Here is a 55,795-nt window from a genome sequence, read left to right on the forward strand (position 1 = left end):
TTCCTTCCACGTCTTGCCGATGTAGCGCGTGAAGTCTTCGTCTTCGCGCGTGAGGCTGGTCGAATCGCGCTCGTCGAAACCGGCCATGGCGTTGAGCAGCGTGGCGCAATCCGCGGCGGTTTGGGCCATCGGACCGCCCTGATCCAGCGACGATGCGAACGCGATCATCCCGTAACGCGACACGCGGCCGTACGTCGGCTTGATGCCGGTGATGCCGGAGAACGACGCCGGCTGACGGATCGAGCCGCCCGTATCGGTGCCGGTGGCAGCGGGCGCGAGGCGCGCCGCGACCGCAGCCGCCGAGCCGCCCGATGAACCACCCGGCACAGCCTGACGATCCCACGGATTCTGCACGGGGCCAAAGTACGAATTCTCGTTGGACGAGCCCATCGCGAACTCGTCCATATTGGTCTTGCCCACGCACACCATGCCGGCGTTCTGTAGACGTGCGACCACCGTTGCGTCGAACGGACTTTCGTAGTTCGACAGCATCTTCGAGCCGGCCGTGGAGCGCCAGCCCTTGGTGACGAACACGTCCTTGTGGGCGATCGGCAGGCCGACTAGCGGGCCGGCGTGGCCGGTGTGAAGCAGCGCGTCGGCCGCTTTCGCCTGCGCCAGCGTCAGATCGGGGTCGACCTGAATGAAGGCGTTCAGGCTATTGGCCGCGTCGATCCGCTTCAGATAGAGCTGCGCCAGTTCGACTGCGGAGCATTCCTTGGCCGCCAGTGCGGCGCGCAGTTCGGTCAAGCTTTTTTCATGCATTGCGTTTTATCCTGGGCTTGATTCGCGAGTCTTGGTCGATCACTTACTCGATCACTTTCGGCACGAGGTACAGGCCGTCTTGCACGGCCGGCGCCGGGCGCTGGAAAGCTTCACGGTCGACCGTTTCGGTCACCGCGTCGTCACGCAGACGCAGCGCGACGTCTTCGATCTGCTCGATCGGATGGGCAAGCGGGGCGATGCCGGTGGTATCGACCGCCTGCATTTGCTCGACTAAGCCGAAGAAATCGTTGAGCTGGACAAGCGTGTGCTCAGCGTCGGCGTCAGCCAGTTCGAGCCGCGCGAGGTGCGCGATGCGTTTAACATCGGTCAGGGTCAGAGCCATGCAGTCACCGGAAAATGTGGTGGACCGCCGCAGCGCGGGAAAAACGGTGCTGCGACAGCGGGTTACGACACTGGAGGAAGACCTCGAAAAAGGGGCCAGCGGCGGCGAAAAGTGCCATCCGTTTCCTTCAAAACATCCAAAATTATAAGGTATCATTACGCGTTCGACCCAAACCCGGACCGACTTACCAAGGCCTTTCTGAACAATTCCCAAAGATCGTTCGGATTTTTCTGACCTGGCCTTGCACCGGCCTCCGGTAGACTCCCTCGCAGCTTCAAGATCCTGTGGCGCCGCATCCGCCCGGTTGAAGCTGTTATTTTTTCCGCTGCCGCCCTGCGCATACGTTGCGAAGGGCTGGCCCCAAGCGAGACAGGATTTTGAATGTTCGGTTTTCTGCGCAGTTACTTCTCCAACGACCTGGCGATTGACCTTGGCACTGCCAACACGCTCATCTATATGCGTGGCAAAGGTATCGTTCTTGATGAACCGTCGGTGGTCTCGATTCGCCAGGAAGGCGGTCCCAACGGTAAGAAAACCATCCAGGCGGTCGGCAAGGAAGCCAAGCAGATGCTTGGCAAGGTGCCTGGCAACATCGAGGCGATCCGCCCAATGAAAGACGGCGTGATCGCCGACTTCACCGTCACCGAACAGATGATCAAGCAGTTCATCAAAACTGCTCACGAATCACGCATGTTCTCGCCGTCGCCGCGCATCATCATCTGCGTGCCGTGCGGTTCGACCCAGGTCGAGCGTCGCGCCATTAAAGAAGCCGCACACGGTGCGGGCGCTTCGCAGGTCTACCTCATTGAAGAACCCATGGCAGCGGCAATCGGCGCAGGCCTGCCGGTGTCGGAAGCCACCGGCTCGATGGTCGTCGACATCGGCGGCGGCACGACCGAAGTCGGCGTGATCTCGCTCGGCGGCATCGTGTACAAGGGTTCGGTGCGCGTAGGCGGCGACAAGTTCGACGAAGCTATCGTCAACTACATCCGTCGCAACTACGGCATGCTGATCGGCGAACAAACCGCCGAAGCCATCAAGAAAGAAATCGGCTCCGCGTTCCCGGGTTCCGAAGTCAAGGAAATGGAAGTGAAGGGCCGCAATCTGTCGGAAGGCATTCCGCGCAGCTTCACGATCTCCAGCAACGAAATCCTCGAAGCCCTCACCGATCCGCTGAACCAGATCGTGTCGTCGGTGAAGATCGCACTCGAACAAACGCCGCCGGAACTGGGCGCCGACATCGCCGAGCGCGGCATGATGCTCACGGGCGGCGGCGCACTGCTGCGCGATCTGGATCGCCTGCTCGCCGAAGAAACCGGCCTGCCGGTGCTCGTCGCCGAAGACCCGCTGACCTGTGTTGTGCGCGGCTCGGGCATGGCGCTCGAACGCATGGACAAGCTGGGCAGCATCTTCTCGTACGAGTAAGCGAGCCCCACCTCCATGTCAGTAGCGCGGATCAGGCAAACGGCCCCTTGCGGGCCGGTTTGCCGTTGGCTGGGCCTGCCAGCCTCCGCGCGCTGAACGCGCGTCCCTCGCGCGCCGCCGTCTCACCCAACCGCTCACGCCCCCGGCGCCGACCATGGAATACAGTCCGCCGCCCCTGTTCAAGCAAGGCCCGTCCGCCCTCGCACGGCTGGTGTTTTTCGTCGTGCTGGCGCTCGCCCTGCTGATCTCCGATGCACGCTTCAAAACGCTCGAAATCGTTCGTGGCGTGCTCGGCGCGGGTCTTTATCCGTTGCAACGCGCAGCCCTCGTGCCGCGCGACATCTTCATGGGCGCGGCCGACCTGGCCGTGACCAGCGCCACGCTGCGCCAGGAGAACGACAAGCTGCGCACCAAAGATCTTCAGCTCTCGCAGCAAGCCAATACAGCCGCCGAACTGGCGGCCGAAAACGCCCATTTGCGCGCGCTGCTGCAACTCTCGCAGCGCTCGACCACACAATCGCTGCCCGCTGAAATCCAGTACGACACGCGCGATCCGTTCACGCAGAAAGTCGTGATCGGCCGCGGTGCGCAGCAAGGCGTCCAGGACGGTTCGCCGGTCGTCAACGAAGACGGCGTGATCGGGCAGGTGACGCGGGTGTTCCCGCTGCAAGCCGAAGTGACGCTGCTCACCGACAAGGACCAGGCGGTGCCGGTGCAGATCGTGCGCACCGGCTTGCGCAGCGTGATTTACGGCACGCCGAAAGGCGATACGCTCGATCTGCGCTTCGTGCCGATCAGCGCCGACGTGCAAACCGGTGACGAACTCGTCACCAGCGGACTCGACGGCGTTTATCCGCCGGGGCTGCCGGTCGCCAAGGTCGTGCGGGTCGACAAACAGGCCGATACGGCCTTTGCACGCGTGATCTGCTTGCCGGTTGCGCCCGTGCGCGGCGCGCGTCAGTTGCTGGTGCTGCACTATCTGAACAATGTGCCGCCGCGTCCGGCGGAAGAGCCCGATGCGGCCGCGACTGCCAAGGACGCGAAAGCGAAGAAGGGCGGCAAGCCCGCGGACAGCAAAGCTGCGGCGGATAAATCCGCTGCGAAGCCTGCTGAAAAGCCGGCCGCTGCTGCCAAGCCCGCTGAAAAACCGCCGGCCAAAGCCACTGCCCCGGAGAAGAAGGCCGCTAGCGAGAAGAAACCGGCCGCTGACAAGAGCGCGAAGCCGCAAGCCACACCTGGGGCCCAGCCATGAACCGTCCGCAATACATCCTGCAGCCGGTCAATCCGTACTTCATCGCGTTCAGCCTCGCCGCGGCGTTCTTGCTGAACCTGATGCCGTGGGGGCGCCTCGCCGGCGTGCCGGATTTCGTGGCGCTCGTGCTGCTGTTCTGGAATGTGCACCAGCCGCGCAAGGTCGGCATGGGCATCGCGTTCTTTCTCGGCTTGCTGATGGACGTGCACAACGCCAGCCTGCTCGGCGAGCACGCGCTGGCGTATACGTTGTTGTCGTATGGCGCGATTACGATCCATCGCCGGGTGCTGTGGATGTCGCTCGGCGTGCAGACCTTCGCGGTGATGCCGCTGCTGGTCGTCGCGCAACTGGTGCCGTTTGTGATCCGTCTGCTGACAGGCGCGGCGTTTCCGGGCTGGGGCTACCTGATCGACGGCTTCGTCGAAGCCGCGCTGTGGCCGGTCGCCAGCGTGCTGCTGCTGATGCCGCAGCGCCGCCCGGCCGATCCGGACGATACGCGGCCGATTTAATCAAGCATCGAGCACGCCGGCCGCTCCGCTGGAACCCGGGTAGCCGGCCCGCTCGACGCGCATCGCTGTTCATGCCTCCCGGTTCCGGCCGGTTTGGGCGCACACTCATGATGGCTGTCACACGGCCTTTTGCAGAATCGCATGACCGAATTCAAGGACACTCAGCAACAGCTCTCGAAGTTCCGCCTGCGCGTCGCGGCGGCGGGCGTGTTCGTGTTCGTCTGCTTCGGGCTGATCGGTTTCCGTTTCCTGGTCCTGCAGGTCTGGCACTACAGCAAGTACTCGCTGCAAGCCGACGAAAACCGCATCTCGGTCGCACCGATCGTGCCGAACCGAGGCATCATCACCGACCGTAACGGCGTGGTGCTGGCCAAGAACTACTCGGCATATACGCTCGAAATCACGCCGTCGAAGCTGAACGACACGCTCGAAAACGTGATCGACAACCTGGCCAGCGTGGTCTCAATCGACGCACGCGACCGGCGCCGCTTCAAGAAGCTGCAGGAAGACTCGAAGAATTTCGAGAGCCTGCCGATCCGCACCCGCCTCACCGACGACGAAGTCGCGCGCTTCACCGCGCAACGCTTCCGCTTTCCGGGCGTGGAAGTGCGCGCGCGCCTGTTCCGCCAATATCCGCTCGGCCCGACCGCGGCACACGTGATCGGCTACATCGGCCGGATTTCGCAGCGCGATCAGGACCGCATCGACGACGCCAGCGATCAGAACGACAGCGATCCGGATCACTACGATCCGCGCCTCGACGCGAACAACTACAAGGGCACCGACTACATCGGCAAGATCGGCGTCGAGCAGAGCTACGAGACGGAGCTGCACGGCCAGACCGGTTTTGAGGAAGTCGAAGTAACCGCCGGTGGCCGGCCCGTGCGCACGCTGTCGCGCACCCAGGCAACGCCCGGCAATAACCTCGAGCTGTCGATCGATATCGGGCTGCAGCAGGTCGCCGAGCAGGCGTTTGCCGGCCGCCGCGGGGCGCTGGTCGCGATCGAACCGGCAACCGGCGACGTGCTCGCGTTCGTGTCGGCGCCGAGCTTCGATCCGAATTCGTTTGTCGACGGCATCGATCAGCAGACCTGGGACGAACTCAACAACTCGCCCGACCATCCGCTCCTGAACCGCCCGCTGCACGGCACCTACCCGCCAGGCTCGACCTACAAGCCGTTCATGGCGCTCGCCGCGCTGACGTTGCATAAGCGCACGCCAGGCTGGGGCTTTCAGGATCCGGGCTCGTACACGTTCGGCGGCCATACGTTCCGCAACGACGTGCGCTCCGGCCAGGGCTGGGTCGACATGAACCGCGCGATCGTGGTGTCGAACGACACGTATTTCTACATGCTCGCGCACGATCTCGGCGTCAACAACATTGCCAACTTCATGAAGCCGTGGGGCTTTGGCCAGATCACCGGGATCGACATTTCGGGCGAAGCGCGCGGCATCCTGCCGTCGACGGAATGGAAGCGCAAAGCGTACCGCAAGCCCGAACAGCAGCGCTGGTATGAAGGCGAAACGATCAGTCTCGGCATCGGCCAGGGCTATAACTCGTTCACCATCCTGCAACTTGCGCACGCCACGGCCACGCTCGCGAATAACGGCGTCGTGATGAAGCCGCACCTCGTGCGCGACATCGAAAATCCGATCACGAAGGAAACGCGCCCGGTCGTGCGCGATCCGAGCGACAAGATCGCCGTGAAGCAATCGGACATCGACATCATCAAGCGCGCAATGGAAGGCGTCGTGACCAACGGCACGGCGTCGAAGCTGTTCATCGGCGCACCGTATCAGGCGGCCGGCAAGACCGGTACGGCGCAGGTCTACTCGCTGCAAGGTGCGAACTACAAGGGCCACGCGATCGCCGAACATCTGCGCGACCACGCGCTCTTCATCGCCTTCGCACCTGCCGAGCAACCGAAGATCGCGCTCGCTCTGATCGTCGAAAACGGCGGCTGGGGTGCGGAAGCAGCGGGTCCGATCGCGCGCCGTGTGCTCGATTACTACCTGGTCGGCAAGGACAAGCCCGGCGCTCAAGCGGCGGCTGTCGCGGCAGCGGCCTCGGCGACCCAGGATGCCTCCGCGCCCGAGGTGGGTGACGCACCGGCGCCGCAGGACGCGCCGCAGCCCGTCAAGGTCGCCGCGGGCTTCACGGCACTGCCGATCCCGGGCGCCGCTTCGGCCGCGGCGGCTGCTTCCGCTGCGGCAGCTGCATCGACTTCGGCGGCTGCATCGACTTCGGCAGCTGCATCGACTTCGGCAGCTGCATCGACTTCGGCGGCTGCATCGGCGCCTGCGGCTGTGACATCGACTGCTGCGGCTGCTGCTTCCGCATCCGGCGCTTCGGCGGCCGTCGCCGCATCCGCGTCCGCTGCCGCAAAGATCCCGGCGCCGCGTAAATCCGGCGTCCCGCACAAACCCCACCCGAGCAGCGAGGCGGTGCCGACCGCCGCCGCTCCGCCGCGGGATGACAGCATTCAGCCTACGTCGCCACGCCAGCCGGTTTCCGGCGGCATCGACGAGTAAGGAGAAAGGCATGCAATTCGACAAGCGCGCCTGGCTCGACCGCATCAAGCGGATGTTCGTGGGCTTCGACCGGCCGCTCGCCCTGATCGTGTTTCTGCTGCTGTGCGTCGGCATCGTCACGCTATACAGCGCGACGCTGGACATGCCCGGCCGGGTGGAAGACCAACTGCGCAACATCATGCTGACGTTCGTGCTGATGTGGGCGCTGGCCAATGTGCCACCCACCACGCTGATGCGCTTCGCGGTCCCGCTCTATACGTTCGGGATCGCGTTATTGGTTGCGGTGGCGATGTTCGGCCTCACCCGCAAGGGTGCGAAGCGCTGGATCAACGTCGGCGTGGTGATCCAGCCGTCGGAGATTCTGAAGATCGCCACACCGCTGATGCTCGCCTGGTACTACCAGCGCCGCGAAGGCGTGATGCGCTGGTACGACTTTCTGGTCGGCTTCCTGATTCTGATTGTGCCGGTCGGTTTGATCGCCAAGCAGCCTGACCTTGGTACTGCCGTGCTGGTCTTTGCGGCCGGCCTCTTCGTGATTTACTTCGCGGGGCTGAGTTTCAAGCTGATCGTGCCGGTGCTGATTGCCGGTGTGATCGCGGTCGGCTCGATCGCCGCGTTCCAGGACAAGATCTGTCAGCCGGAAGTACAGTGGCCGCTGATGCACGATTATCAGAAGCACCGTATCTGCACGCTGCTCGATCCGACGTCCGATCCGCTCGGCAAAGGTTTCCACACCATTCAGGCGGTGATTGCAATCGGCTCGGGCGGCCCGCTCGGCAAAGGCTGGCTCAAGGGTACCCAGGCGCATCTGGAGTTCATCCCCGAGAAGCACACCGACTTCATCTTCGCGGTGTTTTCCGAGGAGTTCGGGCTCGCGGGCGGGATCGTGCTGCTCACGCTTTATATGCTGCTGATCGCGCGCGGTTTGTATATCGCGGCCAATGGGGCGACGCTGTTTGGGCGGCTGCTGGCCGGATCGCTGACGATGGCGTTCTTCACTTACGCGTTCGTCAACATCGGCATGGTGAGCGGGATCTTGCCGGTGGTGGGCGTGCCGTTGCCGTTCATGAGTTACGGCGGCACCGCGCTGACCACGCTGGGGGTCGCGATCGGCCTCATCATGAACGTCGCGCGACAGAAGCGGTTGATGCAGAGTTAGAGCAGGGTGGAGTTCAGGGCGCAGGGCACAAGGCGCAGACCGCGGAGCCAAAGGCAGCAGAAGCGAACGATGCAAAGCCGAATGACACAAAGTCGAAGCAGACCACAACTGGCCCGATAAACAAAAGGGGCGCACCGTCAGGAGCGCCCCTTTTTCATTTACTGCGGTTTCATTTACTGCAGTTTCATTTACTGCGGTTTCACTTCCTTCTGATCCCGCAATTGCGCGCTCAGTTGCTGATACTTGAGTTTCGCCGCCGGATCGCCCTGTGCCGCCGCTGCCGCGTAATACGCGCGCGCTACGTTCAGGTTCTTGTCCACGCCGTCGCCACCGCGCTCGTAGAACGAGCCGGTCACGTACTGCGCAGTCATGTCGCCACCTTGCGCGGCCTTCTTGTACCAGATGAACGCCTGCTGGTTATCGCGAGCCGTGCCACGGCCATCAAGGAACTGGTTGGCCAGCGCGAGTTCCGCCTGCACGTGCCCCTGCTGCGCGGCCTTCAGAAACCAACGATGTGCCTCGACCGGATCACGCCCGACGAACTCGCCGTCGTCGTACATCTTGCCGTACACGTATTGCGCGTGCGACATGTTGGCGTCGGCGGCTTTGCGCAGCCACTTCTTGCCTTCGTCGACATTGGCGGTGGTGCCTTCGCCGTTGAGCAGCATCATCGCGTAGTTGAACTCGGCAAGCCGGTTGCCGCGCTCCGCCGCTTTGCGGAATTCGGCAAGCGCCGCGCCCAGATTGCCGGCGTTGTAATCGGCGACCGCATTTTGCGTCTCCGGATCGTTCGACTTCGCGACACGGTTGTCCTGCGCATACGCCGTCAAACTCGCCATCAACGCCGCTGTGACCGCCAAACGCACCGCGACGCACTGCACCTTCCCCATCATGTCCTCACCTCCTGCAACGCCTGGCGGGTCGCGCGCAACATCCACATGACGTCGGCGGCCAGAGCGATAAAACGAAAACCTGCATCGCGATGCTGCTTTGCGCTCGCGACATCCATGGCAAAAATTCCGGAGGCGATACCGGCCTTATCGGCGGCGCCGACAATGCGCGCCATTGCCGCCTGCACGTCGGCATGCTTCGAATCGCCGAGGTGGCCGAGGCTCGCGGCGAGATCAGCCGGTCCGACGAACAGGCAATCGACGCCGGGCGTCGCCGCGATCTTCTCAACTTCCTGCAAGCCGCGCGCCGACTCGATCTGCACGATGGTCGCGATCTGCGCGTTGGCGGTCTGCACGTAGTCGCGCCGCATGCCGTACGAAGCCGCCCGCACCGCGCCGGCGACGCCGCGCTGACCGTCGAGCGCCTCGGCGGTCGGATACTGCGTCAGACGCACTGCCCGTGCCGCCTCGTCCGCGCTTTCGATGTTTGGGAACATCAGCGTCCGTGCGCCGGCGTCGAGTACGCGCTTGACGAGCCACGCCTCGCTGGCGGGCACGCGCACGACAGGCTCGCTCGGCAGATGCGCGGCGGCGATCGCGCGCAATTGCGACGTGACGTCGCCGCTATCGTTCGGCGCATGCTCCATGTCGATCAGCAGCCAGTCGAAACCGGCATGCGCAAGCGCCTCGGCTGCAGAATCGCTGCCGAGCGAAAGCCACAGGCCGAACAGCGGATCGGCTTCTTTCAGACGTTGCTTGAGGGGATTCGTGAAGGTGCTCATTGCCGCGCTCCCTGGCGACGGGATATATCGCCTGAAACACGGGTGAGGATTCTGGCGTGGCGGAATTGACCCGCGCCTGGGCTGTTCCGGCCTGAATGCCTGCTGAAACGTAATGCGGTGACCGGCATGTCTCGCTCCGTGTGGTTATCGGAGCGATCATACCGTGACAATAACGCGGAGGTTGAGCCGCGGAGGTTGAGCCGTGAGGTTGGGCCGTGAGGTTGGGCCGTGAGGTTGGGCCGCGCGGCCCCGGGTTTAATCGCGGACCACGTCGGCCCAGCAGTTCGGCGTCTCGAACAGACGCACCTTATGCAAACGCAGATTCACACCGTAATGCGCATCGTAGACATTCGCGAGAATATCGAACGCGACGGCCGCGAGATTTTCAACGGTGGGAATGCGATCGAGTACGACCGTCTTGTGCCCCGCCATGGTTTCCAGAAAACCGCGCACCTGCGTGTCGCCTTCGTAGACGAGGAACGCATGGTCCCACTTGTCGACCAGATGTTCGACCGCGAGCGACTTCACGTCGGCGAAGTCCATCACCATGCCGCGATCCGGCGCGCCTTCAGTGTCGACCAGGTCGCCTTGCAGCGTGATTTCGAGCACATAGCGATGGCCGTGCAGATTACGGCACTGGCTGCGGTGATCGGGGATGCGGTGACCCGCGTCGAATTCGAGTTTTCGTGTAATCGTCAGCACGGCAAATCAGGGAATATTCAGATACTTGTGGGTCTGCATCGACAGGCGCCATTGCGGATGGCGTTTGCACCAGTCGATCGCGAGCTTGGTGTTGAGCTCGCGCGACGGGCCGTCCATCGGCTGGACGAGGAAATACTCGAAGTCGAGCTTCGCATACTCGGACAAACGCTGGTTGTCCTGCGGAATCACGACCTTCAGTTCGTTGCCCTTGGTGACGACGAGCGGTGCGTCGGCCTTCGGGCTCACGCAGATCCAGTCGATCGTCTCGAGCACCGGCAGCGAGCCGTTGGTTTCGATGGCGATTTCGAAGCCGGCGGCATGCAGCGCATCGACAAACGGCTGATCGATCTGCAACATCGGCTCACCGCCCGTGCAAACCACAAAGCGCTCGCCCTCGCCTTCCGGCCATTGCGACGCGATCATCTGCACCAGCTCTTCGGGCGTACGGTACTTGCCGCCGTTCTCGCCGTCAGTCCCGACAAAGTCCGTATCGCAGAACTGGCAGACAGCTTCCGCGCGATCTTCTTCGCGGCCCGACCACAGATTGCAGCCGGCGAACCGGCAGAACACGGCCGGACGCCCGGCATTCGCGCCCTCGCCCTGCAATGTGTAGAAGATTTCCTTGACCGCGTAAGTCATGCTGCTTTCTGCCTTGTGTTCCTGAAGATAATTGCCTGTGCTGCGCCCGTTCGCACGGTGCCCCTGCGTAAAACTGTCGTGAGACCGTCAGACCGGCTCGGTCACCTTCTCGCCGGCCAGATACGCTTCATAACCCCGCTTGCGCAAGCGGCACGCCGGACATTCGCCGCAGCCGAAGCCCCATGCGTGCAGCTCGGCACGCTCGCCAACATAGCAAGTATGCGTCTCGACGCGCACCAGTTCCACGAGTTCGTCGCCGCCCAGCTCGTGCGCGAGACGCCATGTGTCAGCCTTGTCGAGCCACATCAGCGGCGTTTCGAGCAGGAAGCGCGTGTCCATGCCGAGGTTCAGCGCGACCTGCAATGCCTTCATCGTGTCATCGCGACAATCGGGGTAGCCCGAGAAGTCCGTCTCGCACATCCCGCCCACCAGCACCTGCAAACCACGCCGATACGCGATGGCCGCAGCGATCGTCATGAACATCAGATTGCGGCCCGGCACGAACGTATTCGGCAAACCGTTCGCGGTGGCGTGAATCTCGATTTCGCGCGTCATCGCGGTATCGCTAATCGAGCCGAGCACCGACAAATCGATCATGTGATCTTCGCCGAGGCGGTCGGCCCAGGCAGGAAACGCCCGCGTCACCGCGTTACGAAACCCTTCGCGGCATTCGAGTTCGACTCGGTGCCGCTGGCCATAATCGAAGCCCAGCGTCTCGACCGTTTCATAACGTTCGAGCGCCCAGGCGAGGCATGTGGCGGAATCCTGGCCGCCGGAAAACAGCACCAGAGCGCTACGTTTAGCGTCTTTGCGGATCACCGTGAAACTCCGTGAATGATGAGTGCCACGTCGCGCTGCGCGAGGTGCGCCATGCAAGCAACGCGACGCGACGCGTGCCGGCACTGCTGCCGGCCCAAACCAGTATAGGCCGCGCCTTCCGCATGCAGAGTCGCTGGGCGCTTATACCGTTAATCGTCGGGCGAAGGGTTCGGCACCTGTCGCGGCCTTGCCGTGTTGCGGCAGAGTGCGCAAAAGGCCCAGCTTCAGGATGCGAAAAGACGTGTTTGGTGCGGTAGTGCGCCAATGGCGCGCTCGCATGCAAGTCCTTGAACTGGCGCGATTTTATCACGTGATGCCCAATGCCGCCGAGCACGCCCCACAGCAGCGGCAAGCAAGCCACGCCGCCACGGATGCCCGCCGGAAACGAGGCAAAAAAGGAAAAGCCCCAGGAATCTTGCGATTTCCTGGGGCTGAATCCTGGTGGCCTGGGACGGAATCGAACCATCGACACGCGGATTTTCAATCCGCTGCTCTACCAACTGAGCTACCGGGCCAACGAAGAACGAAATGATATCAAAGGGTCAGCAGCACGGCAAGCCCCTTCTCGAAAAAATCTGCCGGGCCCGAACCTGCACGCGTTGCACTGCCGTTCACTCTCCTTTGTTTTTACCGAGATCGACACCGAGCTGCTTGAGCTTGCGATACAAGTGTGTGCGCTCGAGGCCAGTCTTTTCCGCGACGCGCGTCATGCTGCCATTCTCGCGCGCAAGGTGATATTCGAAGTAAGCGCGCTCGAATGCATCGCGCGCGTCGCGTAACGGGATGTCGAACGAGATCGACGCCGTTTGCGCGGCCAGCGCGCCGCTGCCCATGCCATCCGACGACAGCATCGGCAACGCAGCCGCCGATGCCACCGCCGAAGCGCTGACCGGCAGCGCCGGCTTGGCGACCGCGCCGCCCGGCGCACCTGCCGCATTGCCGCGGGCAAGCCCTTGCTCGACCGCCTTCAGCAGCTTCTGCAACGCAATCGGCTTCTCGAGGAAATTGAGCGCGCCGATCTTGGTCGCTTCAACCGCCGTATCGATGGTTGCGTGACCGGACATCATGATCACCGGCATGGTCAACTGCCCTTGCGCGGCCCATTCCTTCAGCAAGGTCACACCGTCGGTATCGGGCATCCAGATGTCGAGCAGCACCAGGTCCGGCGCCTGGCGCAAGCGGAAATCGCGCGCTTCCTGCGCATTTTCCGCCGCCTCCACGACATGCCCCTCGTCGCTCAGGATCTCCGAGAGCAATTCCCGGATGCCCATTTCATCATCTACCACCAGGATGGTTGCCATTTACGCTGCCCTTGTCTGCACTGCTGCTTTTGTCGTTCCCTGCGACGCATTGCCATGCGCCGGTCGCGGCCCTGTTCCAGGTGCCGTGGCATCGTCTGCCAGTTGGAGGAAGAGGATCGAAATCTGCGCACCTTCGATCACATCGCCCGCTTTCATGCGGTTGCGAATGTCGATGCGCGCACCGTGTTCGTCGACGATCTTCTTGACCATCGCAAGACCGAGACCCGTACCTTTGGCCTTGGTCGTCACGTAAGGTTCGAAGGCACGTGTGAGGATACGCGCGGGGAAGCCCGCTCCGTTATCCGACACTGTCAAACGCACCGCGACGTGTACCTTGCCTTCCGCGTCGGGGTCTCCGTATTCTACTGTCCTCGTCTCGAGCAACACACGCGGTTGTTCGACGTCGGCCACGGCATCCTGCGCATTCTGCAGCAGGTTGTGAATCACCTGTCGCAATTGTGTCGCGTCGCCGCGAATCGCCGGCAGATCCGCGAGCTCCACCTGAATCGCACCCTTGCCTTCTTCGATACCGTACAGCGTCAGCACTTCGCTGACCAGTTCGTTCAGTTGCAGATGCGCGAGCACCGCCGGCGGTGTGCGCGCATAGTCGCGGAAATTGTCGACCATCTGCTTCATCGCCGCGACCTGGTTGACGATCGTGGTTGCGCCGCGCTTCAGCACATCGGCGTCCGATGGCGAGAGCTTGTCGGCGAGCTTCATCTGCAAACGCTCGGCGGAGAGCTGGATCGGCGTGAGCGGATTCTTGATCTCGTGCGCGAGACGCCGCGCCACTTCGCCCCAGGCGATCGAACGCTGCGCGGAGATCACATCCGAAATATCGTCGAACACGACCACATAGCCGGAGGTCTGCATGTCTTCCGCGTCGCGGTCAGTGGCGGACACAAGGCGCGCGCCGCGCACGAGCAAGGTGAGCGGCTCGGTTTCGCCCGCCACCTGCACCGAAAATTGCTGTTGCCAGTGGCCGCGGTCGTCGTGACCGTCGCCGCTCGCAGCTTCGCGATCGGCAAACGCCTTGCGCACCATCCCGCCGAATTCGCTCAACACGCCGATCTGCTCGAGCGCCGAACTCAGCACTTCCTGGAACTGCTGACGGAAAATCCGCTCAGCGCCGCGGTTCGCCGTGGTGAGGCGGAACTGCCGGTCGAACACGAACACGCCCGCGGTCAGGTTCGCGAGAATACTTTCCAGATAGGCCTTGGAATGCTCGAGCGCGATGCGGTTGTTCTCGACCGCCGCGCGCGCTTCGGACAGCTGCCGCGTCATCGCGTTGAACGACTGCGTGAGAAAGCCCAGTTCGTCGCGCGATTTGATTTCGCGCTTCGGCGTGTAGTCGCCCTCGGTCACTTCCTTGGTGCCCTGTGCGAGCAGGAACAACGGCCGCGCAAGCTGATTGCCGAGCGCGAGCGCCAGCATCATTGCGATGAAGGTGGCGAGGAACAGCGCGAGCGTCAGCGTGCCGATGTACATCTTGCGCAAGCCGGTGCGGCCCAGCGCTTTTTCCTGATACTCGCGATAGGCCCGCTGCACCGCGTCGGCATTACGCGCGAGCGTCGGCGACACCGGCTGCGTGAGTTGCAGGAAGCGTTCGGTGGGCTGCAGCAACGATGCGTTCGCATCGGGAATGCGCTGCACGATGCGCAGTCGCAGCGCACCCTTGCTGCCATGCGCGTGCGGATCGCCGTCGAGTTCGCCTTCGATTGCTGCGTAACCGCGGCCGCGCGCCTGATCGATCATCAGCGGCGTGGGCAAGTCGTTCGGCAGGAGCGTCGCGTAATTGCCGGACGCCTGCGCGACCACGTGCATATCCGGCGTCGCGCCCGACATGCTGCGTGTCGGTTCGACGATCGTCGCGTCCTGCACGCCGAACTGGTCGCGCAAGCGCAGAAGCGTGAGCGTCGTGCCGGCGGCATCCGCGCTTGCGATCTGCTCGGACATCAAGCGGCCCTTGGTCTGCAGATCGGACAGCGAGGCGTCGAGCATGCCGCGGCCCAAATTCAGGCCCGAGGTCAACGCGGTTTCGACGTTCACGTCGAACCACGATTCGATACTGCGCGACACGAACTGGTACGAGACGACGTAAATGATGCCGCCCGGCACCACGCCGACCAGCGCCATGAAGAACGCGAGTTTCGCTAGCAGCCGCGTGCCGAACTTACCTTTTTTCAGCCGCGCGATGATGATGATGACGAGCGTCGCCACCACCAGCAAAAAGATCATCGCGACCACGAGGTTGGCCGCATACAGCCACTGGTAATAGCGGTCGAAGAATTCGGTATTCGCGCTCGCGGCTGCAAGCAGCACGAGCAGCAACACGGCCGTGACGGCGACCGTGGACACCAGCACGCGCACGACGATGCTGCTGACGCTGGTGGCGCGGCGCACTCTATTTAGCACGTTCGGTCACCGTGAAGGTAAAGCGCTTCCACTCTGACGATAGGCTCCAGTCGCGGTTGTTCACCGCATCGATCTGAAACGGCTTGGGCATCAGCGCGATGTCGAGTTGCATGCGCACCGACGCGTTGTACGTCTCCCCGGCATGCACCTGATTGCGATCGATCACATGCCACGACGTGATGTGCTTGATCACCGCGAGTGCTTCCTTCAGCGTCGTGCAGCCGAGCTGCAAGCCACCCGACGACACGCTCGACACACGGTACTCACGCGTGAGCGGCTGGAACGACAGGCGAATGCTCTGCGACACGCTGACCGGCTGCTCATCGAACCAGTACCAGCGTGGCCGGCTCAGTTCGAAGTCGGTCGTGAAGTACAGCGGAATGCCCTTGTTGACGGCATCTTCGAGATTGCTATTCAGGTCGAAGTCGAAACGCGCGTCGAGGTTCCAGCCGGTGTTGTCCGATTGCAGCGAGGCGCGCTGCACCGCGATCGAATCGGCGTGCGCCGCGCCCGGTACGGCGAGCCATACGGCCAGCACGATCCAGAGCACGGCAGCGAGCCGAAGCGGGAAAAAACGTTTGATGGTCACCGTTTCTGAAAGCGCGCGTAGAAAAATCCGTCGTGGTCTGAGTTCGAGCCGGTGCTATCTTCAGCGGCATGTCCGGCATGGGAACCGGCCGATGTGTCGGCGGGCGCGCGGGCAACTGAGGGTAAAAGTTGCCCCGGCGCGCCCAATCGTACCGCATCCTGATACTTGTTTCCAAACCACTGCGCTTGCAACTCGCCTTCTTCGGGGAAGATCGAACACGTAACGTAGAGCAACTCGCCGCCGGGCTTCACGAGCGGCCATAGCGCGTCGAGAATGCGGCGCTGCTCGGCGACCAGGGCGGGAATATCCGACGCGCGACGCAACCAGCGAATATCCGGATGACGCCGCACGATGCCCGAGGCCGAACACGGCACGTCCGCCAGAATGCGGTCGAACGGCTGGTCGATGTCGTCATGCCATTTTGCGGGCGCACCCGCGTCGCCAATACGCACTTCCGCTTCGAGCTTGAGGCGCTGCAGGTTTTCACCGATGCGGCGCGCGCGCGACGCGTCGCTTTCGAGCGCCACGAGCTGCAGGTTGGCGAGTTCGAGCAGGTGGCCGGTTTTGCCGCCAGGCGCCGCGCACGCGTCGAGCACGCGCATGCCGTCGCGCACGCCGAGCAGTTGCGCGGCGAGCTGCGCGCCGGCGTCCTGTACGGACACCACGCCGTCGTCGAAGCCGGGGATCCGGTCGACCGGCATCGGCGTGACGAGTTTGACGGCGTACTCGCCGGCTCGGCTCGCGGGGATGTGACGGTCTTGTAGCACCTGCAGATAGGCATCGACCGTCGAGCGGCGTGCGTTCACTCGCAGCGTCAGCGGACCTTGCGTATTGCCGGACGCGAGCACCGCTTGCCATGCGTCGGGCCACGCGCCTTTGACCGCATCGATCCACCACGCCGGGTAGTTCCAACGCGCGACTTCGTCGGCTTGCGCGGCGCTCAGCAGGGCCTCACGCTCGCGCAGGAAATTGCGCAGGACGGCATTGACGAGACCCTTTGCAAACGCGAATTCACGGCGCGCTGCGATTGCGCTCACCGCCTGATCGACGACCGTGAACGGCGCATAAGCGGCGTTCGCTTCGTCGTCGATGAGCAAGGCGAGCGCGCAGGCGAGCACATGACCGACGTGCGGCGGCGGGGCCTTCTTCACCAGCCTGGCGATCAGCCACTCGGCGGTCGCCAGACGCCGCATGGTGCGATACGCGATGTCCTGCACGGCACCGCGCGCAGCGGCGGCGCCGCCTTCAGGCGCGGATACGAATACGGATTGCAGCGCGGCCGGCAAGGCCGCACCGAGGCGCACGGCGCCGACGGCCTGGCCCGCGCAGTCGAGCGCAAAGCCGAGCGATTCGGGCGCGAGATGCAGCATCGACAGACGGGACTCGCGCGGACGCGCCGATGGAGTAGCAGAACGCGAAGAAGGCTTTGGAGTCATGAAAGAGGCAAAAGCAGGCCGCGCGGTGCGCGCGACGCAAACAGCACACATTGTAGCGTGGCGCGGGGCGAGAGCCGCCGAGGGCGGACCGGCGGTGGTGCTCGAACAAAAAAGGCGAGTCCGCAAACTCGCCTCTCGTCACGCTGGCTCAGTGCACCGCTACTCGAAGCGCCCCGTGCGCGCCATCTCCATCAAACGCGCAATGCGCTCCTCGGTGGCCGGGTGCGTCGAGAACAGATTCGCGATGCCGCCGCCCGACAGCGGATTCATGATCATCATCTGCGCGGTGGCCGGATGCTGCTCGGCGGCAGGGAACGGAATACCGCTCGCGTAGCGATGGATCTTGTCGAGCGCCGCGGCGAGCGCCTGCGGATCGCCGGAAATCTGCGCGCCGCCACGATCGGCTTCGAATTCACGGGCACGCGAGATCGCCATCTGAATCAGCGCACCGGCAATCGGCGCGAGCAACGCAACAGCGATGCCCGCGATCGGGTTCGTGGGACGGCCGTTTTCGTCGCGGCTGCCGAAGAACATCGCGAAGTTCGCCAGTGCGGAAATGGCGCCCGCCATGGTCGCCGAAACCGTGGAGATCAGGATGTCGCGGTGCTTCACGTGCGCCAGTTCGTGCGCCATCACGCCGCGCATTTCGCGCTCGGACAGCACGCGCAAGATGCCGGTGGTGGCGGCGACGGCCGCATGCTCCGGATTGCGGCCGGTAGCGAACGCGTTCGGCGCGTCTTCGTTGATCAGGTAGACGCGCGGCATCGGCAGATTGGCGCGGGTGGCGAGTTCGCGCACCATGCGGTAGAACTGCGGCGCACTGTTTTCGTCGACTTCCTGCGCGTTGTACATGCGCAGGACCATCTTGTCCGAGAACCAGTACGAAAAGAAATTCATCCCAAGCGCGATCACGAGCGCGATCGTCATGCCGCGCGACCCGCCGATCATCCCGCCGATCACGATGAAAAGGGCCGTGATCGCGGCCATCAACATCGCGGTTTTGACCCAATTGAACATGTCTGCAACTCCTTGCCCTAACGCGGGTTCATATCTGCGCCGCACGATCGCGGCGGCCGATTGTAAGCGAAATGTTAGATATGGGCGCGTGAGGAAAATTCAATCATCTTGATGCGGTGGCGAGCTTGATGCCCAAGCCGACAAACGCGCTGCCGACGCCGCGGTCCAGCCACTTCTTCACCGACGGCTTGCCGGAGAAACGGCGGGTCACGCTGCCGGCAATCCACGCGACAAAACTGTTCCAGATCATGCTCATCACGACGAACACCACGCCGAGCGTAAGGAACGCCAGCGCCTTATGGTCACTGCCCGTTGTGACGAATTGCGGAAAGAACGACACGAAGAACAGCACGACCTTGGGGTTCAGCACATTGGTCCAGAAGCCTTGCAGGAACAATTGACGCAACGATTTCGGCGCGCCGGCCGCGCGCGCTTCGCCCACCGCCTGGTCTACCTCCGGCTTGGCGAAAATCAGGCGCACGCCGAGATAGATCAGATAAATGGCGCCGACGAACTTGATGACCGTGAACGCAGCGGCCGAAGCGGCCAGCAGCGCCGTCAAGCCGAACGCGCAAGCAAGCGAATGAACGCAGCAACCGGCGGAGATGCCGAGCGCGGACATCAGGCCTGCGCCCCGGCCCTGAGCGACGCTGCGCCCGACGATGTAAGCCGTGTCGGGACCGGGCGTCACGTTCAGCAGAAAGACCGCGACGACAAAAAACTCGAAATGGGTGATGCCAAACATGGGGATCCTCTAAACGCGGGCCGTTGCATGGAGGATTCTAACGCGCCGCAGGCTTGCGGCGGGACCCTTGAACACCGTCCGAACGGACGATGTTCAAGGGTTGCGCAAGGCGGTTATTTGGCTTCGGGAAGCTGGAAACGCTGACCCGCGGCCAGCGCCGCGCCGGCCAGGAATTCGCGCACCGGCAAGCGCTTGCCGCCGGGTTTTTGCAGTTGAGTGAGACGCAAAGCGCCGTCACCACAGGCAACCACGACGCCTTCGGGGGAGACGTCGGCGACCGTGCCGGGCGTGCCGCTGCCTTGCGCCTCGACCGGGACCGCCGCCCAGATTTTGATCGACGTGCCGTCTTCCAGCGTGCCCACGCCACCGGGGAACGGGTCGAACGCGCGCACCTGGCGCGCCAGAACTGCGGCCGGCTTGCGCCAGTCAAGCGCAGCCTCGTGCTTGCCGATCTTTTCCGCGTAAGTCACGCCGTCCGCCGGTTGCGGCGTTGCCGCCAGCTTGCCGCTGCGCTCGAGTTCGATCAGCGCTTCGACGATCAGCCTCGCACCGTCTTGTGCGAGACGGTCGTGGAGGGTGGCCGTGGTGTCGTCGGCGGAAATCGGTGTGCGTGCTTCGGAGATCATCGCGCCGGTGTCGAGGCCGACGTCCATCTGCATCAACGTGATGCCGGTTTCAGCGTCGCCCGCCTCGATCGCGCGGTGGATCGGCGCGGCGCCGCGCCAGCGCGGCAACAGCGATGCGTGAATGTTGATGCAGCCCAGCCGCGGAATATCGAGCACCTCCTGCGGCAGGATCAGACCATAGGCAGCCACCACCATCACGTCGTGGGGCGTGGCGCGCAACTGGTCGATCGCAGCTACGGCTTCAGCAGGATATTTGCCGGTGCGGCGCAGCGAAGGCGGCTGCGCCACGGCAAGCTCATGCTCCTGTGCGTAGCGCTTTACCGGACTTGCCTGCAGTTTCATCCCGCGTCCCGCAGGCCGGTCGGGCTGGGTCAGCACGAGCGGCACCGGAAAACCGGTACTGTGGATCGCGGCCAGCGCGGCCGCGGCGAACTCCGGCGTACCGGCGAAGATGACGCGCAACGAATGACTCATGAAGGGGGGCGGTAGGCGAGGTGGACGCGCATTACATCGCGTGGGCGAGCTTCTTCATCTTGCTCTTGATGCGCGTCTGCTTCAGCGACGACAGGTACTCGACGAACACGCGGCCCATCAGGTGATCCATTTCGTGCTGAATGCACACGGCCAGCAACCCTTCGCAATCCAGCTCGAAGGTTTCGCCCTTCTCGTTCAGCGCCCGCACGCGCACTTTCTCGGCGCGCTCGACATTGTCGTAAATGCCCGGCACCGAGAGGCAGCCCTCTTCCGACACCTCCTTCTCGTCGCTCGACCAGATGATTTCCGGGTTGATGAAAGCGAGCAGTTCGTCGTGCGTTTCCGACACGTCGATCACGACCACGCGTTCATGCACGTCCACCTGGGTCGCCGCGAGGCCGACGCCGGGCGCGGCATACATCGTTTCGGCCATGTCGGCGACGAGCCGGCGGATACGGTCGTTGACCACTTCGACCGGCTTCGCAATCTTGTGCAGCCGCTTGTCCGGGTAATTGAGAATGTTCAGTAAAGCCATGATCTTGAGTGTGTTTTGTAGGCGCCGCTGACCGGTGGAAGGCTAGCGTTGGCCATTCGGCCAGGTTGTGGGCGCATCGCGTTACGCAGACGATAGAGGGTGTCGAACCGGTTCGATTCGACGCGCCACGTGCGCTAAACGACGAGCCCGCGCGGGTGGGCGCGGCGCTGCGGTTATTTCGGATGATGAAAATTTTAGCATGGCGCCCGCTTGCCCGCTGGCTCTATAGGAGGATCGACTTTCAATGCGTACCTTGCCCGCAACCGATATTGAACTCGCCGCATGGCTGCGGCTTTCGCTCGCGCCGGGGCTGAAACCCGCTGCGCTGCGTTTACTGCTGAGCGCTTTTGGACTGCCGGAAGCGATTTTCAATCAATCACCCGAGGCACTTGCCGAGATCGCGGGCGAGACTACGGCGCGCGCTGTGCTGGCACCGCCCAGCCCAGAATTCGACACGCAACTCGAGGCGGTAATCGCATGGCGCGAGCTGCCCGGCAACCACGTGGCGACACTCGACGACCCGGCCTACCCGCCCGCGCTCCTGACCATGCCCGATCCGCCGCCGCTGCTATATATAAAGGGCCGGCTGGATCGACTGCACACGAGGGCGGTCGCCCTGGTGGGCAGCCGCAGCGCGACACCGCAAGGCGTTGAAGACGCGGAGCGCTTCGCGCGCGAGCTTTCGCAGGCCGGCGTCACGATCGTGTCGGGGCTGGCGCTGGGTATCGACGGTGCCGCGCATCGGGGCGGGCTGGAAGGTGTCGGTGGCACGGTGGCGGTGATCGGCACCGGCGCGGACCTCGTGTACCCAGCCGCCCATCACGCGCTGGCGCGGCAAATTGCGGCGCAAGGTGCAATCCTTTCGGAATGGCCGCTGGGCACGCCGGCGCGCGCCGCCAATTTTCCGCAGCGTAACCGCTTGATCGCAGGCCTCGTCAGCGGAGTTGTGATCGTCGAGGCCGCCATGCGCTCGGGCTCGCTGATCACAGCTCGGCTCGCCAATGAAATGGGGCGCGATATCTTCGCATTGCCCGGCTCGATCCACGCGCCTCTATCGCGCGGTTGTCATCGAATCATCAAGCAGGGCGCCAAGCTGGTGGAAACGCCCGATGAGGTGCTGGAGGAACTGGGCTTCGCCAAGCCGGCGGTAGCAACGCCTACTTCGCCCACAGCACCGCCGGCCATGAGCACCGAAGCGCTGCAACTCCTCGACGCACTCGGCCATGCCCCCGCCACGCTTGAAATTCTTGCCACCCGTACCGAGATGGGGGGCGCGGCATTGCAAAACACGCTGCTGCAACTCGAACTCGCCGGCCAGGTGACCGCGCTGCCCGGCGGCCGCTTCACGCGAACGACCCGCAGCTGACCCCGCATTGACCAGGGTTGATCACGATTCGAGATCGGCCATGCTACATTCGCGCCAAAGCACCTGACAAAAGTACGTAAGGAACCATCATGCCCGCGCTGAATCTCGACACCGACCACGACCGGATTGCCGAGCGCGTCAACGAACCCGACACGCTGTTCGTTGCCTGCCTGTGCGCGGAGTGGTGCGGGACCTGCCGTGAGTATCGGGATGCCTTCGACCGGCTGGCGGATAAGCATCCGGAGATCTGTTTCGCATGGATCGACATCGAAACCCATGCGGACCGCTTCGACGATCTGGATGTCGAAAATTTCCCGACCATCCTGATCGAAGACTCGGTAACGACACGTTTTTTTGGCACGGTTTTGCCGCAGGCGGCGATTGTGGAGCGGATGTTGTCCGATCTGACGGCCGTGCCCGGCGTCAGCGGCGCGCCCAAATTGCGGCCTGCGCTGGCCGCCGCGTGAACGTGGCCACCGGCCGCTGAACCTTGCGGAACGGGCGTTGCAAGCGGTACACGGCGCGTTTTCCGCAGCTTGCCCAGTTACTGAGCGCGCAATTATCATGGCGCGCTTTTTATGGCACTTGACACGCCGCTCTCGCGCCGTGTGCTATAAAGCGGTCGTTATTGGGTCGCAAAGGTCGCAAACGAGGGTCGCGCTAATTAAGCGCACTCAAGGCCATCAACCCGCATCTACCAACCTCACATCGAGTCATGTCCAAAGCACTGATCATCGCCGAAAAGCCTTCCGTCGCGAACGACATCGCGCGCGCTTTGGGCGGTTTTACCAAGCATGACGAATACTACGAAAGCGACGACTACGTCCTTTCCTCGGCAGTCGGCCACTTGCTGGAAATCGCCGCGCCGGAAGACTATGAAGTCAAACGCGGCAAGTGGAGTTTCGCCAACTTGCCCGTCATTCCGCCGCATTTCGATCTGAATCCGATCGCCAAGAGCGAGTCGCGCCTGAAGGTGCTGACCAAGCTGCTCAAGCGTAAAGACATCGACCGCCTGATTAACGCATGTGACGCGGGGCGCGAGGGCGAGCTGATTTTCCGCCTGATCGCGCAGCACGCGAAAGCCAAGCAGCCAGTACAGCGCCTGTGGCTTCAGTCGATGACAGCCGGCTCGATCCGCGACGGCTTTGCCCGTCTGCGTAGCGACGAGGAAATGCAGCCGCTCGCCGATGCAGCGCGCTGCCGCTCGGAAGCGGACTGGCTGGTCGGCATCAACGGCACGCGAGCCATGACCGCGTTCAACAGCAAGGGCGGCGGCTTCTTCCTGACCACGGTCGGCCGGGTGCAGACGCCGACGCTGTCGATCGTCGTCGAGCGCGAAGAAAAGATTCGCCGCTTCGTGCCGCGCGATTATTGGGAAGTGAAGGCGGAGTTCGTCTGTGCGGCCGGTTTCTACGAGGGCCGCTGGTTCGATCCGAAATTTAAGCGCGACGAGTTCGATCCGGAAAAACGCGATTCGCGGCTGTGGGCGCTGCCCGCGGCTGAGACGATCGTCGCGGCCTGCCGTGGCCAGATCGGCACGGTGACCGAAGAATCGAAGCCGTCCACGCAACTGTCGCCGGCGCTGTTCGACCTGACCAGCTTGCAGCGTGAAGCCAACGGCCGCTTCGGCTTTTCGGCCAAGAACACACTTGGCCTCGCTCAGGCGCTGTACGAAAAGCACAAGGTGCTGACCTATCCCCGGACCGACGCACGCGCGTTGCCGGAAGACTATATGGATACGGTCAAGGAAACGCTGGGCATGCTCAAGGAGAGCAACAACTATCTCCCGTTTGCCAAGCAGGTATTGGACAAGGGCTGGGTGAAGCCGAACAAGCGCATCTTCGACAACTCGAAGATCAGCGACCACTTCGCAATCATCCCCACGCTGCAGGCGCCGAAGAATCTGTCCGAACCGGAACAGAAGCTCTACGACCTGGTGGTGAAGCGCTTCCTGTCGGTATTCTTCCCGGCCGCCGAATTTCGTGTGACGACGCGGATCACGGAAGTGGTCGGCCATCACTTCAAGACCGAAGGCAAGGTACTGGTCGAACCGGGCTGGTTGCAGATCTACGGCCGCGAAATCGGCGGTGAAGACGCGAACCTCGTGCCGGTGCAAAAAGACGAGAAGGTCAAGACGGACAAGATCGCCGCCCAGCAACTGGTGACGAAACCGCCCGCACGTTACAACGAAGCGACCTTGCTGTCGGCAATGGAAGGCGCAGGCAAGCTCGTCGAAGACGACGAATTGCGCGAAGCCATGGCTGCCAAGGGTCTCGGCACGCCGGCCACGCGCGCCGCCATTATCGAAGGGCTGCTCGGTGAAAAGTATCTGATCCGCGAAGGCCGCGATCTGATTCCGACCGCCAAGGCGTTCCAGTTGATGACACTGCTGCGCGGCCTCGGCGTCAAGGAATTGACCGCACCGGAATTGACCGGCGAGTGGGAATACAAGCTCTCGCAGATGGAACGTGGCAACCTGCCGCGCGACGCGTTCATGCAGGAAATCGCCCGCATGACGCAGACCATCGTCAAGCGCGCGAAAGAGTACGATTCCGACACGATCCCGGGCGATTACGCGACGTTGCAGACGCCGTGTCCGAATTGCGGCGGTCAGGTAAAGGAAAATTACCGGCGCTTCGCATGCTCGAAGTGCGAGTTCTCGATCTCCAAGATTCCGGGCGGACGTCAGTTCGAAATTCCGGAAGTTGAAGAGCTCCTGCAGAACAAGACGATCGGACCGCTGTCGGGTTTCCGCAGCAAGATGGGCCGCCCGTTCTCGGCGATCTTGAAGCTCTCGCTCGACGACGAGATCAAGAACTACAAGCTCGAATTCGACTTCGGTCAGGACTCGGGCGGCGAAGATGGCGAACCGCCTGACTTCTCCGACCAGCAGGCGGTCGGCGCGTGCCCGAAGTGCAAGGGCCGCGTGTTCGAACACGGCATGAGCTATGTCTGCGAGAACTCGGTTGCAAACCCGAAAACTTGCGACTTCCGCTCGGGCAAGGTGATTCTGCAGCAGGAAATCGCGCGTGAGCAGATGGCGAAATTGCTCGAGGAAGGGCGCACCGACCTGCTGACGAACTTCAAGTCGTCACGTACCGGCCGCAACTTCAAGGCGTTCCTCGTCAAGCAGAACGACGGCAAGATCGGCTTCGAATTCGAGAAGAAAGAGCCGTCAGCCAAGACGGCGGCGAAGACTGCGGCGGCTAAGGCGGCGGCCAAGGCAGCGCCGGAGTCGGATGACGAAGATGCACCGGTCGCCGTGAAGGCGGTGCCGGCCAAGAAGGTCGCGGCCAAGAAAGCACCCGCTACGAAGACTGCGGCTGCGAAGAAGACCGCTGCCGTCAAGAAGGCGCCGGCCAAGAAAACGGTCGCGCGCAAGACGGGCTCGTAAATCGGGCGCATGGGCCGGATGGGTATTCAGCTTCCGGCCAGCTTCGAACTTGCCTGAAAAAAGGCGCAGTCACTTTCGTGACTGCGCCTTTTTATTTGTCGGCCAGACTGCGCTGACCTCAAGCGCTGCCGGCACCCTCGCCCGGGTCGTTACAGCGGCGACAGCGCGGCGGGCCTTGGACGATTCGTCTTTGCCAAAGTCTTAGGCACCGGCGATAACTCGCTATCCAGCAGCCGTGACAGCGGCTCAGCGCCATCGAACGCTTCCGGTGGCATGGGATCCGCCGAATCGAGCGCCGTGGGCGTAGCAGGCCTGCCAAGGCCGTCCTTGATCCACTGCTCGCCGAGCAGACTATTCGGCGTCTGGCTGAAATGCTCGACCAGATGATCGATAAACGTACGCACCTTTGCCGGCAAGTGACGGCGGCTCGGATACGCGATGTTGATCTCGACCTGCGGCAAACGGAAATCGCCAAGCAAACGCACGAGCCTGCCGCGCGTCATGTCGCGGCCGATCAGATAGCTCGGCAAAATCGCGATGCCCATGCCGAGCAACGCGAACTGCCGCAGCATTTCCGTGTTGTTAGCCACGATCACGTTGGATGGACGCACGCGGACTTCGCCTTCCGAACCCGTGAACACACGCTCGTCGCCCCAATACTCGGACGGCAAGCTCAGGCACGGGTGCCTGAGCAAATGCTCGGGCCGCGTGGGCGTGCCGTGTTTTTCCAGATACGCGGGCGTCGCACACACCGTCATGCAACCGGTGGTCAACCGCCGCGTGACAATGCTCGCGCTGCGCATCTGCCGCGTGACCACCACGCCCACGTCGAAACCTTCTTCGACCAGATCGACTTGACGGTCGACCAGCGTGACATCGGGAATGACTTTCGGATAGCGCTCCGCGTACGTTTGCAGCACGGGCGCGAGATTATGCAACCCGAATACGACCGGTGCGACTATGCGCAACGTGCCGACGGGTTCGTGATTGCGCGCGACCACCATCTGCTCGACGTCTTCCAGTTCGTCGAGAATCTGGCGCGCACGCTCGAGATAAACCTGACCGGATTCGGTCAGGGACAAGCTGCGGGTTGTGCGATTGAGCAGCCGCGTACCAAGACGGCCTTCGAGATCGGCAACGTGACGGGTGGCGACTGCGTTGGAAATATCCATCGCGCTTGCAGCGCGGGCAAAACTGCCGAGATCCGCCACTTTGACGAAAACTCGCATCGACTGCAAATGATCCATAAGACAACTCCTGCCGTGTTACTGCTTCCTGACAATTAGTGAAAACCAGTGAAGCGAACTTCGAATTCTCCTACGACTCGCGAAATCGTGCAGAAGTTGCCCTCAAAAGCGGAAATATTGTCGATATTTGTGCCAGTGTGCTCCACAGTGTAGGGCGGGAGCCTCGATTGTTCCCACAAGAGTAACAATCTAGTGCGCCGCAGCTTGCACTGTCTTTTTTGTTCGAACAGATGCAACGGTCGCTTCAGCATTGCGAAATCAGAAAAGATCGCAATGCGGGGTCGGACCGGAAACGAAAAGCCGCCCGAAGGCGGCTTTCATGCGAAGTGAATACTCACCTAATCAGGCAGCGAGTTTCCCCTCAAGCGCGCGTTTTGCCTCAGTCAAAGCCGGCGGCAGGCCTTGCTGCAATGTGTCAAACAGCGCGGCGTGCAGCTTGAGTTCGTCGCGCCAGGCTGCGTCGTCGACAGAAATCACCTGCTGGAATTGCTCGCGGCTGAAATCGAGGCCGCTCCAGTCGATGTCTTCATAGTGCGGCGACACGCCGAACGCGTGTTCTTCACCTTGCGCGTTGCCCTCAATGCGCCCGACCATCCAGCTCAGCACACGCATGTTCTCGCCGAAGCCCGGCCAGACGAACTTGCCGTCCGCGCCCTTGCGGAACCAGTTGACGCAGAAGATTTTCGGCAGCTTCGCGCTCAGCTTCTCGAGACGCTCGCCGGTTTTCAGCCAGTGCCCGAAGTAGTCGCTCATGTTGTAACCGCAGAACGGCAGCATCGCGAACGGATCGCGGCGCACCACGCCTTGCTGCCCCGCCGCCGCCGCGGTTGTTTCCGAGCCCATGGTCGCCGCCATGTAGACACCTTCGACCCAGTTGCGCGCTTCGGTGACGAGGGGCACGGTGGTCGAGCGGCGGCCGCCGAAAATGAACGCGTCGATCGCGACGCCCGCCGGGTTCTCCCAGTCGGCGTCGATCGACGGACATTGCGAAGCCGGCGCCGTGAAACGCGCATTCGGATGCGCTGCCTTGCGGCCGCTCTCTTTCGCGCTTGCCGGCGTCCAATCTTTGCCCTGCCAATCGATCAGGTGAGCGGGCGGCTCGTCGGTCATGCCTTCCCACCAGACGTCGCCGTCGTCGGTCAGCGCGACGTTCGTGAAGATGACGTTTTCCTTCAGCGTGGCCATCGCGTTGAAGTTGGTCTTTTCGCTCGTGCCCGGTGCCACGCCGAAATAGCCCGCCTCCGGGTTGATCGCGTACAGACGGCCGTCCTTACCCGGCTTGATCCAGGCAATATCGTCGCCGATCGTGGAGATTTTCCAGCCGTTCAGGCCTGCCGGCGGAATCAGCATGGCGAAATTGGTCTTGCCGCAAGCCGACGGAAACGCCGCCGCGACATGATGTTTGTGCCCTTGCGGCGACGTCACGCCAAGAATCAGCATGTGTTCGGCGAGCCAGCCTTCGTCGCGGCCCATCGTCGACGCAATGCGCAGCGCGAAGCACTTCTTGCCAAGCAGCGCATTGCCGCCGTAGCCCGAGCCGTAGCTCCAGATTTCGCGCGATTCGGGGAAATGGACAATGTATTTGGTGTCGTTGCACGGCCACGACACATCTTTCGCTCCCGCGGCGAGCGGCGCACCGACCGAATGCACGCACGGCACGAACTCGCCGTCTTCGCCCAGCACCTCGTACACCTTGCGGCCCATGCGCGTCATGATGCGCATGTTGGTGGCCACATAGGGGCTGTCGCTCAACTCGACGCCGATGTGCGCGATCGGCGAACCGAGCGGCCCCATCGAGAACGGCACCACGTACATGGTGCGGCCGCGCATGGCGCCGTCGAACAGGCCGTCGAGCGTCGAGCGCATCTCAGCCGGTTCGATCCAGTTGTTGGTTGGCCCGGCATCTTCACGGCGCTTGGAGCAGATGAACGTGCGGTCTTCGACGCGCGCTACGTCCGACGGATCCGACCATGCGAGATAGGAATTGGGACGTTTGGCGGGATTGAGCTTCTTGAGGGTGCCAGCTTCGACCATCAGGGCACACAGGCGGTCGTACTCTTCCTGCGAACCGTCGCACCAGACAATTCGATCGGGTTTGGTCTTGGCGGCAACGCGCTGGACCCAGTCAATCAGTTTTCGGTGTTTGACCCACTCGGGTGCCCCTGCGGACGCCTCGATAGTGGGCTGTCCTTCGAATGAGGGATGATTCATCGACCTGTCTCCGTTTTGAAAGCCAATAGAAAAACGGTACAAGCCCAGCGACGCTGCATGCGAGAGGCGTTCAATTCATCGCGCCGGCATTTCTACATGCCGACGCGCAATTGTGCAGGTCATCATGGGCCACCCAGCATGTTGCGCGGAGGTGTCCGCCGACGGTCGTCTGCAACCGTCTGTAAAGCGACTTGCCTCAACACGCAACAAACTGTTAAAAACGATGTCAATCGGCCTTGCCGTGGGGCTGCCGTTCTTCGCGGCAGCTTCTACGTTAAGGTATCCAGCCAGACCGGCATGTGACCTAGGTCACATGGTGGGACAGTCAGCATAACACTCCGTTCCGCACCGCTACGGTGCGCCGCAAGACACATACCATGAAGATTGCCATCCTCGACGATTACCAGGACGCCGTCCGCAAGCTCGACTGCTTTCAACTGCTGGCCGACCATGAGGTCAAGGTCTTCAACAACACCGTCCGCGGTCTCGGCCAACTGGCGAGCCGTCTTTCCGAAGTCGACGCCTTGGTCCTGATTCGCGAACGCACCCGCATCAGCTCGCAACTACTCGACAAGTTGCCGCGTTTGCGCATGATCAGTCAGACTGGCAAAGTTTCCAGCCATATCGACCTGGCAGCCTGTACCGAGCGTGGCATTGCCGTGCTGGAAGGCAGCGGCTCGCCGATCGCGCCGGCCGAACTGACCTGGGCCCTCATCATGGCCGCTCAGCGGCGGATTCCGCAATACGTAGCAAACCTTAAGCAAGGGGCCTGGCAGCAATCCGGTTTGAAGACATCGGCGCTGCCGCCGAACTTCGGTTTGGGCCAGGTGTTACGCGGTCAGACCCTGGGGATTTGGGGTTACGGCAAAGTCGGCCGGTTGGTTGCCGGATACGGCAAGGCCTTCGGCATGAACGTGCTGATCTGGGGCCGCGAGCATTCGCGCGAAGCGGCGCGCGCGGACGGGTATGACGTGGCCGAGAGTCGTGAGGCGCTGTTCGAGCAGAGCGATGTGCTGTCATTGCACCTGCGTCTGCATGACGACACGCGCGGCATCGTCAAGCAGGAAGACCTGATGCGGATGAAGCCGACCGCGTTGCTCGTGAACACGAGCCGAGCCGAACTGCTCGACGAAAATGCGCTGGTGAACGCGCTGTCGCACAACCGACCGGGGATGGTCGCGATCGATGTCTACGAAAGCGAGCCGATTCTGCAGGGCTACAGCCTGTTGCGCATGGAAAATGTGATCTGCACGCCGCACATCGGCTACGTGGAACGCGAGAGCTACGAGTTGTATTTCACCGCGGCATTCCAGAACATTCTGGCTTTCGACGCCGGCGATACGGTCAGCGTGGCGAATCCGGAAGCGTTGCAGGGCGGGCGCCGACGTTAAGCGTCTGCGCTAGACTCCGACTGCAATTTTCGGTAAAGCACCCGCGCTGACCACTCGCGATTGCGTCAGGCTTCGATCTGCGCGCCACTTCCTTTGGCGCGAGGCCGCGAGCCACGCAACGCTTTTAGAAACCACGCCGCTGCCGCTCACCTCAGCGAGCTTCGTGCGCACCGGCTTCAAGCAGATCAGGCATGCGTTCCAGAAAGGCCTCGCCGTCGACGCGGCCGAGGTTATACGCGTGCACCATCTGCGACGGGCTGGTGTAATCCCAACTCGAAATTGGCACCTTGCGCGACGGCTGCACGTAGAGCCGTTGCTGCACGCCGTGCGGCACGACGAACATCTGCGGCCGCGGATAAAGACGCGTGACCATCACCAGCACGTTGCCGGGCGCCTCGGCGTCGAGCGCGCCGACCGGCACGTTGTCGACCATCCCGCCATCCAGCACCGGTCTGCCGTTGCGCCGCAAAACCGGCGTGAACGGCGGCGTACTCGATGATTGCAGAATCAGATCGGCGAGATCCTCGACCGTCGCGCAATCCTGCGCGCGCACGAATTCCGGATGAAAGCCGAGCGTCTGACCCAGCGTCGGATGCAGCGTTTTGCGCACGTATTTCTCGATGTTGTACGCGATCAGGCCTGCGGCGACCGCGCTTCGCGCGCCAAGCCAGCGTGGCAGGTGCGACACTCCGATGCGGATTTCGGGCGCGTCGGCGAGCGTGGAGAATTTGTCGCTGTAGATGTCGAGCAGCGCCTGCCGGTAGATCCGGTAATGCGGAAAAACCGATTCGCCACGCAGCAGATTGCCCCAGTACGCATTGCGGGTGTTGTGGCGCAGCGCGTCCTGGTAATAGCGCATGACCCAGTCGGAATCGCGCGTGTAGAGCATGCACGCGGTGGCGGCGCCGGCCGAAATGCCAGCGATGACGCGCGGACGGATATCCAGCTCCGGCTGCACCACGTCCCAGAATCCCGCCTGCCACCAGCAGCGATTGCCGCCGCCGGCGAATACGACCTGATCGAACATCTTGGCTTTTTCCTCTAATGCAGCTTGCGGGCCTGTTTCGGGCCTCAGTCGAGCAGCGCGTAGGTGGTGGTGGCGTGGACGGCCATGTTGCCGGCATCGTCGAATAACTCGACCTCGCCGAACACGAGATTGCGGCCCATGCGCAGCACGCGCGCGGTGATCAGCACGTCGCCGTTGCGGACGGCGCGCATGAAACTGATGTTGAGCGAGACGGTGCTCATCGGCTTGAAGCCGCCCAGCGCGGCAGCAATCGCGACGATCATGGCCGTGTCGGCGGCCGCCATGAAGACCTGGCCGCAGATCACGCCGCCCGAATGGCGCAGCCCGCCGGAAAACGGCAGGCGCAAAGTCGCACTTTCTTCGTCGACCTTGACCGGGGTCAGCGTGAGCGAGCGGACCCACGGGGCGAGAATGCGGTCGAGCAGCGCGGTAATCTCTTTGTCATCCATGGCGGTCCCCGGTCGAAAGCCGCGCGACGGTTCGTGCGGCAGATATCCGCGACATGATACCGGGACGATGAAGCGCGCGCCTTCCCTGTGCGGGGCCGCTAGCAGCGCTGATGCCGGGTCGTGGTCCTCAGATTTTTTAAGAAATCTGCTAAAGGGGCTTGGCAAGTTCGGAAAGTTACTGCATAATTTCGCTTCTGTTGGGGGCGTTAGCTCAGTTGGTAGAGCAGCGGACTCTTAATCCGTAGGTCGAGTGTTCGAGTCACTCACGCCCCACCACCGAATTTAGCAGTAGGAAATCAAGCACTTACGAGCGATCGTGGTGCTTTTTTTTCGCCTGTAGCCGGCGCGTGCAGGCGTCAAAAACTGGCCTTTGCCGGAAAACTGCCGGAACGGAAGAATCCAGACCAAGCGATCTAAATCCTTTCGCATGGGAGTCTGGAAATGGCATACATCAGTCAGCGCGGCGCGTACTGGCGCGCCGAGGTCCGCCGACGCGGTTACGAACCCGTCTATCGGTCGTTCGATACGAAGCAGCAAGCGCAGCAATGGGCGAGGCGGGTGGAGTCGGAAATGGACAGCGGGGCGTACGTCGATCGTACGGAAGCTGAGCGAACCACGCTCCGCCAGGCGTTGGAGCGGTACCGCCACCCTGGCTGATCGCAAATCCACCGCCCGTGCTCTCCTGATGCGCCGCGCTCGACATCGTGTCCTGCACGCTCGCGATGTTCAGAACACACGCACCCGACACGCCCGCCGTTGTCGATGCACGTTCACGCGCATCTGTTCCGGTCCGAGGTTCTTCTGCCAGCCACGGATACGCCATACGCGCTCCCCAAACGTGAACAGCAGTTCACCGCCTTCCGTCTGTTTCACGTCAAGCGCTTCCGCCGTCGCGATCGGAGCAGCCTCCTGCACACGGCAACGACTCAGCAGACGGAAATGAATGACACCTATAACAGCAAACCCGGCTGCGGCCGGGTTTGCTGTTATTCGCCTTTGTTCTTCTTTAGCTCACGCAACTCCTTGATGAGCTGATACGTGACGCCTCCAAACAGAATAAAAAACAGCGGCATCAGTATCAGAAGAGGCTTCAGGCCTGCACCGTGCCCAATCGAAATAGCAAGCGCAAAGACTACAATCCCTACCGCACCCGAGTAGGCTATTAAAGCTCGTTTCATGAGCGCGCGAAGCTTGGCTTGCGCATCTTTAGACCGTGTCATTTATGTTGCGTAATAGCATTCTGGAATGGGCCGCTTAAACCTTGGATCACGTTATTGAGTAAGTTACCCAGAGTGCCAGGGAACAGAACCTTCGTCGCCCCGCCCGCAGCAGCAGAACCAGCAGCAAATCCACCAGATGCATCGGGGCTAGCTTGGTGAGTAACCGCTGCCGAACCAAACGCACCAGTTCCTGCCACGATGGCATTGTAGCCATTGGCCGCAACCTTTCCGGCAGTTCCCATGCCGGCAATCGCCGTGTCTGCAATGGCAAATGGATAAAGAGCCCCATTTATCACGCCCGTAGTGTATGACTTCGTAAAGTCCGGCTTGTCTCTCGACAGGCCCATTGCGTAACTGACAGCATCGCCCCAATAATCAAATCCACCGGCCAGTGCAGCAGCCGCCACCGCTTGCGGTCCGATCAACGCCAGCACACCAACTGGTGCACCATACGCCGCCGCCGTCTGCATGTTCGCCGAGGCCGCATCTGCATTCGCACTCTGCGCCTGAATCGCGACCTGAATCACCGCCTCACTACACTGCGCGCCCGCACCGCACGCCTGCGACACCAGATCGATTCTGAACGCATCGGCTGTATCGCTCCGTTTGCCGATCGCATTGCTGTCATCGCAGTGAGCGCCGTTGCACGAAGTACTACGGTTGTACAGATCCTCGTTCGCCCCCGCAAATGCACCGGAATTTCCGCCTACGAGTGCGCCCGCGCTTCCGGCTAGCGCATTGGCCAGGATGTTGCCCAGCATGCGATTCGCGTCGGCGTCGCCAGTTGGGTTTGCATCGTGAACCGCATTGCTGATGCCGTTCAGGTTCCCCGCCAGTACCGCCGACGTCGCCGCACCCGCGGCGCCGCCCAACGCATTGCCGCCGCCGAGTCCGGCCACCAGCGCACCGCCTGCCGTGTGCATCGCCACGCGCGCGCTGCCACCCTCAGACCAGTTGCCAACTCCCGACACGAACTCCGTTGTCGAGAACGGTTTTGCCCCGACGCAATAACCACTTGCAAACGGATTTCGCCTGACACGGATCTGAGCCTGCAATTTTTTGCCCCGACGCGGGTTCTGGTCTAAAGACGCGAGTCTGCCAGAGGACACATTCCTCCCATCTCAATTACATCGCATCACGAACTAACTTCATCCCGCCGGGTTTGACGGCGCACGCAGTGCGACGGCAAACCCGGCGGAACTGGGCCGTCGTGTTGCGTCCACGCTGAACGCGAGGCACCGTATTTCGCGGATGTTTTTAAGGCGCTAACCCCGTCAAGGCCGCGCAGCGCCCGTAGGGCTTGGCCTTGACGGCCACCGGTTTGACACGCTCGGACATGCGGTGCAAGACGACTCGGCGGCTTGCACCGCATGCGAAGCACGCTTTTGCTTTTGTGTGGGGGGTTGTTTTCCGTTACGCAGTAACGGCACATTCGGGGAGCCCCTTGGGGGCAGACGGGGAGGCAGGCTGCGAGCACGGAGCGGAGGCCGCTTGCGGCCGCAGCCCGAGCGCAGCAGACAGCCGGGTGGGCGGGGTTCACACCATGACAGGCCGCGGCGCGGCCCCTGACTTTTTCTTGCGCGTAGCGCCATGCCTGGCTTTGTTTGTACGCCAGGTTTCTGGCCGGTTTTATGGCCCTGACTTACTGGTGTGCGCCTCGCGCACCCGGCGGGCCGGGGGCGCCAGACATAACGCAAATTAGCACCGTTTGGCGGGCCGGCAGAGGCAACGCATGGCGCGATGACGGCCCGCCAAACGGTGCTAATTTCCCAGCGGTTATGTTAAATGGGCCCCAGGCCCATTTACCCCCGGCCCCCCAGGTTTCCGGCCGCAAGGCCGCGCTTGCCTTTTACGTTCTTCACTTCCTGCCGATGCGTCCCGGCCGCTTTCGTGTCGATGGACGTTACCGCGTAACGCCCATCATTGCCTGATCGTTATCCGCCCGTCACGCGCATGCCGGTCTGGGCACCGAAGTACGCGTCCCATTCCGGTGTGTCGAGTTCAATCCCCGCAAGCACGCGATCGTCTTCCGTCTTCACCAGTCGCTCCAGCATGTCCCGTTTCGTTACGCCGTAACGGCGCGCGAGCCGCTCAAGTCCCAGCGCAACGCCCGTGCTCACCCACACATTCAGCCGCCGCTCGCCATTGCCATCAGCACATGCCTGTAACCGCTTCGCCCTGTATGCCGCCTGTCTTTCTGCTACCGTCTTCGCCATCGCTTTCACCTCCATTCCTCTCTATCACTCTTCACTTCTATCCGGCGTGTCGTTGGCCACCGTCGCCTCGGCCAACGGCTTTCGTGCCTCCGCCATCCCGAACATGTTCCGGCTGAACTCGCTGTATTCGTGCTTTCGTAGCCGCGTGACCTTTTCCTGTTGCACGCCGCTCATACGCTCCAGTCGCGCCGGGTGCGTCGCCGTGTGGATCTCTTTCAGCGCCCCTATCGCCACATGCGTATAGATCTGCGTCGTCTTCAGGTCAGCATGTCCGAGCATCGCCTGCACGAACCGCACATCGGCCCCGTTCTCCAGCATCAGCGTCGCCATCGTGTGACGGAACAGGTGACATGAACCGCTTTTCTCAAGCCCCGACTGCTTGATGTAGCCGTTCACCAGCCGCCCCAACGTGTTGATATGAACCGCTTCGCCCTGGATCGTCAGATACAGCGTCCGGTCATCGTCTCCCAGCATGAGCTGCGGACGCGCCTCGTTTAAATACTTCCTGATCCACGCCAGCGCACGCGCGCCGATCGGAATCAGCCGGTCGCGCTTGCCCTTGCCCTGGCGAACCATCAGCGTGCCGCGATCATGGTCGATATCGTGAACCTTCAGCGCGACGAGCTCCGAGCGCCGCACGCCCGTGCTGTAGAGCGTTTCCAGCATTGCCCGATCACGCAAGCCCATCGCGCTCGTCACATCGGGCACATTCAGAATCCGCTCGGCTTCCTCCGCACTCAGGATGTGCTTGGGCAGACGCTTCTCCACGCGCGGCATTTCCAGGTCAGCCGCCGGATTGCCCAGTATCCGGTTATGGCGGATCAGCCACCGGAACCAGCCTCGTATCGGCTCAAGCCGCTTTACCTGACTGCCACCCGAGAGCGCTTCGCCGTTGGGCTTGCGATACAGGAACAGATACCGCTGATACCGCTCGAGGATCGGTCGCGTCACTTCCTGCGGCTGCGTCACGCCGCGCTCGTCGCACCACGTAATGAACAGGCGCAGATTGTTTTCGCGGTTCTCCACGGTGCGCTCGCTGTAGTTGCGCACCCGCTGCCATTCAAGGTACTGCCGCATCTGGTAATACAGGCTTTGCGGATCATTCACCGGGCCGATCACCGGCAGCGGCGCGACTGACTTGCGCTTACCCATGATTCACACCCTCAACAACGCGGGCTAAAGAAGGGGCACACGTCTTTTCTCCGATATACGCGTTTGCGTTCACCCCGACCGGTTCCGCCTCCATGCCTTGCACCGCATGGCCTTGACCCTGATCGATCACCTCCGACCGGCCCCCGCCCACCACCCGACCGGACCCCGACCGCTCTTCGTTTTGCCCCGACCGGTTTGCATCGTTGTCGAGTGTTTGCAGCTCAAGCAGGCCCATCAGGTGCGGCCGGCCATCGTCCACCCCGTCATAGCGCAACTCGTATTCATGCGTGAGCCCACGCAGTCCGCGATGCGTCAGCACATACTCAAGCTCCACCAGCCGCGCCAGGTGCACCTTCAGTTGCGTATCGCCCCAGCGTGTCGCCTCGCGCACGTCGCGCCGCGTAAAACGGAATTCGTTCTGCTTCTGCGCCGTCGCCGTGCATCGCTCGTTGACCCACGCCTGAACCATCGTCAGCAGCCGCCGCGTCTGCGGCGGCAATTCATCGAGCGTGCGTCCCAGCACCTCGTGTGCGATCCGGTTCGCCAGCGCAATATCGGCCTTCGTGACTTCGATGTACGTCAGCGCCTCGCCGCGATGCGTGACCGTCCTGTGTGGCCGCTGGTACTGGTGCAGCAGCGCGATCGAGCGGATCAGCGTCAGGTACTTCATGTGATCGCGCCGCATGCGCGTCTTGTCGTCCATGAACGTCAACTGCTCTGCATACGGATTCACCACGTGAACCGGCTTCAGCAGCCGCTGCGCGTTGCGGTGCAGTTCAACGATGTGCTGTTTGTCCGTCTCGGCCAGCAACCCTTCGAGCGTCTGTTTCGCCCGCTGCCGTGCGTGAATCTCGCGCGTCTGCTCGCGGCTCTCGTTGATCGTCAGCACCAGACACCGGTTCAGCAATTCCTCGTCGACGTCGATCGCGGTCGTCGTGAGCATGAGCATCACAGGACCTTTTACGCGGTACTGCTTCGTCACCAGGTTGCCCGTCGCCTCATCCTTGCCCGTCGATGCAATCGTGAGCTCACCGTCGCTTTGCAACAGCTTCAGCGCATACGCCGCCTGACGCACGCCTTCCTCTTCGGCAATCGCCAGAATCTTGTGTTGCAGGTCCGTCTCGCCCAGGTAGAACAGGCTCTGTCCGGTCATGGCGCTGTACTGGATGCGTTCCTCGTCCGGCATCAGGTCAAGCACTGCATCCATCAGTGAACTCTTGCCAGCCGCGCTGCTCGATTGAATCAGCACCGCGAGCGGCGCATCGAGCTTGCGTGACACCGCCGACAGATACCCGGCCAGCAGATTCGTCGCTTCGCCTACAACACCGCAGCGCGCCATATCCGCTTCCAGCCGCGCAATCAGGTCCGGCGCCTTCAGCCAGTCCAGCGCTGCCGCGTGTTCAACAGCGTCCAGCGTCACGCCTTTTTCTTTCGGCGCAAGCGTCGCGCGGATCGCTTCTTCCTGCAACGTCTCCAGCTTCAGCAGCACGCGCCCGAGATCGCGCTTGAGCGTGTCTTCCTGGTTGCCGAGCTCAATCGCCGCCGTTTTCAGATACACCGCGCGAGCCTTCGCGCTATACACATCGAGCGTGTCCACGTGGTACGCATCGCCGCGCCGCACCTGCGCATTCACCCGCATCTGTTCTGGACCAAGGTTCTTTTGCCAGCCACGGATACGCCATACGCGCTCGCCAAACGTGAACAGCAGTTCGCCGCCTTCTGTCTGCTTCACGTCGAGCTCGTCCGTCGACGCGGGCTGCACCTCTTCTTTAGCTGCCATCGCTGTGGCTGGTGTAACCGCTTCGCCTGGCACAGCAATAGCAGCTAAAGAGGAGACAGGTTCAACGTCCTTCACTTCATCAGACGCCATCTGCTCAACTGTCGCCGTCACGGCTGGCCGCTTGCCCTTGCCAATCCACTCGGCCTGCTGCAACAGCACGCCCAGGCTCCTGTCCGCCGGCGCAACCTTCCGCGCGTAATCGTTCGCGTCCATTCCCTTCGGGAACAGCACACGCCATGTCTCGATGCCCGACTCGCGCAACTCCGTTCCGAGCTTTTCCGCTGCGGCGTTGCCCGCGTCATCACGGTCGTATGCGATCCACACCCGCTGCGTGCCGTGCCGTTTCAGTACCGCCCAATGGTCCTGCGTGAACCCGTTCACCCCGAATGCCGCGATCACGTTGCGATACCCCGCACACCAGAACGTCAGTGCATCGATCAGCGCTTCGCACACGATCACCTCGCGGCTGGCAACCAGCGCCACTTCGTTCCACACACCGGCGAGCGGTAACGACAGATACAGGTGCTTCGGCTGACCCGCCGGGATCTTGTGACCCGGCGCAATCCGCCGCCCGTACATCTGCCGCACATCGCCCGATTCCAGATCGATCACCGGCACCACCAGGCAACCGTTCAGGTGCTCGTGTCCGCTTTCGCGATACACGCCAACCCGCTGCAACTTAGCGCGCACGTCACGGCCTTCCTTCGAGTACCCCGGCGGCAACCGGTACGTGAGGCTCTTGTTCGCATAGCCCAGCCGGAACGTATCAATCAGTTCACCGTGAACCAGTCCGCGCTGCGTCAGATACGCCTGCGCCTCCGGGCTCTGTTTCAGGGTGGCGTGATACGTGTCGGCCACTTCGCGCAGCAGCACCGCTTCATCAGAACCCGCGGCTAACGAAGGCAGGTGCCGCGCCTGCGAACGGTTCACGCCCACTTTCTCCGCACCCGCAAGCGGCGCATCGTTACGCAGTAACTGCACCGCATGCGGCAGGCTCACGCCCTGGGTTTTCATCACCCAGTCCAGCACCGTGCCCGACGCGTTGCAGCCGAAGCAGTGATAAACGTTCTTCGCCTCCGACACTGACAGGCTCGGCGTGTCCTCGTCGTGGAACACGCAGCGCATCACCCAGTCGCGGCCGCGCTTCTTCAGCTCGTGCCCCTGCGACTCGATCAGCCGCACCAGCGACACTTCGCGCTTCAGTCTCTCCAGCTCGGTTTCGGGAATGCGCGGCATGAGTCGTCCTTCTGGCTAAAACCTGTCAATAGACATTGTAGTAGCATCAACAGGAGACTACAATATAGCAATCAGGCGAGCTGCTAAAGAGGGGTTCTTACAATGACCGCGTCACTTCATCTCTGGTTATGTGAGAACGATATGGAGCAGTTCGCCGCTCGCCTGCGCCAGGCGCGGGAAGCTCGGCAGATGACGCAGACGCGTCTGGCCGAGCTGCTGGAAGTAGACCGACGTGTCTACAACCGATGGGAACGCGGGGCCTCGCTGCCGCAACTCGATGCGGTTGTGCGTATCGCCCAGGTCCTGCAATCCAGTGTGGATGCGCTGGTCGGCCTTGAGCCGCTCACCGCGCCGCGCATTCACAATCCGCGGCTGCACGCGCTGTATGAACAGATGGATTCGTTATCCGATGAGGATCAGCAGGCGCTGATCGTCCTGATGGACAGCCTGGTCAAGCGTTCGCAGATGACCCGGCTCATGACGAGCTGAAGGAGAGAACCTTTAAAGAAGCGCGGGCCGTGAGTGCTGCAAACACTCACGACCCGCTGACCACAACCAACTCAGACAAGGAGTTGATATGGCTGACGCCAATCTTAATGCATTGCACGCTCATCCCGAGCGTCACGCCACCGTCCAGGAACTCATGCGCTGGCGACCCGCACCGAAACCCGGCAGGCCCTGGCGAACACCAAGGTTTTTTCCGTGGCTGCGCATCGCCGGCATGTGGCTTGAACAGGCCGGCTTCCCGCCCGGCCAGCGCGTAAGGATCCAGGTCGAGCACGGCAGGCTCGTCATCACGCCGGATTGAACCACTCCACAAACAATAGACCCGGCCGCGGCCGGGTCTATTGTTATTCGATCTCTAACGCATTTAGTGGCTCGTGAACTTCAACTTCGTGGACATCACCATCTGGCCAAACCCAAAGCTGCCAGTTGTCGATTAGCCATCGAGTCGACACATGATAGGGTGAGGTTTCCTTTGGAAACACAACATAGCAGTTGATCCCAGCCTTATAACCACTGATCGTTATTAGGCCAAGTCGATCTGACTTATCAGGGGCCTCGCAGACCATCATTACTACATGACTTTCGAATGGCTGCCCCGCAGCGAAACGAAGCAACGTGCCTCGCTTCATTTCCGGGTCGGCGCTCTCAATCAGCTTTTTCCAGGTCATCATTTCAATTTAAGGTCGTGTCGTCCCGACGTATCCGCGGGTTTGGTGAGTTGCAAATCAAGCATACTCACTTCTCCCATATGTGCGCCGGTTTTTCCGTTGACTTGCTCAAGGCGCCCATGCTGCGAATCAACAGCATATAAGGTTCCATCGTCTGCCCGATACACATCCCGGCCATTTATGCGACTGAGCTGCGAGTCCTTGGTCCAGCCATTGTCAGTAGCAACAGCTTGCGCAGTCTGTTTTACCTGTGCGACTCGCTCTCCGGGAGGCAGATTAACCAGAGATCTTTCAAACGCTTCCGCTTCCGAGAGCGCTTTTGCCTCAGCAGCCGCTCCCTTTCCTGCACCCCTGGTAGCCAGCGCCGCAGCAAGGAACTCCACGCCCGGCCCAACCTGATCGCCCGCCGTATAGGGCAAACGCAACCCATCCGCCGAGATATACCCCGGATCGCCGGGCGAAGCAAACGGGCCGCCGTTCGGCGCATTTGCGATCATCTCGCCTATCGAAACGAGACCGTTCCAAACCCCGGCAGCGGAATTGCTGACAGTATCCACAGCCGAATTAGCCGTGCTTCCCTGGCCATCACCGTTGCCCGTGCTTCGATTGTAGAGGTCCGCATTGCTCGCCGTGAATGCGCCCGTCGTGCCGCCGATCAGGAACCCGCCCGCACCGGCCACGACATTGGACAGCACGTTACCTGCCATCTGCGCCGCATCGCCACCACCCAGCGCGTCGCGCGTGCCGTTGGCCAGCCGGTTCAGATCGCCCGCCGCCCACGCTGCGATACCCGCACCCGCACCCGCCGCGCCTTGCGCCGCACTTCCGATGCCTCCACCACCCAGACCCGCTGTGAGCGCGCCTCCCGCAATGTGCATCCCGATCCGGTAAGTCCCACCCTCATCCCAGTTGCCAACTCCCGACACGAACTCCGTTGTCGAGAACGGTTTTGCCCCGACGCAATAACCACTTGCAAACGGATTTCGCCTGACACGGATCTGAGCCTGCAATTTTTTGCCCCGACGCGGGTTCTGGTCTAAAGACGCGAGTCTGCCAGAGGACACATTCCTCCCATCTCAATTACATCGCATCACGAACTAACTTCATCCCGCCGGGTTTGACGGCGCACGCAGTGCGACGGCAAACCCGGCGGAACTGGGCCGTCGTGTTGCGTCCACGCTGAACGCGAGGCACCGTATTTCGCGGATGTTTTTAAGGCGCTAACCCCGTCAAGGCCGCGCAGCGCCCGTAGGGCTTGGCCTTGACGGCCACCGGTTTGACACGCTCGGACATGCGGTGCAAGACGACTCGGCGGCTTGCACCGCATGCGAAGCACGCTTTTGCTTTTGTGTGGGGGGTTGTTTTCCGTTACGCAGTAACGGCACATTCGGGGAGCCCCTTGGGGGCAGACGGGGAGGCAGGCTGCGAGCACGGAGCGGAGGCCGCTTGCGGCCGCAGCCCGAGCGCAGCAGACAGCGGGGTGGGCGGGGTTCACACCATGACAGGCCGCGGCGCGGCCCCTGACTTGTTCTTGCGCGTAGCGCCATGCCTGGCTTTGTTTGTACGCCAGGTTTCTGGCCGGTTTTATGGCCCTGACTTACTGGTGTGCGCCTCGCGCACCCGGCGGGCCGGGGGCGCCAGACATAACGCAAATTAGCACCGTTTGGCGGGCCGGCAGAGGCAACGCATGGCGCGATGACGGCCCGCCAAACGGTGCTAATTTCCCAGCGGTTATGTTAAATGGGCCCCAGGCCCATTTACCCCCGGCCCCCCAGGTTTCCGGCCGCAAGGCCGCGCTTGCCTTTTACGTTCTTCACTTCCTGCCGATGCGTCCCGGCCGCTTTCGTGTCGATGGACGTTACCGCGTAACGCCCATCATTGCCTGATCGTTATCCGCCCGTCACGCGCATGCCGGTCTGGGCACCGAAGTACGCGTCCCATTCCGGTGTGTCGAGTTCAATCCCCGCAAGCACGCGATCGTCTTCCGTCTTCACCAGTCGCTCCAGCATGTCCCGTTTCGTTACGCCGTAACGGCGCGCGAGCCGCTCAAGTCCCAGCGCAACGCCCGTGCTCACCCACACATTCAGCCGCCGCTCGCCATTGCCATCAGCACATGCCTGTAACCGCTTCGCCCTGTATGCCGCCTGTCTTTCTGCTACCGTCTTCGCCATCGCTTTCACCTCCATTCCTCTCTATCACTCTTCACTTCTATCCGGCGTGTCGTTGGCCACCGTCGCCTCGGCCAACGGCTTTCGTGCCTCCGCCATCCCGAACATGTTCCGGCTGAACTCGCTGTATTCGTGCTTTCGTAGCCGCGTGACCTTTTCCTGTTGCACGCCGCTCATACGCTCCAGTCGCGCCGGGTGCGTCGCCGTGTGGATCTCTTTCAGCGCCCCTATCGCCACATGCGTATAGATCTGCGTCGTCTTCAGGTCAGCATGTCCGAGCATCGCCTGCACGAACCGCACATCGGCCCCGTTCTCCAGCATCAGCGTCGCCATCGTGTGACGGAACAGGTGACATGAACCGCTTTTCTCAAGCCCCGACTGCTTGATGTAGCCGTTCACCAGCCGCCCCAACGTGTTGATATGAACCGCTTCGCCCTGGATCGTCAGATACAGCGTCCGGTCATCGTCTCCCAGCATGAGCTGCGGACGCGCCTCGTTTAAATACTTCCTGATCCACGCCAGCGCACGCGCGCCGATCGGAATCAGCCGGTCGCGCTTGCCCTTGCCCTGGCGAACCATCAGCGTGCCGCGATCATGGTCGATATCGTGAACCTTCAGCGCGACGAGCTCCGAGCGCCGCACGCCCGTGCTGTAGAGCGTTTCCAGCATTGCCCGATCACGCAAGCCCATCGCGCTCGTCACATCGGGCACATTCAGAATCCGCTCGGCTTCCTCCGCACTCAGGATGTGCTTGGGCAGACGCTTCTCCACGCGCGGCATTTCCAGGTCAGCCGCCGGATTGCCCAGTATCCGGTTATGGCGGATCAGCCACCGGAACCAGCCTCGTATCGGCTCAAGCCGCTTTACCTGACTGCCACCCGAGAGCGCTTCGCCGTTGGGCTTGCGATACAGGAACAGATACCGCTGATACCGCTCGAGGATCGGTCGCGTCACTTCCTGCGGCTGCGTCACGCCGCGCTCGTCGCACCACGTAATGAACAGGCGCAGATTGTTTTCGCGGTTCTCCACGGTGCGCTCGCTGTAGTTGCGCACCCGCTGCCATTCAAGGTACTGCCGCATCTGGTAATACAGGCTTTGCGGATCATTCACCGGGCCGATCACCGGCAGCGGCGCGACTGACTTGCGCTTACCCATGATTCACACCCTCAACAACGCGGGCTAAAGAAGGGGCACACGTCTTTTCTCCGATATACGCGTTTGCGTTCACCCCGACCGGTTCCGCCTCCATGCCTTGCACCGCATGGCCTTGACCCTGATCGATCACCTCCGACCGGCCCCCGCCCACCACCCGACCGGACCCCGACCGCTCTTCGTTTTGCCCCGACCGGTTTGCATCGTTGTCGAGTGTTTGCAGCTCAAGCAGGCCCATCAGGTGCGGCCGGCCATCGTCCACCCCGTCATAGCGCAACTCGTATTCATGCGTGAGCCCACGCAGTCCGCGATGCGTCAGCACATACTCAAGCTCCACCAGCCGCGCCAGGTGCACCTTCAGTTGCGTATCGCCCCAGCGTGTCGCCTCGCGCACGTCGCGCCGCGTAAAACGGAATTCGTTCTGCTTCTGCGCCGTCGCCGTGCATCGCTCGTTGACCCACGCCTGAACCATCGTCAGCAGCCGCCGCGTCTGCGGCGGCAATTCATCGAGCGTGCGTCCCAGCACCTCGTGTGCGATCCGGTTCGCCAGCGCAATATCGGCCTTCGTGACTTCGATGTACGTCAGCGCCTCGCCGCGATGCGTGACCGTCCTGTGTGGCCGCTGGTACTGGTGCAGCAGCGCGATCGAGCGGATCAGCGTCAGGTACTTCATGTGATCGCGCCGCATGCGCGTCTTGTCGTCCATGAACGTCAACTGCTCTGCATACGGATTCACCACGTGAACCGGCTTCAGCAGCCGCTGCGCGTTGCGGTGCAGTTCAACGATGTGCTGTTTGTCCGTCTCGGCCAGCAACCCTTCGAGCGTCTGTTTCGCCCGCTGCCGTGCGTGAATCTCGCGCGTCTGCTCGCGGCTCTCGTTGATCGTCAGCACCAGACACCGGTTCAGCAATTCCTCGTCGACGTCGATCGCGGTCGTCGTGAGCATGAGCATCACAGGACCTTTTACGCGGTACTGCTTCGTCACCAGGTTGCCCGTCGCCTCATCCTTGCCCGTCGATGCAATCGTGAGCTCACCGTCGCTTTGCAACAGCTTCAGCGCATACGCCGCCTGACGCACGCCTTCCTCTTCGGCAATCGCCAGAATCTTGTGTTGCAGGTCCGTCTCGCCCAGGTAGAACAGGCTCTGTCCGGTCATGGCGCTGTACTGGATGCGTTCCTCGTCCGGCATCAGGTCAAGCACTGCATCCATCAGTGAACTCTTGCCAGCCGCGCTGCTCGATTGAATCAGCACCGCGAGCGGCGCATCGAGCTTGCGTGACACCGCCGACAGATACCCGGCCAGCAGATTCGTCGCTTCGCCTACAACACCGCAGCGCGCCATATCCGCTTCCAGCCGCGCAATCAGGTCCGGCGCCTTCAGCCAGTCCAGCGCTGCCGCGTGTTCAACAGCGTCCAGCGTCACGCCTTTTTCTTTCGGCGCAAGCGTCGCGCGGATCGCTTCTTCCTGCAACGTCTCCAGCTTCAGCAGCACGCGCCCGAGATCGCGCTTGAGCGTGTCTTCCTGGTTGCCGAGCTCAATCGCCGCCGTTTTCAGATACACCGCGCGAGCCTTCGCGCTATACACATCGAGCGTGTCCACGTGGTACGCATCGCCGCGCCGCACCTGCGCATTCACCCGCATCTGTTCTGGACCAAGGTTCTTTTGCCAGCCACGGATACGCCATACGCGCTCGCCAAACGTGAACAGCAGTTCGCCGCCTTCTGTCTGCTTCACGTCGAGCTCGTCCGTCGACGCGGGCTGCACCTCTTCTTTAGCTGCCATCGCTGTGGCTGGTGTAACCGCTTCGCCTGGCACAGCAATAGCAGCTAAAGAGGAGACAGGTTCAACGTCCTTCACTTCATCAGACGCCATCTGCTCAACTGTCGCCGTCACGGCTGGCCGCTTGCCCTTGCCAATCCACTCGGCCTGCTGCAACAGCACGCCCAGGCTCCTGTCCGCCGGCGCAACCTTCCGCGCGTAATCGTTCGCGTCCATTCCCTTCGGGAACAGCACACGCCATGTCTCGATGCCCGACTCGCGCAACTCCGTTCCGAGCTTTTCCGCTGCGGCGTTGCCCGCGTCATCACGGTCGTATGCGATCCACACCCGCTGCGTGCCGTGCCGTTTCAGTACCGCCCAATGGTCCTGCGTGAACCCGTTCACCCCGAATGCCGCGATCACGTTGCGATACCCCGCACACCAGAACGTCAGTGCATCGATCAGCGCTTCGCACACGATCACCTCGCGGCTGGCAACCAGCGCCACTTCGTTCCACACACCGGCGAGCGGTAACGACAGATACAGGTGCTTCGGCTGACCCGCCGGGATCTTGTGACCCGGCGCAATCCGCCGCCCGTACATCTGCCGCACATCGCCCGATTCCAGATCGATCACCGGCACCACCAGGCAACCGTTCAGGTGCTCGTGTCCGCTTTCGCGATACACGCCAACCCGCTGCAACTTAGCGCGCACGTCACGGCCTTCCTTCGAGTACCCCGGCGGCAACCGGTACGTGAGGCTCTTGTTCGCATAGCCCAGCCGGAACGTATCAATCAGTTCACCGTGAACCAGTCCGCGCTGCGTCAGATACGCCTGCGCCTCCGGGCTCTGTTTCAGGGTGGCGTGATACGTGTCGGCCACTTCGCGCAGCAGCACCGCTTCATCAGAACCCGCGGCTAACGAAGGCAGGTGCCGCGCCTGCGAACGGTTCACGCCCACTTTCTCCGCACCCGCAAGCGGCGCATCGTTACGCAGTAACTGCACCGCATGCGGCAGGCTCACGCCCTGGGTTTTCATCACCCAGTCCAGCACCGTGCCCGACGCGTTGCAGCCGAAGCAGTGATAAACGTTCTTCGCCTCCGACACTGACAGGCTCGGCGTGTCCTCGTCGTGGAACACGCAGCGCATCACCCAGTCGCGGCCGCGCTTCTTCAGCTCGTGCCCCTGCGACTCGATCAGCCGCACCAGCGACACTTCGCGCTTCAGTCTCTCCAGCTCGGTTTCGGGAATGCGCGGCATGAGTCGTCCTTCTGGCTAAAACCTGTCAATAGACATTGTAGTAGCATCAACAGGAGACTACAATATAGCAATCAGGCGAGCTGCTAAAGAGGGGTTCTTACAATGACCGCGTCACTTCATCTCTGGTTATGTGAGAACGATATGGAGCAGTTCGCCGCTCGCCTGCGCCAGGCGCGGGAAGCTCGGCAGATGACGCAGACGCGTCTGGCCGAGCTGCTGGAAGTAGACCGACGTGTCTACAACCGATGGGAACGCGGGGCCTCGCTGCCGCAACTCGATGCGGTTGTGCGTATCGCCCAGGTCCTGCAATCCAGTGTGGATGCGCTGGTCGGCCTTGAGCCGCTCACCGCGCCGCGCATTCACAATCCGCGGCTGCACGCGCTGTATGAACAGATGGATTCGTTATCCGATGAGGATCAGCAGGCGCTGATCGTCCTGATGGACAGCCTGGTCAAGCGTTCGCAGATGACCCGGCTCATGACGAGCTGAAGGAGAGAACCTTTAAAGAAGCGCGGGCCGTGAGTGCTGCAAACACTCACGACCCGCTGACCACAACCAACTCAGACAAGGAGTTGATATGGCTGACGCCAATCTTAATGCATTGCACGCTCATCCCGAGCGTCACGCCACCGTCCAGGAACTCATGCGCTGGCGACCCGCACCGAAACCCGGCAGGCCCTGGCGAACACCAAGGTTTTTTCCGTGGCTGCGCATCGCCGGCATGTGGCTTGAACAGGCCGGCTTCCCGCCCGGCCAGCGCGTAAGGATCCAGGTCGAGCACGGCAGGCTCGTCATCACGCCGGATTGAACCACTCCACAAACAATAGACCCGGCCGCGGCCGGGTCTATTGTTATTCGATCTCTAACGCATTTAGTGGCTCGTGAACTTCAACTTCGTGGACATCACCATCTGGCCAAACCCAAAGCTGCCAGTTGTCGATTAGCCATCGAGTCGACACATGATAGGGTGAGGTTTCCTTTGGAAACACAACATAGCAGTTGATCCCAGCCTTATAACCACTGATCGTTATTAGGCCAAGTCGATCTGACTTATCAGGGGCCTCGCAGACCATCATTACTACATGACTTTCGAATGGCTGCCCCGCAGCGAAACGAAGCAACGTGCCTCGCTTCATTTCCGGGTCGGCGCTCTCAATCAGCTTTTTCCAGGTCATCATTTCAATTTAAGGTCGTGTCGTCCCGACGTATCCGCGGGTTTGGTGAGTTGCAAATCAAGCATACTCACTTCTCCCATATGTGCGCCGGTTTTTCCGTTGACTTGCTCAAGGCGCCCATGCTGCGAATCAACAGCATATAAGGTTCCATCGTCTGCCCGATACACATCCCGGCCATTTATGCGACTGAGCTGCGAGTCCTTGGTCCAGCCATTGTCAGTAGCAACAGCTTGCGCAGTCTGTTTTACCTGTGCGACTCGCTCTCCGGGAGGCAGATTAACCAGAGATCTTTCAAACGCTTCCGCTTCCGAGAGCGCTTTTGCCTCAGCAGCCGCTCCCTTTCCTGCACCCCTGGTAGCCAGCGCCGCAGCAAGGAACTCCACGCCCGGCCCAACCTGATCGCCCGCCGTATAGGGCAAACGCAACCCATCCGCCGAGATATACCCCGGATCGCCGGGCGAAGCAAACGGGCCGCCGTTCGGCGCATTTGCGATCATCTCGCCTATCGAAACGAGACCGTTCCAAACCCCGGCAGCGGAATTGCTGACAGTATCCACAGCCGAATTAGCCGTGCTTCCCTGGCCATCACCGTTGCCCGTGCTTCGATTGTAGAGGTCCGCATTGCTCGCCGTGAATGCGCCCGTCGTGCCGCCGATCAGGAACCCGCCCGCACCGGCCACGACATTGGACAGCACGTTACCTGCCATCTGCGCCGCATCGCCACCACCCAGCGCGTCGCGCGTGCCGTTGGCCAGCCGGTTCAGATCGCCCGCCGCCCACGCTGCGATACCCGCACCCGCACCCGCCGCGCCTTGCGCCGCACTTCCGATGCCTCCACCACCCAGACCCGCTGTGAGCGCGCCTCCCGCAATGTGCATCCCGATCCGGTAAGTCCCACCCTCATCCCACGCCGCAATGCCCGCCTGATCGCCCGCATCCCGAGCCTCCTGCAGACGCCGGTCCGCATAGTTGCCGATCTGCGTCGCCACTGCCTGACCGGCCGCGCTCGCCGCACTCATCATGTCGGCCTGCCGCTCCAGCAGGTTGTTCAGGTCCGGCGCTTTCGCGACCGTGGCGTTCGTGTCCGACGTGTCGCGGTTCAGGCTCGCCACGTCCTGCGTCTGATGGTCAGTGTCCGTGATATTGATCGCACCGGTGCTCACGCCGCTACGTGTCGTCGCGCTGTCACTGCCGCTGTCGTGCTGGCCAAGAGACGGCGTGATACCGCCCGAGTCTGGCACCGAGGCCGGTCCAACCGCCTTGTCCGGCAAACCCATTGAAGCGCCGGCCGAGAATCCGCTGCTTTTCGCATCGTAGTTCGAACTGTTTTGCATGTCCGAGAAGGACAGTGTGCCAGTGCTGAGCGTGTTCCTCTCCGGCGTGGCGTCACTGGCTATGGTAGCGCCCTTGAGATCGGTGTTGCCGTGGACATCAATATCAAACCCACCCGTACCCGCGTGAATCCCGGCCTGCTCATTGACACCTGCATAGCTGCCGTTCGCGTTCGCATTCGTCTGGCTGAAGCTCGCGCTGCCGCCGCCCTGGCCGATCGCAAATCCACCGCCCGTGCTCTCCTGATGCGCCGCGCTCGACATCGTGTCCTGCACGCTCGCGATGTTCAGGTTGCCGCCGACATCGGCGTTCACCTGGCGACCGTTGACGTTCGACCCGACGATGTTGGTGTCGCCACCCGAAATGATCGTCGCGGTGTTGGCCGCCGTCACATGCGTGTTGTTCTGCATGGCGGCATCGCTGTTGCCATTGCCGTGCGCCTTCGACATCGACGCATCGACACCGAAGCCCTGCCTGCCATAGGAGATACCCACGCTCGCGCTGCTGGACTCGTTGCTGCTGCGCGTCGAGTCGGTATCGGTCGTGTTCACGAGATTGACCTGGTTTCTTGCCCCCAGGATCACGTCATTCGCGTTCACGTTCGCACCTGCAATCGTCAGGTTGCCGCTTCCCGGCGTGCCGTCGCCGGTCGCAACGAACGCGGCTGTGCCGCCCGCCGTGACACTTGACCCGCGATTGGTCGTGCTGTCCTCGGTGTAGGTGCTCTTGCTGTGGCTGCTGCCGTAGCTGAGTTCAACCTTCGCTTCCGGCTTCTGGTTCTTGGCGAGCGCGCCCAATGCAGCGCCAGCCGCACCCACCGAATCGATTGCGCCACTCGCCGCCGCCATGCCGTGCAGTGCTGCCGCGCGATCATCCTGGCTATGGCTCGCCGCATGCGCCTGGTCTACCGTGTTGGACACCGCGTCAATCACCGGGGCCCTGATCGCGAGCGTAAAGCCGCTCTGTTTGACCTTGTGCGTCTCGTCGTGGTGCATCGTATCGACGGCAGAGTCGATCGTGACGTTCGCACCGGTGCCCGTGAGATTCTGCGCCGCAACCAGATCGCTACCCGTTACGTGCAAGTCCTTGCCTGCGGTGATGTTCAGACTGCCATCAAGCGAGCCGACCGTGCTGCCGGTGTTCGTTACCTGCGTGGTACTGGCCGTGTCGGTCTGCGTCTTGCTGCCCACCGAAATGCCGATCCCACCGCCTGTGCCGATGCCGGACTCGTGCTTCTGGTAGTAGCTCGATGTGCTCTGTGTGTCCTGCGAGGTCGTGATGTTCACGTTGCCTGCTGCCGCCAGATTCACGTCATTCGTGCCCGCGATGGTCGAGCCTTTGACGTTCAGGTCGCGGCCAGCGCTAACCGTTACCATATCGCCCGACACGGTACTGCCAACGCCGATGTTCGCCTGCGTGTTCTGCATCGTGTCAGTGGTCGAGCCATGCACAAAGCTGCCACGCTTTGATTCGGTCGCCGAGTACGAATCGTGTTCCTCACGGCCTTCATTGATGTTTACGTCGCCCGTGGCCGCAATGGTTGCCGCGCCACGGCCTGCTGCCAGCGACGAACCGGTGAGCGTGACGTTGCCCTTTGTCGGATCGGCGCTCAGGGCCGCGAGCGTCGCATTGCCGCCAGCAGAAATGGTCGAGCCCACTGCCTGTTCGTCGTAGCTGCGGTCTGCCTGCTTGCGCGTCCTGTCGTCGGTTGCGACATTGTTGTAGGTCGCGGTGTTGGTAACGGTCGTTGCCGTCAGGTTGCCGCCCGCGACAACCGCCATGTCGCCGCCCGCGCTGACCGTCGCCCCCTTGAGCGTCGTATCGTTGCCGCTCTGCATCGCGAGACTGCCGCCTGCCGTGATTGCACCGGTCTGGTTGATCGTGCTGGACGCTTCCCAATGATGGTCCGCATTCTTCGTGACCGACTGCGACGTGTCCGACCGCACCGTATCCACGGTAATGTCGTGCCCTGCCGCGATCTGCGCGTTGCCGCCCGCCGCGATGCTCGCACCATGAACCGTCAGGTCATTACCTGCCACCACAAGCAGATCACCCGTCGATGCAATCGTGCCCTGTGCGCCGAGCAGGCTCTGGCTGACCTTGCTGTTGCCGACCGCCGAACTGACACCAACGGTATCCACCAGCGTCGTGTTCACGATGTCACGACCCGCGAGCACGGCAACCCGGTTGCCGGTGATGCGTCCCGATGCATTGACCACATCATTCGTCGCCGAAACAACCGTCGTGCCGTTGTCCGTGCTGCTGCCCGAACCGCTACCGATGGAGCCGCCCCGGTTCAGGATATTGGTCGCAGCAACAACGGTCTGCGTACCGCCCTTGATGACGCCCGAGTTGGTCGCGCTGCCGGTGGCGCGAATCTCGACATCATCGGCGGCAATCAGTGCACCGGTCGGCTGCAGGTCGTTCGCGTGGGCGTGGGCCAGATACACGACCGGCGTCAGCACCGTTTGCGTCGTGCCGTCCGGCAGCGTGACAGTCTGGTTCACCAGCCACACGATATCGCTGGTGAGCGCATCCATCTGCGCGGCAGTCAGCGCCAGCCCCGGTTCGAGGTTGAATTCCTTCGCGACGTTCACGCCGTTGTTCATCAGCGCGCGGTACTCGTCTTCGTTGCTCGTGTAGCCCTGCAGATAGACGCGTCCCGTCAGTTGCGTGATCTGGTTGCGTACCATCTGTTCTTCGTACACGCCATCGCCCAGCCGCTTGATGGTCTTCGAAGGGTCGAGGCCGAGCGCCCCCAGCATGTAGTCGCTCGATATGAAATTCGTGTAACTGGTCAGTCGCGGATCGGTGACAACCAGATACGACGCGCCGGGTGCGGTGTTGAACGTATACAGGCCGCTCGACGGCAACGTGATACCAAGCGCGCCACCCGGTCCGGCGATGGACTGTGGTGCGTTGATGGTCTGTGTCTGGCCGGTTGCGAGGTTGACCGTCTGCGCACCCGTGCCGGTGATGCCGCCCACCGTGCCATTCGCCCCGAGCGTGCCGCCGGTCGCGCCGGTCGCGGAGTTTGCCGCCGAAACGTTCGTGTTGTTGATGTCGGTCGCGCTGATCTGCACCGGGTTGTTCGCTATGATCGTTCCGCCCGTTCCGCCGATGGCAACGGGTGACAGGACAATCGACGGCTCGACCACCGTCCCCACATCGCGCGAAATGTTCTCGTTCCACGCGTAGGTCGAAACGATGTCCTGCTTCTGATACTGGTATAGCGTCTGGCCGATGTTGTTGACGAGGGTGCCCCCGTAGTTGCCGCTTGCCACATCGCCGTCTGCCTGTGCGCTGCCGATCTGGATGGATCCGCCCGCGCCGATCGCACTGTATTCATTGTTCAGCGTGCCGACGTTCGCAAGTAGCATGTTGCCGGCCGCCATGATCTGCGCCTGTTGGGCCTGCTGCCCGGTGACCTGGTCCTGCTGCGTCGTGGTCGTCGTGTCGCGTGCGATCTCGACCCGCTGATACCCCTTGTGGGCGTCGTTGCGCGATGCGTATTCGGTGCCGGGATCGTAGTTGACGTTCGGATCGTAGTCGTCCCAGTAAGTGGCGGTGATCGAGCCGTCAGCGTTGGTCGTCAGCGTGTTGTAGTAGATCGTCTGCGGCTGGCCGTTGACGTTCACTACCAGCACCTTGTCAGTCGCATTGGGGCCGGTGTTCTGGGACATGACATCCGCCCCTGACCACGTGGCGGTGATCGGCGCAATGTAGCCATCGTCCCACATTGCCTGCGTACAGTAACCCTTGTCCGCGTTTGTCGTCGTGCAGGCCATGTACCTGCTGCGCTTGGTCTGGTGAACCGTATCGACATCGGTGGTCACCGTCTCGACGGTGGGCGCGGGGCGTGTGTTGGTCAGCGTCTGCGTGGCGACCTCGACGTTGCCCTGAGCCTCGATGGTGGACTGGTCGTTGGTGACGGAGTGGCTGCGGTTGGCGAGCAGTCCGTTCACATCGCGCGTGCCATCTGCAGCGATGTTGATGTCACCGAGACTGAAGATGTTCGCACCGCCCGTATTGGAGATGTCGCCCGATGCATACAGGTTGACCGCCGACGCCGCGGCAATGGCAGCCGCCGCGCCCATGTTGGCGATGGAACCGGCGTTCAGCGTGACCGTGTTGCCGACAATCGTTTCGGTGTTGGTCAGCGACGCGCTGTGCGTCGTCACCGAATCGCCTTCGATGCGGCCTGCGTTGGTGATGGCATTCGCCGCATTGACCGTCGTGTCTGACGAGTTGAGGTTCGCGCCGGTCTGGTTGTCCACGTTCGCCGCGTTCACCGTCAGTGCGTTCGCCGCGCCGAGCGTGCCCTGGTTCGTGAAGGTGCCTGCTGTCGTGAACGTCAGGTTGTGGTTGGCCTGAATCCGGTTGGTGCCGGTGAGCGTGTAATCGCTGTTGACCGTCACTGCACCGTCGTTCCCGGCAATGATCCTGCCGTCACCCGTAAGCTGGTTCGTCGTGATGCTCAGGTTCTGATCGCTGCCAATCACGCCGTTCTGGTTCGCCAGCGTGCCGGCACTGACGGATACCGAGCCGCCTCTGCCCGCCCGCCCCGAAGGAAGTCCCCCTGGGGGATCGTTGCCGATCCGGCCCGACGTGTTGTCGAGCGAAGCCGCGTTCAGCGCAATCGCACCGTTGCCGTGGATCGACCCACCCGCATTGATGACACTTGCATTGGGGCCGTTCAGCGTGACGTTGCCTGCACCCGAAAGCGTTGCGTTCGTGTTGTCCGCGAGCTGCGTAATGTCCAGCATCAGGTCGTAGCCCGACACGAGCTGCGCGCCGTTCGTGTTCGACAGCGTGTCTGCGTTCACGGTCACGTCACCATTGCCGCCAATGGTGCCTGCGCCAGCGACGCCGCCCGTATTGCTGTTCGTGATGGTGGCAGCACTCACAGTCGTCGCACCCGATCCGGTGTTCGCGATGCGACCGTTCGCGTTGTCGAGCGATGCGCCCGTGACGACCAGCGTTGCCGCAGGCTTGTCTACCGTCGCATCCGCCTCGATCTGGCCGCCCGTATTGTCGATTGCGCCCTGCGCCGACGCCATCAGGTTGCCGCTACCCTGGATCAGCCCTGCACGGTTGTCGAGCACGCTGCCGGACTGCACCGCGGCCGCGCCGCCCGCTGTGACCGTGCCACCCGCATTGCCGATGCTGCCACCCGATACCGACACGTCGCCATTGCCACCAATCAGGCCGTCGGCCGTGTTCGTGACCACACCGCTGGCGACAACCGTCGTCTTACCGGTGCCGCCGTTCGCGATGGAACCGCCATCGTTGGCAACCGACTGCGCCGAGACGGAGAGCGTGTCGTCCGCCTGGATCGTGCCGCCTGCGTTGTTGAACGCGCCTGTGTCCGACACCGAAACGGTCTGAGCGCCGACATAGCCGCCCGCGCTGTTGTCCAGTGAGGCAACGTGGAGCGTCGCACCCGTCTGCGCGGCCAGCGTGCCGCCCCGGTTTGAAGCCACACCCGAGCGGACATCGAGTGCGCCATTCGTCGCAATCGTGCCGCCGTTGTTCGACAGTGTTCCGGTATCGACCGACAGCGTGCCGGTGCCGGAACTGGCAATCGTGCCGCCGTCGTTGATGAGCGCAGCGGGGCCGAGCGCCAGGCCGTCACTGTTGGTCTGCAGCGTGCCGCCCGAATTGTCGAGCGTGCCGGTTACATCGACGGTCATCGCGCCTGTGCCGGTCTGCGTGATGCTGCCGCCGTGGTTAACGAGGTTCGCCGCATGCAGCGCGAGCTGGTCCGCACCGAGGTTGCCGTGGCTGTTGTCGAATGTCGCCGCCGTCAGTGTTGCAAGATGACCCGCCGCGATGGTGTTCGCGTTCGTCAGCGTCGAACCTGCGGACAGCGTGACGTTGCCATTCGCCGCCAGCGTGCCACTGTTGAACAGCGTCTGCACGGCGCTGGCAATCAGTGACTGCACCGCCGTGATCGAACCCGCGTTTGCGATCTGTCCGGCCTGCACGGTTACGTTGCCATTGCCGCCGATGGTGCCGCCCACGCCATTGTTCAGCACGCCGACCGTCGCCAGCGTGAGGCTGTCCGCGCCCAGCGCCGCAACATGACCTCCCGTGTTGCCGAGCGAACCGGCATTGACGGAAAGTGCGCCTG

General features: G+C 62.4%; 47 protein-coding genes and 2 tRNA genes (1 of these 49 only partly in view). 16 read left to right on the top strand and 33 right to left on the bottom strand.

Features of this window, described 5'->3' with window-relative positions; translation table 11 throughout:
* On the bottom strand, positions 1-762 hold the 5' portion of the coding sequence (gatA, locus tag P3T22_RS16660) for an Asp-tRNA(Asn)/Glu-tRNA(Gln) amidotransferase subunit GatA (protein ID WP_429325499.1). The gene continues 726 nt to the left of window position 1, outside the view; only the first 762 of its 1,488 coding nucleotides appear in the window; it begins with the start codon at positions 760-762; its stop codon lies off the left edge, out of view.
* A 43-nt stretch (positions 763-805) separates the two neighbouring features.
* On the bottom strand, positions 806-1,105 hold the full coding sequence (gene gatC, locus P3T22_RS16665; RefSeq protein ID WP_201071841.1) for an Asp-tRNA(Asn)/Glu-tRNA(Gln) amidotransferase subunit GatC: 300 nt from the start codon (positions 1,103-1,105) through the stop codon (positions 806-808).
* On the opposite strand from gatC, the gene P3T22_RS16670 reads away from it, so the two are divergent.
* The 6 genes from P3T22_RS16670 to rodA all read left to right on the top strand — a co-directional run bounded on the left by P3T22_RS16670 (position 1,104) and on the right by rodA (position 7,982).
* Positions 1,104-1,253: a hypothetical protein gene (locus P3T22_RS16670; RefSeq protein WP_429325500.1), complete on the top strand. Its 150-nt coding sequence runs from the start codon at positions 1,104-1,106 to the stop codon at positions 1,251-1,253. The two genes, gatC and P3T22_RS16670, sit on opposite strands and share 2 nt — an antisense overlap.
* Positions 1,254-1,486: 233 nt before the next feature.
* Entirely contained in the window at positions 1,487-2,530 is a 1,044-nt protein-coding gene (locus tag P3T22_RS16675) for a rod shape-determining protein (RefSeq protein WP_004189550.1), read from the top strand.
* A 154-nt stretch (positions 2,531-2,684) separates the two neighbouring features.
* Complete coding sequence (mreC, locus tag P3T22_RS16680; RefSeq protein WP_429325501.1) at positions 2,685-3,782, top strand: rod shape-determining protein MreC; 1,098 nt, start codon at positions 2,685-2,687, stop codon at positions 3,780-3,782.
* Entirely contained in the window at positions 3,779-4,291 is a 513-nt protein-coding gene (gene mreD / locus P3T22_RS16685; protein ID WP_063494468.1) for a rod shape-determining protein MreD, read from the top strand. The genes mreC and mreD overlap by 4 nt, the downstream gene beginning before the upstream one ends.
* 141 nt (positions 4,292-4,432) lie before the next feature.
* Positions 4,433-6,823, top strand: coding sequence for a penicillin-binding protein 2 (gene mrdA, locus P3T22_RS16690; protein ID WP_429325502.1), 2,391 nt, complete (start codon positions 4,433-4,435; stop codon positions 6,821-6,823).
* A 10-nt stretch (positions 6,824-6,833) separates the two neighbouring features.
* A complete protein-coding gene (gene rodA, locus P3T22_RS16695) occupies positions 6,834-7,982 on the top strand; it encodes a rod shape-determining protein RodA (protein WP_063494466.1) in 1,149 nt (382 codons plus the stop codon).
* Between the two features lie 188 nt (positions 7,983-8,170).
* Here the strand turns inward: rodA and P3T22_RS16700 are convergent, their stop codons facing one another.
* From P3T22_RS16700 to def, 14 genes are all read right to left on the bottom strand, one after another.
* Positions 8,171-8,821, bottom strand: a complete 651-nt coding sequence (locus P3T22_RS16700; RefSeq protein WP_429325519.1) for a tetratricopeptide repeat protein — start codon at positions 8,819-8,821, stop codon at positions 8,171-8,173.
* 50 nt (positions 8,822-8,871) lie between these two features.
* Entirely contained in the window at positions 8,872-9,654 is a 783-nt protein-coding gene (locus P3T22_RS16705; RefSeq protein WP_063494464.1) for an HpcH/HpaI aldolase family protein, read from the bottom strand.
* Positions 9,655-9,909: 255 nt separating this feature from the next.
* Entirely contained in the window at positions 9,910-10,353 is a 444-nt protein-coding gene (gene queD / locus P3T22_RS16710; protein ID WP_093634683.1) for a 6-carboxytetrahydropterin synthase QueD, read from the bottom strand.
* A 9-nt stretch (positions 10,354-10,362) separates the two neighbouring features.
* Entirely contained in the window at positions 10,363-10,995 is a 633-nt protein-coding gene (gene queE / locus P3T22_RS16715) for a 7-carboxy-7-deazaguanine synthase (protein ID WP_063494463.1), read from the bottom strand.
* 87 nt (positions 10,996-11,082) lie between these two features.
* A complete protein-coding gene (gene queC, locus P3T22_RS16720; RefSeq protein ID WP_063494462.1) occupies positions 11,083-11,814 on the bottom strand; it encodes a 7-cyano-7-deazaguanine synthase QueC in 732 nt (243 codons plus the stop codon).
* Positions 11,815-12,253: 439 nt separating this feature from the next.
* A tRNA-Phe gene (locus P3T22_RS16725) sits at positions 12,254-12,329 on the bottom strand.
* A 96-nt stretch (positions 12,330-12,425) separates the two neighbouring features.
* Positions 12,426-13,115 carry a response regulator transcription factor EsaR gene (esaR, locus tag P3T22_RS16730; protein ID WP_063494461.1) on the bottom strand — a complete coding sequence of 230 codons (690 nt, stop codon included), beginning with the start codon at positions 13,113-13,115 and terminating at the stop codon, positions 12,426-12,428.
* A complete protein-coding gene (locus P3T22_RS16735) occupies positions 13,116-15,530 on the bottom strand; it encodes an ATP-binding protein (protein WP_429325503.1) in 2,415 nt (804 codons plus the stop codon).
* The gene (locus P3T22_RS16740) at positions 15,520-16,119 is read right to left on the bottom strand and encodes a DUF4390 domain-containing protein (protein ID WP_063497777.1); all 600 of its coding nucleotides are present in this window, start codon (positions 16,117-16,119) and stop codon (positions 15,520-15,522) included. Before P3T22_RS16740 ends, P3T22_RS16735 begins: the two co-directional genes overlap by 11 nt.
* Complete coding sequence (gene rsmB, locus P3T22_RS16745; protein ID WP_429325504.1) at positions 16,116-17,555, bottom strand: 16S rRNA (cytosine(967)-C(5))-methyltransferase RsmB; 1,440 nt, start codon at positions 17,553-17,555, stop codon at positions 16,116-16,118. The genes P3T22_RS16740 and rsmB overlap by 4 nt, the downstream gene beginning before the upstream one ends.
* Positions 17,556-17,714: 159 nt before the next feature.
* Entirely contained in the window at positions 17,715-18,572 is an 858-nt protein-coding gene (gene htpX / locus P3T22_RS16750; protein ID WP_429325505.1) for a zinc metalloprotease HtpX, read from the bottom strand.
* 103 nt (positions 18,573-18,675) lie between these two features.
* Positions 18,676-19,317, bottom strand: a complete 642-nt coding sequence (locus tag P3T22_RS16755) for a LysE family translocator (protein WP_063494457.1) — start codon at positions 19,315-19,317, stop codon at positions 18,676-18,678.
* Between the two features lie 113 nt (positions 19,318-19,430).
* Positions 19,431-20,417, bottom strand: coding sequence for a methionyl-tRNA formyltransferase (gene fmt, locus P3T22_RS16760; RefSeq protein ID WP_429325506.1), 987 nt, complete (start codon positions 20,415-20,417; stop codon positions 19,431-19,433).
* A gap of 31 nt (positions 20,418-20,448) precedes the next feature.
* On the bottom strand, positions 20,449-20,952 hold the full coding sequence (def, locus tag P3T22_RS16765; protein ID WP_063494455.1) for a peptide deformylase: 504 nt from the start codon (positions 20,950-20,952) through the stop codon (positions 20,449-20,451).
* A gap of 244 nt (positions 20,953-21,196) precedes the next feature.
* On the opposite strand from def, the gene dprA reads away from it, so the two are divergent.
* The 3 genes from dprA to P3T22_RS16780 all read left to right on the top strand — a co-directional run bounded on the left by dprA (position 21,197) and on the right by P3T22_RS16780 (position 25,712).
* On the top strand, positions 21,197-22,318 hold the full coding sequence (gene dprA / locus P3T22_RS16770; protein ID WP_429325507.1) for a DNA-processing protein DprA: 1,122 nt from the start codon (positions 21,197-21,199) through the stop codon (positions 22,316-22,318).
* An 89-nt stretch (positions 22,319-22,407) separates the two neighbouring features.
* Positions 22,408-22,785 (top strand): thioredoxin family protein, encoded by a 378-nt coding sequence (locus P3T22_RS16775; protein WP_429325508.1) that lies wholly within the window; start codon positions 22,408-22,410, stop codon positions 22,783-22,785.
* Between the two features lie 248 nt (positions 22,786-23,033).
* Positions 23,034-25,712 carry a DNA topoisomerase III gene (locus P3T22_RS16780; RefSeq protein WP_429325509.1) on the top strand — a complete coding sequence of 893 codons (2,679 nt, stop codon included), beginning with the start codon at positions 23,034-23,036 and terminating at the stop codon, positions 25,710-25,712.
* A 149-nt stretch (positions 25,713-25,861) separates the two neighbouring features.
* Here P3T22_RS16780 and P3T22_RS16785 read toward each other — a convergent pair whose 3' ends face one another.
* Complete coding sequence (locus P3T22_RS16785) at positions 25,862-26,959, bottom strand: LysR family transcriptional regulator (protein ID WP_063494451.1); 1,098 nt, start codon at positions 26,957-26,959, stop codon at positions 25,862-25,864.
* Between the two features lie 342 nt (positions 26,960-27,301).
* A complete protein-coding gene (locus P3T22_RS16790) occupies positions 27,302-29,170 on the bottom strand; it encodes a phosphoenolpyruvate carboxykinase (GTP) (RefSeq protein ID WP_429325510.1) in 1,869 nt (622 codons plus the stop codon).
* A 377-nt stretch (positions 29,171-29,547) separates the two neighbouring features.
* Here P3T22_RS16790 and P3T22_RS16795 point away from each other — a divergent pair, with 377 nt between their 5' ends.
* Positions 29,548-30,561: a D-2-hydroxyacid dehydrogenase family protein gene (locus tag P3T22_RS16795; protein ID WP_063494449.1), complete on the top strand. Its 1,014-nt coding sequence runs from the start codon at positions 29,548-29,550 to the stop codon at positions 30,559-30,561.
* Between the two features lie 151 nt (positions 30,562-30,712).
* Here P3T22_RS16795 and P3T22_RS16800 read toward each other — a convergent pair whose 3' ends face one another.
* On the bottom strand, positions 30,713-31,588 hold the full coding sequence (locus tag P3T22_RS16800; RefSeq protein ID WP_063494448.1) for a patatin-like phospholipase family protein: 876 nt from the start codon (positions 31,586-31,588) through the stop codon (positions 30,713-30,715).
* A 44-nt stretch (positions 31,589-31,632) separates the two neighbouring features.
* Positions 31,633-32,037 carry a PaaI family thioesterase gene (locus P3T22_RS16805; protein ID WP_063494447.1) on the bottom strand — a complete coding sequence of 135 codons (405 nt, stop codon included), beginning with the start codon at positions 32,035-32,037 and terminating at the stop codon, positions 31,633-31,635.
* Between the two features lie 200 nt (positions 32,038-32,237).
* Here P3T22_RS16805 and P3T22_RS16810 point away from each other — a divergent pair.
* Both P3T22_RS16810 and P3T22_RS16815 read left to right on the top strand, forming a co-directional pair.
* A tRNA-Lys gene (locus P3T22_RS16810) sits at positions 32,238-32,313 on the top strand.
* A gap of 165 nt (positions 32,314-32,478) precedes the next feature.
* Positions 32,479-32,694, top strand: coding sequence for a hypothetical protein (locus P3T22_RS16815; RefSeq protein WP_063494446.1), 216 nt, complete (start codon positions 32,479-32,481; stop codon positions 32,692-32,694).
* Between the two features lie 69 nt (positions 32,695-32,763).
* Here the strand turns inward: P3T22_RS16815 and P3T22_RS16820 are convergent, their stop codons facing one another.
* The 6 genes from P3T22_RS16820 to P3T22_RS16845 form a co-directional block, all read right to left on the bottom strand.
* Positions 32,764-32,910, bottom strand: coding sequence for a hypothetical protein (locus tag P3T22_RS16820; RefSeq protein WP_158515220.1), 147 nt, complete (start codon positions 32,908-32,910; stop codon positions 32,764-32,766).
* Between the two features lie 113 nt (positions 32,911-33,023).
* Positions 33,024-33,257, bottom strand: a complete 234-nt coding sequence (locus P3T22_RS16825; RefSeq protein ID WP_082854894.1) for a hypothetical protein — start codon at positions 33,255-33,257, stop codon at positions 33,024-33,026.
* On the bottom strand, positions 33,254-34,312 hold the full coding sequence (locus P3T22_RS16830; RefSeq protein ID WP_429325511.1) for a hypothetical protein: 1,059 nt from the start codon (positions 34,310-34,312) through the stop codon (positions 33,254-33,256). The genes P3T22_RS16825 and P3T22_RS16830 overlap by 4 nt, the downstream gene beginning before the upstream one ends.
* 879 nt (positions 34,313-35,191) lie before the next feature.
* Complete coding sequence (locus P3T22_RS16835; protein WP_429325512.1) at positions 35,192-35,473, bottom strand: hypothetical protein; 282 nt, start codon at positions 35,471-35,473, stop codon at positions 35,192-35,194.
* A 24-nt stretch (positions 35,474-35,497) separates the two neighbouring features.
* Entirely contained in the window at positions 35,498-36,625 is a 1,128-nt protein-coding gene (xerC, locus tag P3T22_RS16840) for a site-specific tyrosine recombinase XerC (RefSeq protein ID WP_429325513.1), read from the bottom strand.
* Complete coding sequence (locus tag P3T22_RS16845; protein WP_429325514.1) at positions 36,618-39,641, bottom strand: CHC2 zinc finger domain-containing protein; 3,024 nt, start codon at positions 39,639-39,641, stop codon at positions 36,618-36,620. Before P3T22_RS16845 ends, xerC (P3T22_RS16840) begins: the two co-directional genes overlap by 8 nt.
* Positions 39,642-39,782: 141 nt before the next feature.
* On the opposite strand from P3T22_RS16845, the gene P3T22_RS16850 reads away from it, so the two are divergent.
* Positions 39,783-40,130, top strand: coding sequence for a helix-turn-helix transcriptional regulator (locus P3T22_RS16850; RefSeq protein WP_429325515.1), 348 nt, complete (start codon positions 39,783-39,785; stop codon positions 40,128-40,130).
* 88 nt (positions 40,131-40,218) lie between these two features.
* Entirely contained in the window at positions 40,219-40,449 is a 231-nt protein-coding gene (locus P3T22_RS16855) for a SymE family type I addiction module toxin (RefSeq protein ID WP_253958587.1), read from the top strand.
* Between the two features lie 43 nt (positions 40,450-40,492).
* Here the strand turns inward: P3T22_RS16855 and imm45 (P3T22_RS16860) are convergent, their stop codons facing one another.
* From imm45 (P3T22_RS16860) to P3T22_RS16880, 5 genes are all read right to left on the bottom strand, one after another.
* Entirely contained in the window at positions 40,493-40,819 is a 327-nt protein-coding gene (imm45, locus tag P3T22_RS16860) for an Imm45 family immunity protein (protein WP_408248286.1), read from the bottom strand.
* Positions 40,816-41,523 carry a hypothetical protein gene (locus P3T22_RS16865; protein ID WP_429325516.1) on the bottom strand — a complete coding sequence of 236 codons (708 nt, stop codon included), beginning with the start codon at positions 41,521-41,523 and terminating at the stop codon, positions 40,816-40,818. The genes imm45 (P3T22_RS16860) and P3T22_RS16865 overlap by 4 nt, the downstream gene beginning before the upstream one ends.
* Positions 41,524-42,705: 1,182 nt before the next feature.
* Positions 42,706-42,987: a hypothetical protein gene (locus tag P3T22_RS16870; protein ID WP_429325512.1), complete on the bottom strand. Its 282-nt coding sequence runs from the start codon at positions 42,985-42,987 to the stop codon at positions 42,706-42,708.
* Between the two features lie 24 nt (positions 42,988-43,011).
* Entirely contained in the window at positions 43,012-44,139 is a 1,128-nt protein-coding gene (xerC, locus tag P3T22_RS16875; RefSeq protein WP_429325513.1) for a site-specific tyrosine recombinase XerC, read from the bottom strand.
* Complete coding sequence (locus P3T22_RS16880; RefSeq protein WP_429325514.1) at positions 44,132-47,155, bottom strand: CHC2 zinc finger domain-containing protein; 3,024 nt, start codon at positions 47,153-47,155, stop codon at positions 44,132-44,134. Before P3T22_RS16880 ends, xerC (P3T22_RS16875) begins: the two co-directional genes overlap by 8 nt.
* 141 nt (positions 47,156-47,296) lie before the next feature.
* Between P3T22_RS16880 and P3T22_RS16885 the strand changes: the two genes are divergently transcribed.
* Both P3T22_RS16885 and P3T22_RS16890 read left to right on the top strand, forming a co-directional pair.
* Positions 47,297-47,644 carry a helix-turn-helix transcriptional regulator gene (locus tag P3T22_RS16885; protein WP_429325515.1) on the top strand — a complete coding sequence of 116 codons (348 nt, stop codon included), beginning with the start codon at positions 47,297-47,299 and terminating at the stop codon, positions 47,642-47,644.
* A gap of 88 nt (positions 47,645-47,732) precedes the next feature.
* Positions 47,733-47,963, top strand: a complete 231-nt coding sequence (locus P3T22_RS16890) for a SymE family type I addiction module toxin (RefSeq protein WP_253958587.1) — start codon at positions 47,733-47,735, stop codon at positions 47,961-47,963.
* Positions 47,964-48,006: 43 nt separating this feature from the next.
* Here the strand turns inward: P3T22_RS16890 and imm45 (P3T22_RS16895) are convergent, their stop codons facing one another.
* Together imm45 (P3T22_RS16895) and P3T22_RS16900 are read right to left on the bottom strand one after the other, a co-directional pair.
* Positions 48,007-48,333: an Imm45 family immunity protein gene (imm45, locus tag P3T22_RS16895; protein ID WP_408248286.1), complete on the bottom strand. Its 327-nt coding sequence runs from the start codon at positions 48,331-48,333 to the stop codon at positions 48,007-48,009.
* Positions 48,330-55,700, bottom strand: coding sequence for a hemagglutinin repeat-containing protein (locus P3T22_RS16900; RefSeq protein ID WP_429325517.1), 7,371 nt, complete (start codon positions 55,698-55,700; stop codon positions 48,330-48,332). The genes imm45 (P3T22_RS16895) and P3T22_RS16900 overlap by 4 nt, the downstream gene beginning before the upstream one ends.
* Between the last annotated feature and the right edge of the window lie 95 nt (positions 55,701-55,795).

It is taken from the genome of Paraburkholderia sp. GAS348 (assembly GCF_050434205.1).
Classification (GTDB): Bacteria; Pseudomonadota; Gammaproteobacteria; order Burkholderiales; family Burkholderiaceae; genus Paraburkholderia.

Bases quoted from the DNA above. Each gene is read 5' to 3' on its own strand.
- esaR (WP_063494461.1), bottom strand. From the start codon at position 13,115: ATGGCAACCATCCTGGTGGTAGATGATGAAATGGGCATCCGGGAATTG.
- P3T22_RS16815 (WP_063494446.1), top strand. From the start codon at position 32,479: ATGGCATACATCAGTCAGCGCGGCGCGTACTGGCGCGCCGAGGTCCGC.
- htpX (WP_429325505.1), bottom strand. From the start codon at position 18,572: ATGTTCAATTGGGTCAAAACCGCGATGTTGATGGCCGCGATCACGGCC.
- P3T22_RS16675 (WP_004189550.1), top strand. From the start codon at position 1,487: ATGTTCGGTTTTCTGCGCAGTTACTTCTCCAACGACCTGGCGATTGAC.
- P3T22_RS16890 (WP_253958587.1), top strand. From the start codon at position 47,733: ATGGCTGACGCCAATCTTAATGCATTGCACGCTCATCCCGAGCGTCAC.
- xerC (WP_429325513.1), bottom strand. From the start codon at position 44,139: ATGGGTAAGCGCAAGTCAGTCGCGCCGCTGCCGGTGATCGGCCCGGTG.
- P3T22_RS16700 (WP_429325519.1), bottom strand. From the start codon at position 8,821: ATGGCGAGTTTGACGGCGTATGCGCAGGACAACCGTGTCGCGAAGTCG.
- fmt (WP_429325506.1), bottom strand. From the start codon at position 20,417: ATGAGTCATTCGTTGCGCGTCATCTTCGCCGGTACGCCGGAGTTCGCC.
- dprA (WP_429325507.1), top strand. From the start codon at position 21,197: ATGCGTACCTTGCCCGCAACCGATATTGAACTCGCCGCATGGCTGCGG.
- P3T22_RS16835 (WP_429325512.1), bottom strand. From the start codon at position 35,473: ATGGCGAAGACGGTAGCAGAAAGACAGGCGGCATACAGGGCGAAGCGG.
- P3T22_RS16825 (WP_082854894.1), bottom strand. From the start codon at position 33,257: ATGACACGGTCTAAAGATGCGCAAGCCAAGCTTCGCGCGCTCATGAAA.
- mreC (WP_429325501.1), top strand. From the start codon at position 2,685: ATGGAATACAGTCCGCCGCCCCTGTTCAAGCAAGGCCCGTCCGCCCTC.
- P3T22_RS16780 (WP_429325509.1), top strand. From the start codon at position 23,034: ATGTCCAAAGCACTGATCATCGCCGAAAAGCCTTCCGTCGCGAACGAC.
- mreD (WP_063494468.1), top strand. From the start codon at position 3,779: ATGAACCGTCCGCAATACATCCTGCAGCCGGTCAATCCGTACTTCATC.
- P3T22_RS16845 (WP_429325514.1), bottom strand. From the start codon at position 39,641: ATGCCGCGCATTCCCGAAACCGAGCTGGAGAGACTGAAGCGCGAAGTG.
- P3T22_RS16775 (WP_429325508.1), top strand. From the start codon at position 22,408: ATGCCCGCGCTGAATCTCGACACCGACCACGACCGGATTGCCGAGCGC.
- P3T22_RS16880 (WP_429325514.1), bottom strand. From the start codon at position 47,155: ATGCCGCGCATTCCCGAAACCGAGCTGGAGAGACTGAAGCGCGAAGTG.
- P3T22_RS16885 (WP_429325515.1), top strand. From the start codon at position 47,297: ATGGAGCAGTTCGCCGCTCGCCTGCGCCAGGCGCGGGAAGCTCGGCAG.
- P3T22_RS16705 (WP_063494464.1), bottom strand. From the start codon at position 9,654: ATGAGCACCTTCACGAATCCCCTCAAGCAACGTCTGAAAGAAGCCGAT.
- mrdA (WP_429325502.1), top strand. From the start codon at position 4,433: ATGACCGAATTCAAGGACACTCAGCAACAGCTCTCGAAGTTCCGCCTG.
- P3T22_RS16790 (WP_429325510.1), bottom strand. From the start codon at position 29,170: ATGAATCATCCCTCATTCGAAGGACAGCCCACTATCGAGGCGTCCGCA.
- imm45 (WP_408248286.1), bottom strand. From the start codon at position 48,333: ATGATGACCTGGAAAAAGCTGATTGAGAGCGCCGACCCGGAAATGAAG.
- P3T22_RS16670 (WP_429325500.1), top strand. From the start codon at position 1,104: ATGCAGTCACCGGAAAATGTGGTGGACCGCCGCAGCGCGGGAAAAACG.
- P3T22_RS16865 (WP_429325516.1), bottom strand. From the start codon at position 41,523: ATGGCAGGTAACGTGCTGTCCAATGTCGTGGCCGGTGCGGGCGGGTTC.
- xerC (WP_429325513.1), bottom strand. From the start codon at position 36,625: ATGGGTAAGCGCAAGTCAGTCGCGCCGCTGCCGGTGATCGGCCCGGTG.
- P3T22_RS16800 (WP_063494448.1), bottom strand. From the start codon at position 31,588: ATGTTCGATCAGGTCGTATTCGCCGGCGGCGGCAATCGCTGCTGGTGG.
- P3T22_RS16755 (WP_063494457.1), bottom strand. From the start codon at position 19,317: ATGTTTGGCATCACCCATTTCGAGTTTTTTGTCGTCGCGGTCTTTCTG.
- P3T22_RS16795 (WP_063494449.1), top strand. From the start codon at position 29,548: ATGAAGATTGCCATCCTCGACGATTACCAGGACGCCGTCCGCAAGCTC.
- def (WP_063494455.1), bottom strand. From the start codon at position 20,952: ATGGCTTTACTGAACATTCTCAATTACCCGGACAAGCGGCTGCACAAG.
- P3T22_RS16850 (WP_429325515.1), top strand. From the start codon at position 39,783: ATGGAGCAGTTCGCCGCTCGCCTGCGCCAGGCGCGGGAAGCTCGGCAG.
- rsmB (WP_429325504.1), bottom strand. From the start codon at position 17,555: ATGACTCCAAAGCCTTCTTCGCGTTCTGCTACTCCATCGGCGCGTCCG.
- rodA (WP_063494466.1), top strand. From the start codon at position 6,834: ATGCAATTCGACAAGCGCGCCTGGCTCGACCGCATCAAGCGGATGTTC.
- P3T22_RS16870 (WP_429325512.1), bottom strand. From the start codon at position 42,987: ATGGCGAAGACGGTAGCAGAAAGACAGGCGGCATACAGGGCGAAGCGG.
- queE (WP_063494463.1), bottom strand. From the start codon at position 10,995: ATGACTTACGCGGTCAAGGAAATCTTCTACACATTGCAGGGCGAGGGC.
- imm45 (WP_408248286.1), bottom strand. From the start codon at position 40,819: ATGATGACCTGGAAAAAGCTGATTGAGAGCGCCGACCCGGAAATGAAG.
- P3T22_RS16785 (WP_063494451.1), bottom strand. From the start codon at position 26,959: ATGGATCATTTGCAGTCGATGCGAGTTTTCGTCAAAGTGGCGGATCTC.
- gatC (WP_201071841.1), bottom strand. From the start codon at position 1,105: ATGGCTCTGACCCTGACCGATGTTAAACGCATCGCGCACCTCGCGCGG.
- P3T22_RS16855 (WP_253958587.1), top strand. From the start codon at position 40,219: ATGGCTGACGCCAATCTTAATGCATTGCACGCTCATCCCGAGCGTCAC.
- P3T22_RS16805 (WP_063494447.1), bottom strand. From the start codon at position 32,037: ATGGATGACAAAGAGATTACCGCGCTGCTCGACCGCATTCTCGCCCCG.